The following is a 56596-nucleotide window of genomic DNA, read 5'->3' on the forward strand; positions in this document are numbered from 1 at the left end:
AGCGCTGGCGCTTCATCTTGATCAGCACCACGGTGCCAAGCATCAGCGCAATACCGGCGAGCATCTGGTTGGAGATGCCGAACAGCGGCCACAAGGTGTTGATGCCACCCAGCGGATCAATCACACCTTGATACAGCAGGTAACCCCACAGGGCCACGCAACCGGCGGTAGCGAGCAGGTTGGCACCCCACGACTCGGTGCGTTTGAGGGCAGGTACGAAGCTGCCCAACAAGTCTTGAAGCATAAAGCGCCCGGCACGGGTACCGGCGTCCACTGCGGTGAGGATGAACAGCGCCTCAAACAGAATCGCGAAGTGGTACCAGAAGGCCATGGTGTTTTCACCCGGCAGTACCTGGTGAAGGATCTGCGCGATACCCACCGCCAGAGTCGGTGCGCCACCGGCACGGGCGAGGATGGTGTGCTCACCAATGTCTTTGGCCACCGCTTCCAGGGCATCCGGGGTAATCGCAAAGCCCCAACTGCTGACCGTCTGTGCGACGGTGACGACGTCGGAGCCGACCACTGCCGCCGGGCTGTTCATGGCGAAGTACACGCCTGGCTCGATCACCGAGGCGGCAACCATGGCCATGATCGCCACGAACGATTCCATCAGCATGCCGCCGTAACCGATGTAACGGGCGTTGGTTTCGTTATCCAGCAACTTGGGTGTGGTGCCCGAGGAGATCAGCGCATGGAAGCCCGACACCGCGCCACAGGCGATGGTGATGAACAGGAACGGGAACAGGGTACCCTTCCAGACCGGACCGGTACCGTCGGTGAACTGGGTCAACGCCGGCATTTTCAGCTCAGGAGCGATGATCAGGATACCGATGGCCAGGCCAACGATGGTGCCGATCTTGAGGAAGGTCGACAGGTAGTCACGCGGCGCCAGTACCAGCCAGACCGGCAGGACTGCAGCAACAAAGCCGTAGCCGACCAGCATCCAGGTGATCTGCACACCGGTGAAGGTGAATGCCGGGCCCCAGACCGGATCAGCGGCAACCTGGCCCCCCAGCCAGATCGACAGCAACAGCAGCACCACGCCCATCAGCGAGATCTCACCGATGCGGCCCGGGCGGATGTAGCGCATGTAGATACCCATGAACATCGCGATCGGGATGGTCGCCATCACCGTGAACATGCCCCATGGGCTCTCGGCCAGGGCCTTGACCACGATCAGCGCCAGCACCGCAAGGATGATGATCATGATCAGGAAGCAGCCGAACAGGGCGATGGTGCCCGGAATTCGGCCCATTTCCTCACGGACCATGTCACCCAGCGAGCGACCATTGCGGCGAGTGGACAGGAACAGGACCATGAAATCCTGCACCGCACCGGCCAGCACCACGCCGGCAATCAGCCAGAGTGTGCCAGGCAGGTAGCCCATCTGCGCCGCCAGTACCGGACCGACCAACGGGCCGGCGCCGGCAATAGCAGCAAAGTGGTGACCAAAAAGAATGTGTTTGTTGGTCGGAACATAGTCCAGACCATCATTGTTAAGCACCGCCGGGGTGGCCCGACGCGGGTCCAGCTGCATCACCTTGGTGGCAATAAACAGGCTGTAGTAGCGGTAGGCGACCAGGTAGATGGCCACCGAAGCGACGACGATCCACAAGGCGTTGATGGCCTCGCCACGGCGCAGGGCGACCACACCCAGCGCACAGGCTCCTATGACTGCCAGCGCCAGCCACGGAATGTGGCGTAGCAGGCTATTATTGTTGTTCATGGTTTGCTTCCAGCTAGTGGATAAAAGACAGCCTTTCGAGTCTAGCGATCCTGACAGGAAAGACCACCCCCCACGTTGGTCTAGAGCCTTCAACGGGGGCTGAACAAAACTCGTTATGCGCCCTTGCGCGGGCATTGGCAAGTGCTGAGCTATAGTCAGGAAGAACCCCGGAGTGCCTGAACATGAGCGACCACCCAGAACGTCGACGTTTCCAGCGTGTTGCCTTTGATGCCCTCACCGAACTGCGCCAAGGGGAACGGAGCTGGCCGGTCGAGCTGCTTGATCTGTCCTTGAAGGGCCTGCTGGTTAAGTGCCCGGAACCCTGGGACCCCGACCTGACCCAGGATTTTGAGGCCATTGTCCACCTGAGCGAGCAGGCCAAGTTGCAGATGCAGGTCGAGCTACGTCATGAGGAAGGCCATCAGCTGGGTTTTGCCTGCCTGCACATTGATATTGATTCAATGACCCATTTGCACCGTCTGGTGGAGTTGAACTTGGCCGACAGCACCGAAATGATGCGCGAACTGCGAGAATTGATCGAAGTTTAAAATCTTTTAGCCTGCTATCTACTTTCCTGCCCATCGCGTTTCTGTCCATTCGGCCAGCTTTCTTACCCTTCCCGCTAACTCTCACGCAGCCTTGCGAGGCCTGCGCGCGGGCGTTGGAACGATAACTGCATGCAGTATCAAAGCCAATCTGGCTGTCAGACTGTTCCTACGCCAATCTAAAAATTGTATACAATTGTTCTGGCATTGATAGGTAGGACTTGTCTACAGTAGCGCCACAACAATAAAACAGAGACCCCGCCCCATGAATACGTCCTCCCCTAGCACGTCTTCAGCCCCACGTCCCGAAGACGAGAATCTGGGCCTAGGTGCCAACCTGGCGTACGGCCTGCAACACGTTTTGACCATGTATGGCGGTATTGTCGCCGTCCCGCTGATCCTCGGTCAGGCAGCTGGGCTGACACCAGCGGAAATCGGCCTGCTGATCGCTGCATCACTGTTTGCCGGTGGTCTGGCAACCCTGTTGCAAACCCTCGGTCTGCCCTTCTTCGGTTGCCAACTGCCGTTGGTGCAAGGGGTCTCTTTTGCCGGTGTGGCGACCATGGGCGCAATCTTGAGCAGTGAAGGCGGTGGCGGTTTGCCGGGTGTTCTGGGCGCGGTCATGGCGGCGTCCTTCCTTGGCTTTCTGATCACGCCGGTGTTTTCACGAATCACCAAGTACTTCCCGCCGCTGGTGACCGGGATCGTCATCACCACGATCGGCCTGACCCTGATGCCCGTCGCTGCACGCTGGGTAATGGGCGGCAACAGCAAGGCACCGGACTTCGGCAGCATGGCCAACATCGGCCTGGCGGCGCTGACCTTCGTCATCGTACTGGTACTGAGCAAACTGGGCAGCGCGACCATCTCGCGCCTGTCGATCCTGCTGGCCATGGTCATCGGTACTCTGATCGCCTGGTCGCTGGGCATGGCTGACTTCAGCAAGGTACTCGAAGGCCCGATGGTGGCTTTCCCGACGCCGTTCCACTTCGGTATGCCAACCTTCCACATCGCCGCGATCCTGTCGATGTGCATCGTGATCATGGTGACCCTGGTGGAAACCTCGGCGGATATCCTCGCTGTCGGTGAAATCATCGATACCAAGGTTGACTCCAAACGCCTGGGCAATGGCCTGCGTGCTGACATGGCCTCGAGCATCCTGGCGCCAATCTTCGGTTCCTTCACCCAGAGTGCCTTCGCCCAGAACGTCGGCCTGGTCGCCGTGACCGGGGTGAAAAGCCGCTATGTAGTCGCCACTGGCGGAGTGATCCTGGTAGTGCTCGGTCTGCTGCCGATCATGGGCCGGGTGATTGCTGCGGTGCCGACCTCCGTCCTTGGTGGCGCTGGTATCGTCCTGTTCGGTACAGTTGCCGCCAGCGGTATCCGTACCCTGTCCAAGGTCAGCTACAAGAACAACGTCAACCTGATCATCGTCGCCGCCTCCCTGGGCTTTGGCATGATCCCGATTGCTGCACCGAACTTCTACGCGCAGTTCCCCAACTGGTTCGAGACCATCTTCCACTCAGGCATCAGCTCGGCAGCGATCATGGCCATTGTCCTGAACCTGGTGTTCAACCACTTCACCGCCGGCAACTCCGACCAGCAGTCAGTGTTCGCCGCCGCTTACGAACGCACCATCCATTACTCGGATATCTCCGCACTGCGTGACGGTGATTACTTCGAGGATGGCAAGCTGTTCAATGCCGAGGGCAAGGAAGTGCCTGTAATGGGCGAAGGTGAGCACGGCGAACCGCCTCTGCGGCGAGAGACCGTTTCAGAACATTGATCGACCCCACGGCAATTGAAGCTGGGCCGGTGCGCATCACCGGCCCTTTTTGTTTGTCGGCCGTGGCAACTATTCGAACAAGGCGTCCAGCGCCTGCTCCAGACGTGTAACAGCAATGACCTGAAGGCCGGCCGGCGCTTCTTTGGGTGCATTGCCCTTGGGAACGATGGCACGCTTGAAACCATGCTTGGCCGCCTCTTTCAAACGCTCCTGGCCACTGGGCACCGGTCGTACTTCTCCCGATAGGCCAACCTCGCCGAACACCAGCAAGCCATTGTCCAGCGGACGGTTGCGCAGGCTGGACATGATCGCCGCCATCAGCGCCAGATCGGATGCAGTCTCCAGTACCTTGACCCCGCCGACCACGTTGAGGAACACATCCTGGTCATGGGTGGGAATCCCGCCATGGCGGTGCAGCACTGCCAGGAGCATCGCCAGGCGGTTCTGGTCCAGGCCCAAGGTGACCCGACGTGGATTGGACAAATGGCTGTCGTCGACCAAGGCCTGAACTTCCACCAGCATCGGCCGAGTGCCCTCCCAAGTGGCCATGACCACGCTGCCGGGGACTTCTTCCTGGGCGCGGGTCAGAAAGATTGCCGAAGGGTTGGAAACCTCTTTCAAGCCGCGATCGGTCATGCCGAACACGCCCAATTCGTTGACCGCACCAAAGCGGTTCTTCACCGCTCGCAACAAACGCAGGCGGCCATCTGACTCGCCCTCGAAATACAAGACAGTATCGACCATGTGCTCAAGCACCCGTGGCCCCGCCAGTGCGCCTTCTTTGGTGACATGACCGACTAGGAAGATCGCCGTGCCGCTCTGCTTGGCATAACGCACCAGCAGGGCCGCACTTTCGCGGACCTGGGACACTCCGCCGGGGGCTGACTGCAACTGCTCGGTGAAGATGGTCTGGATCGAGTCGATCACCATGACCTTGGGTTTCTCCACTCGCGCCGTAGCGATGATCGCCTCGATGCAGGTCTCGGTCATCACCCGCAACTGATCCTGTGGCAGGCCCAGGCGCCGGGCGCGCATCGCCACCTGCTGCTGGGATTCTTCGCCCGTGACATACAACGCTGGCATGCGCGTGGCGATGGCACATAGGGTCTGCAACAGAATGGTCGATTTGCCGATGCCTGGGTCGCCGCCGATCAATACCACCGAACCGTCGACCAGACCACCGCCCAACACCCTGTCCAGCTCAGCACTGGCGGTGGTGAAGCGCGGAATCTCTTCAACGCTGACTTCGGCCAGGGTCTTGATCTGTGTCTGCTGCCCGGCCCAGCCAGTACGGCCACTGGGCGCTGCAGCCGCGCCACTTTCCAGCACGGTCTCAACCAAGGTGTTCCAGGCGCCGCACTCGCCGCACTGCCCGGCCCATTTCGGAAAGGTCGCGCCGCACTCGGTGCAGCCGTACATGCGCTTGGCCTTGGCCATGGGAGACAGTCCTCGAGAAAAAGGGACCATGATAGCCGACCTGTGTGACCCGGACTGCCACAGAAAACGACAAAACTATTCGATATAACCACAGTCTGTAGCCGCAGCGCGGAGCATGAAGCGCGTAGCTGATTTACACTGCGTTTACCAACCTCATCTGTTACAAGGAATAAACCATGGGCGTGCTCAATGAATTCAAGGCCTTCGCGGTCAAAGGGAATGTGGTCGACATGGCCGTCGGTATCATCATCGGCGCGGCCTTTGGCAAAATCGTTACATCCTTTGTAGGTGATGTGATCATGCCACCGATCGGTATGCTGATCGGCGGCGTCGACTTCAGTGATCTGGTGGTCACCCTTAAAGCTGCCGAAGGGGATATTCCGGCAGTGGTGCTGGCTTACGGCAAGTTCATTCAGACCATTCTTGATTTCGTCATTGTCGCCTTCGCGATCTTCATGGGTGTCAAAGCGATCAATCGACTGAAACGTGAAGAGGCAGAAGCACCAACCCTGCCGCCAGTACCGACCAAGGAAGAAGAGCTGCTCACCGAGATCCGCGACTTGCTCAAATCGCAAAGTCGGCAACCCTGAAGTCCAAAACACAAACGGCGCCTCAAGGCGCCGTTTCTTTCACTGCTGGGTTACCAGTAGTTTTCCACCGCCACCTGCCCAGGCCGGCGGCTCAGGCTCAAATTCAAGCCGCGCTGTTTGAGCACCTGACGCGTGTCATCAATCATTTGTGGGTTACCGCACAGCATCACCCGCGAATGCTCCGGCGTCAGCGCCAACCCGGCAGCCCGCTCCAGCTCACCATTCTCGATCAGGGTGGTGATGCGTTCAGTGAGGGCACCCGGCTGCTGCTCCCGAGTAACCACCGGAATGAACTGCAGCTTGCCCGCGTGTTCCGCCAGGTAATCGCGCTGCTCAAGGCCGGCGATCAGGTCCAGGTAGGCCAGTTCTTTCGCCTCTCGCACCGAATACACCAGCTTGATCGAATCGAAACGCTCCCAGGCTTCGAAGTCCTGCAGGATCGATACGAAAGGAGCAATGCCAGTTCCGGTGGCCAGCAACCACAGATCGCGGCCATCGACAAAACGATCCAGGGTCAGGAAACCGAAGGCCTGCCGATCGATCAGCAAGCTGTCGCCCTCGCTCAAGCGACTCAGTTCACTGGTGAACTCGCCACCCGGCACCACAATAGAGAAGAAATCCAGGTGCTCGTCATGGGGCGCCGAAACCATCGAATAGGCGCGCCAGACCACACTGCCATCGGCTTTGGTCACGCCCAAACGGGCGAACTGACCGGAACGAAAACGCAAGCCCGGATCACGCGTGGTACGCAGGCTGAACAGGCTGGGGGTCAGCGGCTGGACGTCAAGCAACGTCTGACGGGTGAACTTTTCAGCGCTGGCAGTCATGACTTACTCCATCAAACAGATACGCCCAGTGTCGCGCAAACGGCTGCGGATAAACACCGCTGGATTGTAGTGATTTCAAAGAACCTACCGGTCGAAAAATTCGTTCGTTTGTAACGAAATGACCCAGCGCATCTCTAGGATATTTCCTACACTGCGATTTCGGATCCACCTCAGGGAGATTATTGTCATGCCCCATTGGAAGGAAGAGCAGCTGCAACAACTGATGAATGAAACCAATGATCAACGGATGTTCCGCTTGGCGGCATCCTTGGTCGAACAACTAGGGATGGAGTACTTTTCATTCGCCATAAGTAGTCACCTCACGCCACAAAAGGCAACTTTCAGGACCTTCAATACCTATCCCACGGCTTGGAACGAGCGCTACCAGAACTGCAACTACGCCACCATCGACCCGATCATCAGCCATTGTCATACTTCGGCAGAGCCCATTCTCTGGCAGGCTGAGGTCTTCCGAGAGACGCCACAGCTCTGGGAGCATGCCCAACTGCATGGGTTACGATATGGCTGGAGCCAATCGGCACACGACCTACAGAAAAACGAAAGCATCTTGAGCGTGATGCGCAGCCATACCCCCGTGGATACCCCTGAGTTCTACAACAGCGCCGGGCAAATCATCTGGCTGTGCCACCTGCTTCACACGCTGTTGCTTGAACGCCAATCGATCAAACCCTCCCCTGCGCCCCCCCTCTCCCGCCGCGAAACCGAAGTGCTGAAATGGTCCGCTGCAGGCAAAACTGCGGCCGACATTGCCTGCATTCTTACCCTGTCGCAAAGCACAGTAAATTTTCATATCCGCAGCATCATCAGCAAAATGAACGCCAGCAATAAGGCCGGCGCCATTGCCGCTGCCGCCATGAGCGGCCTGTTGGGGTAACCCCTTGGCCGGCAAAGCCCTGTAGAATCATGTTCCTGTAAAGCGCCGCCAATTGCGCCGCGTGATCATGCCCCAGAGCCTTAGTCCATGCCTTTGTTGACCAGCCCCTTCGCCGAACTCGCACTGCTTCGCCAGCCCGAGCAAGCCAATGACCCCTTGCAAGCCTTCGATGCTGCCGACGAGTACCTGCTCGAGCACCTGGCTGACCAAGCACCCAGTGCCAGCACACGGGTGATGGTGCTCAACGATAGCTTTGGTGCGCTGGCCATCAGCCTGAGTCGACATCTACAAGTCTGCAGCAGTGGCGATTCGCACTTGGCCCGCCTGGCACTGGAGAAAAACCTGGTACGCAATGGTCTGGCGTTCGACGCCGTGCCATTCATTCCAGCCAACACCCACTGGCAGGGCCCATTCGATCAGGTGCTGGTGCGCGTACCCAAGACCCTGGCCCTGCTCGAAGAACAACTGATCCGCTTACAGGCTCATCTGGCACCTGGTGCCCAGGTGGTCGCCGGGGCAATGATCAAGCACCTGCCACGTGCCGCAGGTGACTTGCTGGAAAAATACATTGGCCCGGTACAGGCGTCGCTTGCGAAGAAAAAAGCTCGGCTACTGGTCGCAACCTTCGAGCCCAAGCCGGCTGTCAGTTCGCCTTACCCAAGCCGCTACCAACTGGACACTCCGCGCCTGGAACTGCTCAACCATGCCAACGTATTCTGCCGCGAAGGCCTGGACATCGGCACCCGGGCATTCCTGCCACACCTGCCCAATAACCTGGGTTCAGCGCGAGTAGCCGATCTCGGTTGCGGCAACGGCGTATTGGCCATCATTAGTGCTTTGAGCAATCCCCAAGCCCATTACACCCTGGTCGATGAATCCTATATGGCTACCCAGTCGGCCCTGGAGAACTGGCAAGCGGCGCTGGGTGATCGTCAGGTCAGCATTCGCGCCGACGATGGACTGGCAGCCCAGCCCGCGCAGTCCCTGGACATCGTGCTATGCAATCCGCCCTTCCATCAGCAGCAGGTGGTCGGCGATTTCCTCGCCTGGCGCATGTTCCAGCAAGCCCGTGAAGCGTTGGTGGTGGGAGGGGCGCTGTACATCGTCGGTAATCGCCATCTGGGTTACCACAGCAAGCTGGCGCGCTTGTTCCGTGGCGTTGAGCAGGTGGCCGCGACGCCGAAGTTCGTCGTGCTCAAGGCGCGCAAGTAATATTGCTGGGCAAAAAAAACCCTTCGCAACCGAAGTTGCGAAGGGCTGTAAATCCGCGCAAGGCGGGATGGGAAATACTTTTTAGTGGGTGCTCAGGCCGGCCGCAGCCATAAACATGCGCATCAGCCAGGCAACAATTCCCAAGGCCACCACGCTGCCGGCCCAGATCACCACCAGCCAGCCCAGCCGTTTCCACAGCGGCTTTTTCTCTTCATCAAAAGTTGGTTTGCCAGTCATGTCCAGGCCTCCTAGTGGTAGCCATCTTCATGGGTCACCTTGCCGCGGAACACGTAGTAACTCCAGAAGGTGTAACCAAGAATGAACGGGATGATGAACAGCGTCCCCACCAGCATGAAGCCCTGGCTCTGTGGAGGTGCAGCCGCATCCCAGATCGAAATTGAAGGCGGGATGATGTTCGGCCACAGACTGATACCCAAGCCGCTATAGCCGAGAAAAATCAGCACCAGCGTCAACAGGAACGGCGTGTAATGTGCGTTGCGTGCGACAGCCCGTAGCAATCCATAGAGGGTCACCAGCACCAGGATCGGCACCGGCAGGAACCAGAACAGGTTCGGCAGGCTGAACCAGCGTGTGGCGATGTCGGGATGCGCCAGCGGCGTCCAGATGCTGACGATGCCGGTAACCGCCAGCAACACCAGCGCCAAAGGACGGGCCAAGTCGTGCATTTGCAGTTGCAACTTGCCTTCGGTTTTCATGATCAGCCAGGTGCAGCCAAGCAAGGCGTAGGCAACGATCAAGCCGAGGCCGCAGAACAGGCTGAACGGCGTCAGCCAGTCCAGGGAGCCACCGGCATAGCTGCGGTCGACCACCTTGAAGCCTTCGATAAAAGCCCCCAAAGCCACGCCCTGAAAGAAGGTGGCGGCCAGTGACCCGCCGATGAAAGCCTTGTCCCAGAGATGACGCTTGGCGGCCGTGGCCTTGAACCGAAACTCAAAGGCCACGCCGCGGAAGATCAACCCGACGAGCATAAGCATCAATGGCAGGTACAGCGCAGACAGCACCACGGCGTAGGCCAGCGGGAAGGCGCCGAACAGTGCCGCCCCGCCCAGTACCAGCCAGGTTTCATTACCGTCCCAAACGGGAGCGACGGTGTTCATCATCACATCGCGATCCTGCTCGGCCTTGACGAAGGGAAAGAGAATGCCAATCCCCAGGTCGAAGCCATCCATGACCACATACATCATGATCCCGAAAATGATGATCACGGCCCAGATCAGTGGAAGATCAATACCCATGATTCAGTTCCCCTTGTTCAGGCTGGCGTGCTCGCCATCGTCATGATCATCATCGGCCGCCGACAGCGGCCGCGCTGGCGTGCGTTTCTGGCCAGGACCACCGGGGTTGGTTTCATCACCTTCACCGATTTTCGGTCCTTTGCGTACCAGGCGCATCATGTAGCCCAGGCCCGCACCGAACAGGGCGAAGTAGACCACCACGAACATCACTAGCGTCACGCCCAGCTGGGTGTAGCTGTGATTCGAAACCCCGTCGGCAGTACGCATAAGGCCGTAGACCACCCAAGGCTGGCGACCGATTTCAGTGGTGAACCAACCTGCAAGAATCGCGATCAGGCCGGACGGCCCCATCCACAAGGTCAGGTACAGGAACGGCCGCGAACTGTAGAGCTTGTCGCCCTTACGCAACCACAGGCTCCACAGACCAACCAAGATCATCAACATCCCCAGGCCGACCATGACCCGGAACGACCAGAACACCACGGTGGAGTTTGGCCGGTCTTCTTTCGGGAACTCTTTCATCGCCGGGACTTGCTTGTCCAGGCTGTGGGTCAGGATCAGACTCCCCAGTGCCGGGATTTCCACTTTGAAGCGGGTAGTCTCGGCTTCCATGTCGGGAATGCCGAAGAGAATCAGCGGAGTCGGCTCACCCGGCACGTTTTCCCAGTGGCCTTCGATCGCGGCAATTTTCACCGGCTGGTGCTTGAGTGTGTTCAAGCCATGGAAGTCACCAATCACCGCCTGGATTGGCGCGACGATCAGGGCCATCCACATCGCCATCGAGAGCATCTTGCGAATTGCCGGGTTATCCCGACCACGCAGCAGGTGCCAGGCGGCCGAGGCGCCGACGAAAAACGCGGTGGCCACAAATGCGGCAGTGGCCATGTGTGCGAGTCGGTACGGGAACGACGGGTTGAAGATCACCGCGAACCAGTCCACCGGGATCACCACACCGTTGACGATCTCGTAGCCCTGCGGCGTCTGCATCCAACTGTTGGAAGCCAGAATCCAGAAGGTCGAAATGATCGTGCCGATGGCCACCATGACCGTGGCGAAGAAGTGCAGGCCACGACCGACACGGTTCCAGCCAAAAAGCATGACGCCGAGAAAGCCCGCCTCGAGGAAGAAGGCGGTGAGTACTTCATAGGTCAGTAGCGGCCCGGTGATGGAGCCGGCAAAGTCGGAAAACTTGCTCCAGTTGGTACCGAACTGGTAGGCCATGACCAAACCGGACACCACCCCCATGCCGAAGTTGACGGCAAAGATCTTCGACCAGAAATGGTAAAGGTCACGGTAAACACTGTTGTTGGTTTTTAGCCACAAGCCTTCGAGCACCGCCAGGTAACTCGCCAGGCCAATGGTGATAGCCGGGAAAAGGATGTGAAAGGACACGGTAAACGCGAACTGAATTCGGGCGAGATCTAGAGCCTCTAATCCGAACATAGTGCTTCCTCTGTCAGGTATTCCGGCGTCAGGCGATGGGCCTTGGCGCCAACTGCCCCCACGGTAGTTGAGTGTGGCTAGTTGGAATTGTTCTAAAAATTTCACAACGCAGGGAATTCGGCCGTCTGGCCCACCGTTGCAAATGAAACTATTGATCCAGATCAACGGCTGCCTGAAAGGATAGTCCTGAAAGGCTTGCGCAGGTGTGTGGTTCATTGCCGCAGATCAGTTGTGGACTGTTTTATGCGCCCCAAAACGGTGCACTGCACGACGATGATCGAGGGCCTTGTAACCTGCAGTTACAAACTGATGATAACCTGCAGCGTCGCTTTCCTCGCCGAGGCTCTGTTTCGCCGATGTCAGACCAACCGCCGTTGCTGTTGCGCCACCACCGCCCTTTCCTCGCGTTCTGGTTGGCACGTGTCTGCACCGCCAGCGGCTTCCAGATGCTCACCGTGGCCATCGGCTGGCACTTGTATCAATTGACCGGCAACGTCCTCGATCTTGGCCTGGTCGGCCTGGTCGAATTTGCGCCTCGGGTGCTGTTCATGCTGCACACCGGGCACGTCGCCGACCGCTATGATCGACGTCGCGTCGCCGCCCTGTGCCAGAGTGCTCAAGCCCTGGTCGCCCTGGCCCTGGTCATCACCAGCAGCACCAGCAATGTCAGCCGCGAACTGATCTTCATCCTCGCCTTTCTGTTGGGAAGCACTCGCTCCTTCGAAATGCCAGCGACCCAGGCGCTGCTGCCTAACGTGGTGCCCGCCACGCTGTTCCCCCGCGCAGTAGCGGCCTCTGCCTCGGCTATGCAAGCGGCAACCATTGTCGCGCCGGCGGTGGGAGGATTTCTTTATGCGTTCGGTAGTATCTGGGTCTACGGACCGACCGTTCTGCTCTACCTGATCGCCTGCCTGTTGACCCTGAGCCTCAGCGTACGCCCCCAGAGCCCACAACAAGGACGGGCGAGTCTGGAGTCGCTGCTGGCCGGAATCCGCTTTATCCGCAGCCGCCCGGACATCCTCGGCGCCATTTCCCTGGACCTGTTCGCGGTCCTGCTCGGGGGCGCCACGGCACTCTTGCCGGTGTTCGCCAAAGACATCCTGCTTACCGGCCCCTGGGGCCTGGGATTGTTGCGCTCGGCGCCTGCAGTGGGGGCGTTGTTGATGTCGGTGTGGCTGGCGCGCTTCCCGGTGGAGCGCAAGGTGGGGCGGGTGATGTTCACGGCGGTGGCGATCTTTGGCGTGGCAACTATCGCCTTTGGTCTGTCGACCTCGTTCTGGTTCTCATTGGCGGTGCTAGCGGTGCTCGGGGCAGCCGACATGATCAGCATGGTGATTCGCGGCGCTTTCGTGCAGTTGGAAACACCGGATGAGATGCGCGGCCGGGTCAGCGCCGTGAATGGGTTGTTCATCGGCGCGTCCAACCAGCTTGGTGAATTCGAATCGGGGGTAACCGCACATTGGTTTGGGACGGTACCGGCGGTGGTGCTGGGCGGAGTGGGAACGCTAGTGGTGACCGGCGTGTGGATCAAGCTGTTTCCGAGCTTGGCGGGGCGCGATCATATGCACAGTCGGCTGCGGGACTGACCCTTCGCTGTCACGCACGTAACTGCGCTGCCACCCGGTTACGCACCGCCCTACCCGCCACCTGCTCTACCAGCATCAAGGCAAACTCCAGCGCCGCTGCCGAGCTTTGCGCGGTGATGCAATTGCCATCCACCACCACCGGCTGATCAACAAAACTGCATCCAGACAGCTGCTGGCTGACATCCGGATGACAGGTCATGCGCCGCTGGCGCAATACACCAAAGGGCTGCAACGCCAGCGCCGGAGACTCGGCAATGGCGGCAAAGAAACCGCCGCTCTTGGCCTGCTCAGCTACCCGTTGCGCCAACGGCTGATGGGCAGCCATGTGCTGGGCACCTTGTTCACCACCCGGCAGCGCAATAAGCTCGAATGATTGGGCCAGGATGTCGACCAACATGCCGTCGGCGGTCAAACGCATGCCGCGCGCACAGGTCAGCATACGGCGGCCTTCGATACTGGCAACGACCACCTCTATTTCAGCGCGGCGCAGCACGTCGATCAGGGTTGCGCTCTGCAGGGCATCCACGCCTTCGGCGACTACGATCAGGGCTCTATGGGTCATGAACTGCTCTCCGCCGGGATATGCTTTAGAGCGTAGTCGCTCACAGCGGTAGGGTCATCTGGCGCTCGAAGCCTTTGCGGGCGCGGAAACCTTCGCCACTGACGATCCAGCCTGTGCCTTGGTACAACCCGAGGGCCGCCTGGTTATCCACATCCACCGACAATTGAAGACGGCCTACATCCGGCCACACGCGGCTTACCAGGCGCGGCAAAGCCGTCATAAAAAATCTTCCCAGCCCTTGCCCTTGATGGCGTCGATCCACCTGTAAAGCACTCAAGATGGCCGCATCAACCTCAGCCCAAGCCGGTAGAAACACCCCGCGCTGAAGCAGCAGGAACGCCTTTGGTACACCATCCACCAATACCACCACACCGCGCATGTCATCACCGTCGGTACTCAGCAGGATGTACAACGCACTGGATATATCCCCGGCAAACCGCCGTTGCTCGGGGTGCACCTCGATGTCTATCAGTTGGTCGCGCTGCGCCTGGCTCAGGTCGCGGTAGTCCGTCAACTGCACTGTTTTTTCTCGTATCAGGGTCAATGAAGGCATCGACGCGGAATCTGTCGATATCTGCAGTGTATCGCGACATTAATTACCGCTCGCCGAGCATGCTGGTATGATGCGCGGCTTTTTTCCGACCCAATCAAATTCCACAAGCCGTCTGGTACGGTCTGTGCTTTGCTGAGGGGGTCGATACATTCACGGCGCCGGGGCGCGCCACGGGGAGCAGGCATGCTGGAAAGGCTGTTTCAACTAAAAGCACACGACACCAATGTCCGCACCGAAATACTCGCGGGCGTGACCACCTTCCTGGCCATGGCCTATATCCTGTTCGTCAACCCGAGCATTCTCGGCGAAACCGGCATGGACAAGGGCGCGCTGTTCGTCGCCACCTGCCTGGCAGCGGCCATCGGCTCGACGACCATGGGCCTGATCGCCAACTACCCGATTGCCCTGGCACCTGGCATGGGCCTGAACGCCTTCTTCACCTACACCGTGGTCCTGCACATGGGCCACACCTGGCAAGTGGCTCTGGGCGCGGTATTCATTTCGGCCGTGTTGTTCTTCCTGCTGTCGATCTTTCGTATCCGGGAATGGATCGTCAACAGCATTCCGCTGCCACTGCGTTCGGCTATTGCCGCCGGTATCGGCCTGTTCCTGGCACTGATCGCCCTGCACAATGCCGGTATCGTTGTGGATAACCAGGCGACTCTGGTGGGCCTGGGCGACCTCAAGCAACCCGCACCGATCCTCGCCACCCTGGGCTTCTTCCTGATCGTGGCCCTGGAAGCGTTGAAGGTCCGTGGCGCGGTGCTGATCGGCATCCTCGCAGTGACCGTGGCCTCGATCGGCCTGGGCTTCACCCCGTTCGCCGGCGTCGTCTCGATGCCACCGTCGCTGGCCCCGACCTTCCTGCAACTGGACATCAAGGGGGCCCTGGATGTCGGCCTGATCAGTGTGATCTTTGCCTTCCTGTTCGTTGACCTGTTCGACAACTCCGGCACCCTGATCGGCGTGGCCAAGCGTGCTGGTCTGATGCGCAAAGACGGTCACATGCCGAAAATGGGCCGCGCTCTGATCGCCGACAGTACCGCTGCTATGGCCGGTTCCCTGCTGGGCACCTCGACCACCACCAGCTACATCGAGTCAGCTGCTGGCGTGAGTGCGGGTGGTCGCACTGGCCTGACCGCTATCGTGGTTGCCATCCTGTTCCTGCTGGCGCTGTTCTTCGCGCCGCTGGCCGGAAGCGTCCCGGCCTTTGCCACCGCGCCAGCGCTGCTGTTCGTCGCCGTGTTGATGGCTTCGGGCCTGGCTGAAATAAACTGGGACGACGTCACCGAGGCTGCACCGGTGGTGATCACTGCCCTGGCGATGCCGCTGACCTACTCGATCGCTAACGGCATCGCCTTCGGCTTCATTTCCTGGACCGCGATCAAGCTGCTCTCCGGCCGTCACCGTGACCTCAACCCGGCGCTGGTGATTCTGTCGATCCTGTTCGTCATCAAGCTAGGCTGGTTCAACGCATGAGTGCTGTCTTAGACCCTTCGGCCTACACCCAACAGCTCGACGCCAAGGCCGCGCGCCTGCGTGAGCTGTTGGCACCCTTCGACGCCCCCGAGCCTGCGGTGTTCGATTCGCCACGCGAGCACTACCGCCTGCGCGCCGAGTTCCGTCTGTGGCGTGAAAACGAACAGCGCTTCTACGCAATGTTCGCCCCGGGCGAGAAACACACGCCGATCCTGATCGAAGACTTCCCCATCGCAAGCCTGCGCATCAATCAACTGATGCCGCAGCTCAAGGCCGCCTGGCAAGCCAGCTCAGCGCTGAGCTTCAAGCTGTTCCAGGTCGAGTTTCTGACCACCTTGGCTGGCGATGCGATGATCACCCTGTGCTATCACCGCCCGCTGGACGAGCACTGGGAAGCCGCTGCGCAACAGTTGGCGAGCGACTTGGGTGTGAGCATCATCGGCCGCTCCAAGGGCAAGCGAGTTGTGATCGGTCGCGACTATGCCGTTGAAGAACTGCAGATTGCCGGGCGCAACTTCCGCTATCGCCAGCCCGAGGGTGCCTTCACTCAACCGAACGGTGCGGTGAACCAGAAAATGCTCAACTGGGCTTATGAAGCCCTGGGTGAGCGCCAGGACGATCTGCTTGAGCTGTACTGCGGCAACGGCAATTTCACCCTGCCGCTGGCGACCCGCGTACGTAAGGTGCTGGCCACCGAGATCAGCAAAACCTCAGTCAACGCGGCACTGCATAACCTTGACGACAACGCGGTGGGAAACGTGCGTCTGGTACGCCTGTCTGCCGAAGAGCTGACCGAAGCGCTGAATGAAGTGCGCCCGTTCCGGCGCCTGGAAGGCATCGACCTGAAGAGTTATCAGTTCGGCAGCGTCTTCGTCGACCCACCACGCGCAGGCATGGACCCGGATACCTGCGAGCTGACCCGGCGCTTCGACAACATCCTGTACATCTCCTGCAACCCGGAAACCCTGGCGGCGAACATCGCGCAGTTGCATGACACACACCGCATCGAACGCTGTGCGTTGTTCGACCAGTTTCCGTACACGCATCATATGGAAAGCGGCGTGTTGTTGGTTCGGCGCTAAGCCTGTTTTAGGTGGGTGCCAGCCTTGCAGGCGATGAAGTCCGCAGTTTCAGCTGTTTGCGGTGTCTTTATCGCTGGCAAGGCCCGCTCCCATAGTTGGCCAGCTCAGCGGCACCCAGGTTTCAGCTCAACCCTGAACACATCAGCAAGGGCACCCTCTGATCCTCATCGGTCAATGCCCCATGGTGGCCTCGCCACTGGCTGGGGTGCTTTTCCACCTCACTGCGGATAATCCCGCCAGCGCCGGTGGGCACCACGATCAGGTCGCCAATCCGTGCTTCGGCATGGCTCAGTAGCACATCACCAAACAACCCTGCGGCAATTGCCTGGGATTTGCTCCAGACTTTGTAAACATCCCCCAAACGGTTCTGCCAACGCTCATGCACGCGATCTTGTTGGTGCTCGTGGGTGTACAGGTAGCGTGCACGGATATCTCCGGCAATCGCCCGCACCCCCTCCTGCAGTGCTGAATCGAGGTCGAAGTCACGCACCTGCGCAGGGTCCAGGGCCAGCATGCCATGGTCGGCGATAACCATCAGTTGGACCCGCTCAGGCAGCGCCTGAGCAATGCTACGAGCCAAATGATCGGCAATTTCCAGTTGCTTGATCCAACCTTCGGAGCCTGGACCGAATAGATGGCCGGCAAAATCCAGGTCGCCGAAATAAGCGAAGCAGAAGGCCGCCTCGGGCCTGTCCAACGCCGCCTTAATCAAACCGGGATAAGCGTCATAGGCCGGTGCCGGAAGGATCTGTCCCGCCTTGTAGATCGCCTTGGTGAATGCTGAGTTGGCAAACCGTCCAAGCATCACCGTACTGATCGCTATGTTCTGCTCACTGGCCAGACTCCAGGCATCGGCTGGCACGATGAAAGATTCCGGCGCAGGTGCCGCGCCGGACGGGACCTCAGCTTGCAAAGCACTGGTGGTCCACGCCAACGGTGACAGTTCGGTCTGTGGGTCCAGGGCAAAACTGCAGCCGACGATGCCATGGGCACCACTTCCTAAGCCGGAGGTAACCGAGGCCAGACTGGTTGCAGTAGTGGCCGGAAAGCCAACGCGAAAATGCGAATCAGCCTGCATTAATGAAGCAAGAAAGGGCGCGTGCTTGGCGTAAGACTGCAACAGGCTCCAACCCAGGCCGTCGATCAACAGCAAGCAGGTCGCCGAGGAGCGATCAAACCGGAAACTATTGCGAAAGCCTTGGCCACCAAGGCCGGAAAAAATCGACTGGGTCAGGCTGGCCAAACCTGGCCAGGTTTCGCCCATCGACTGCAGGTCGTTCTGAGGCATTGCCATGTCTCCTTCCGTGGTCAAGTGCAAGCAACAGGTGTAGCACAGGCTGTGCGATCAGCGCACAGAAAAGCTGTCGGGGTGGTGATCATCGATTGACCGAATTAACTGAACGGTACATTTTCAACGGAAGCTTTTTCCCAAGAACAACAATGGAGTTTCCCCATGAATCCGGCCCCCTCTTCCGGCATTCTCGCCGGGCTGATCGGTGCAGGCATCCAAGCCTCGCGCACCCCGGCATTGCATGAACATGAAGGTCACGCCCAAGGCCTCAACTACTTGTACCGGTTGATCGACCTCGATCAGTTGAAACTCGACAGCAGTGCCCTGGAGCAACTGCTTAGCGCTGCCGAATCCATGGGGTACACCGGGCTGAACATCACGTTCCCCTGCAAGCAGGCAATTCTGCCGTTGCTGGACGAACTGTCCGCTGAGGCCCGTGCCATTGGTGCGGTCAATACCGTGGTACTCAAGGATGGCAAACGTACTGGCCACAACACCGACTGCCTGGGTTTTGCCGAAGGCTTTCGCCGTGGCTTGGCTGATGCGCCGCGCCGTCAGGTAGTGCAGATGGGGGCTGGTGGCGCTGGCGCTGCAGTGGCCCATGCGCTACTGGCAGAAAAGGTTGGTCAGTTGACGGTATTCGATGTCGAAGTGGCGCGGGCCCAGGCGCTGGTGGACAACCTCAATGCGCACTTTGATGGCGTTCGGGCCCGTGTCGGCCACGACTTGGCCAGCGCTCTGGGTGAAGCCGACGGGCTGGTCAACACCACCCCTATGGGCATGACCAAACTGCCAGGCATGCCGGTGCCTAAGGCCCTGCTCAGGGCTGACCTATGGGTGGCAGAGATTGTCTACTTCCCGCTGGAGACCGAACTGCTGCGTGAAGCTCGAGCCCTCGGTTGTCGGACCCTGGATGGCTCGAACATGGCGGTGTTTCAGGCGGTAAAGGCGTTTGAGCTGTTCAGCGGTTTGACCCCGGATGTGTCACGGATGCTGACGCACTTCAGGCAAATGGGCGACTGATACAGCGTCGAAGCCGCAGCCAATCGGCTGCGGCTTCGAAACGTTCAATCAGACCTGCAAAAATTTCAACACCGACTCGCAAATCATCTCGCGGTGCCGCGTCTTGAGCGCCGCATCCTCGAAATCGACCTGGAAGATCTCGCCAAAGGTATTGCGGTTCGACACCCGATAGAAGCAGAACGAACTGATCAACAAGTGTACATCCAGCGCTTCCAGCCCCTGACGGAACACGCCTTCAGCCGCCCCGCGACGCAGAATCTCGTCCAGCGCGATCAGCACAGTCTTGTTCATCGAGCGGATAGCCGAGGAACGCTTCACGTACTCGCCGTGGTGCATGTTCTCATTGCAGACAATACGCACGAAGTCGACGTTACGATCATGGTGATCGAAGGTGAATTCCACCAACCGACGAATGCCCTGGCGCGGTTCAAGCTCAGCCAGGTGCAGGCTGCTCTCGGTATTGCGAATATCACCGTAGAGCTTCTCCAGCACCTCGACGTACAACTGCTCCTTGCTGTTGAAGTAGTAGTAGATCATGCGCTTGGAGGTCTGGGTGCGCTCGGCGATGGCATCGACCCGGGCACCTGCAAGCCCCTGCTGGACGAACTCGCTGATTGCCGCCTGAAGAATGTTTTCGCGGGTCTTTTCCGGATTGTTCTTGCGACCCTTGCGCGTCACCGCTTCAGGGGCGGCGCAGAGTGCTGGAGTAGTGGTCATACGGGACTCGTGGCCAACGGTTAACCCGGTGATTATGAGCCCCGGGGGATAAGGAAGAAAGCCTGCCTGCCGCGCCACTACAAACGAGCCTGCGCCGGAGCCCCCGCACGGGCTTTAGCCATAGCTGCCAGACGAACTGCGACGTTCGCTGCACCATAACCGCTATAACCATTGCGCCGCTGCAAGACTTCGAAGAAAAAGCGCTCCTCGAACGGCTCGGTGTACACATGAAACAACTCGCCACCTTGGGCATCACGGTCATAGAGCACGTTGTAATAGGCCAGTTCGCTAAGGAACTCGTCGTCAAAATCAAAGCGTGCGGCCAAGTCGTCGTAATAGTTGAGCGGGATATCGAGCAAGGCTACCCCAGCCTCTTTGGCCTGCTTGACCGCCGCAAAGATGTCATCGCACTCGAAGGCGATGTGATGCACACCCGAGCCACGGTAATGCGATAGCGCGTGAGCAATGGCAGTGTTGCGGTTTTCCGAGATGTTCAGCGGCAAGCGAATGGAGCTGCATCGGCTGCGCAACGCCCGGCTCTTGACCAGACCATAGGGGTCAGGCAGCACCACTTCGTCATCAGCCGTGAAGTCCAGCAGGCTTTTGTAGAACAGCGCCCAACTGTCCAGGCCATCGGCCGGCAAGGCCAGGGCCATGTGATCAATGCGTTTGAGGCCCAGGCTGTTGCCTGATGCCTGCATCAGGCTGAAATCGGTATCGTAGATAGTACGGCCTTCAGCGTCCTGATCAACCAGATAGATCAAGCTACCATCCGGCGCACGCACCGCCGCCAGTTCACGCTCATTGGGGCCGACCAAGCCACGGTAGGGCTGGCCATGGAATGCCACGGCGCGAGCCAGTGCCTGGCTGCTGTCCTTGACCCGAATGGCGGTGGCGCACAAGGACGGGCCATGGCTTTCAAAAAAATTGTGGGCAAAGGAATAGGGTTCAGCATTGAGAATCAGGTTGATATCACCCTGGCGCAACAAGCTGACATTCTTCGAGCGATGCACGCCGGCACGGCTGAATCCCAGGCGTTCCAGCCAGTTACTCAACTTGGCCCCGAGGGCATCATCCACGGCAAACTCAAGAAACTCGATGCCGTCGCAAGCACTGGCCGCCGGTGGAGCAAATAGCAGGTCATCCAGCACCTGCCCTTGCTGCTCAAGCCGTTGGCGGGTCTTCTCCTCAAGGTACAGCAGCGAACGCAGGCCGTCGGCGGCATTGGCCCGCGGTGGCGCGGCGCGGAAGCCATCGTTGAAGATTTCCAGTGACAACGGCCCACGGTAGCCGCTGGCCAGAATCGGTGCCAAAAAGCCCGCCAGGTCGAACTCGCCCTGCCCAGGGAAGCAGCGAAAATGCCGGCTCCACTCTAGTACATTCATGGCCAGCAACGGCGCATCAGCCATCTGCACGAAGAAGATCTTGTCCCCGGGAACCTGAGCGATATCACGTGGATCGCCCTTGAGCGACAAGGTATGGAAGCTGTCGAGGATCATTCCCAGGCTTGGGTGATCAGCGGCCTGGACGATGTCCCAGACCTGCTCCCAGGTGTTGACATGTCGGCCCCAGGCCAATGCCTCGTAGCCGATGCGCAAATTGCGGGCCCCGGCGCGTTCGGCCAGCAAGCGCAGGTCGTCGACCAGTATCTGGCGTTCGCCCAGCGAGTCAGCCGCAACGTTACTGCACACCAGCACCAGATCGGTGCCCAGTTCCTGCATCAAATCGAACTTGCGCTCGGCGCGATCCAGGTTGCGCGTCAGACGATCACGACGGCAGCCTTCGAAGTCACGAAATGGCTGGAACAGGGTGATTGCCAGGCCCAGGTCGGCGCAGCGTTGGCGAATTTCCCGTGGGCTGCCCGCGTAATAGAGCAAGTCGTTCTCGAAGATTTCGACGCCATCGAAACCCGCCGCAGCAATGGCTTCGAGTTTTTCAGGCAAGGTACCGCTCAAGGACACTGTGGCAATCGAACGCTGCATTTTTATGGCTCCGATGGGTAGGCAAAACCCGGATGCTGCGATTATTGGCGGTGAACACTTTTTGCTCAATTAAAAAGGTACTAACCGGTTAGTTTTGTGTTCGATTATCGCCCATAATAGCGTTCAACGAATTGACCCTTTTTTGACCACAGGCGCACCATTTCGACACGGGGCAGTGTTGCTCGACGAGTCAAAAGCTCCTCGAGCCCTGCCGATTCAATCGACCGCCAAGCACCCCGGCGTCCTTAGCGTTGCGTCACCAAGGCTTGACCCATAAACATAAAAATACGGGTAACCCTCCCATGATCCACTCGCACAGCACCCGCATGGCCCAGCCGCTGGCCAGCACCCCGCACGCCGGCATCGGCGACAAGATTCGTGGCGCCATGGCTGTCGGCAAGACCCGTTGGGTCATGCTTGCCCTGGTGTTCTTCGCCACCACCTTGAACTACATCGATCGCGCCGCCCTGGGCGTCATGCAGCCGATTCTGGCCAAGGAAATGAGCTGGACGGCGATGGATTACGCCAACATCAACTTCTGGTTTCAGGTCGGCTATGCCATCGGCTTCGTCCTCCAGGGCCGGCTGATCGACCGTATCGGCGTCAAACGCGTGTTTTTCTGCGCCGTGCTGCTCTGGAGCCTGGCTACCGGAGCCCATGGTCTGGCCACCTCGGCGGTCGGCTTCATGGTCTGTCGTTTCATTCTCGGCCTGACCGAAGCCGCCAATTACCCCGCCTGCGTCAAGACCACCCGGCTGTGGTTCCCGGCCGGCGAACGAGCGGTGGCCACTGGCATCTTCAATGCCGGGACCAACGTCGGGGCGATGTTTACCCCGATGCTTCTGCCATTGATTCTCACCGTTTGGGGTTGGCAGGCCGCGTTCATGGGCATGGGTTTCCTGGGCCTGGTGTGGGTCGTGTTCTGGGGCCTGAAGTACTTCAATCCAGAAGACCATCCAACGGTCAGCAAAGCAGAACTGGCCTACGTGCAGGGTGAAAAGGAACCCGAGCAGGCCCGCGTGCCCTTCTCACGCATCCTGCGCATGCGCGGCACCTGGGCCTTCGCCCTCGCCTATTCGATGACCGCGCCAGTGTTCTGGTTCTACCTTTACTGGCTGCCGCCGTTCCTCAATCAGCAGTACAACCTGGGCATCAGCGTGACCCAAATGGGTATTCCGCTGATCGTCATCTACCTCAGCGCTGATTTCGGCAGCGTTGGTGGCGGCATTCTCTCGTCGTTCCTGATCGGTCGCGGCATGGCCCCGGTCAAGGCCCGGCTGCTGTCGATGTTGCTGTTCGCGCTGACTATCATCAGCGTGATCTTTGCCGCTGGCGCCAGCAGTTTGTGGGTCGCAGTGCTGGCCATTTCCCTGGCGATCGCCGCGCACCAGGCCTGGACCGCCAACATCTGGAGCCTGGTGATGGACTACACGCCCAAGCACATGATGAGCACCGTGTTCGGTTTTGGCGGCATGTGTGCGGCCATTGGTGGAATGTTCATGACTCAACTGGTCGGCTACATCCTGACGACCACCAACAATAACTACACGGTGCTGTTCACCATGATCCCGGCCATGTACTTCATTGCCCTGATCTGGATGTACCTGATGGCCCCGCGCAAGGTGCCGAAAGTCGAAGCTTAACGGCGCCGCTGCAACCAGGCGGCGCCCAGGCCGCTCAGGCAGATCAAAGCAATCCCGACCAGCCCGGCCATGTCCGGGCTGTGTCCGAACAGCACCAGGCCGAGTATCCCGGCAAACACGATCTGACAGTAACTGAACGGCGCCAACATCGCCGGTGGCGCATGCCGGAAAGCCTGGGTCAGAAACAGGTGCGCGGTCATCCCACAGGTGCCCAGCGCTACCGCCATCAGGCCATGGACCAGGCTTGGGGTTTGCCAGAACATCGGCACGATAGCGCTCATCACCAAGGTGTTGAGCAAGCCGGTGAAGAAGTTGCTGGTGGTCGGGCTGTCGGTGCCGCTGAGCATACGCGTCAGCAACTGGTAGAAGCAGAAGCACAAGGCCGAACCGAACGGCAGCAACACAGCCGGGGTAAATAATGCCCCGCCTGGGTGAATGATCACCGTCACCCCGACGAAACTCACCAACACCGCCACCCACTGGCCACGGGTAACCTTCTCGCCCAACAACGGCAACGACAATGCCGTAACCAACAGCGGTGCAAGGAAGTTGACTGCCGTGGCTTCGGCGAGCGGGATGTATTGCAAGGCGGTGGTGAACAGCAAACTCGTGCCCAGCAAACACAGGGCCCGTAACGCCTGCAGACCCGGCCGTCGAGTGCGCAACACACGCAACCCGGACTGTGGCAGGAAGATCACCATCATCAGCAGGGTGTGCACCAGGTAGCGCGCCCACACCACCCAGAGAATCGGATAGAACCCCGCCAGGTATTTGGACAAAGCGTCATGGCTGGCAAACAGAAAGGTCGCCAGTACCACCAGGGCGATGCCTCTGAGCGGTTGGCTGACAGCGTCGAGCGCAGTGGAGCGGGACATGGTGTAGGGCTCGCAGGTTCAGAGCTGGCAGAGCAGCTGGCGGGTCTTGTCCAGGGCCATCTGCGCCCGTTGCAGGGCGCTAACGCCCTGTTCATAAAGCTGACGGGTGGGAATCTCCAGACTCAAGGCGATATCCTGCGGCAGGGTACGCAGCAAACCGAGAAGATCGCAATCACCCTCTCCGGGAAAGCGTCGCTCATTGCGCGCCTGGCGCAGAATCTCGGCCATATCGTCTGGTCGCGGCCCAGCCACATCGCACAGTTGCGCGTAGCGTAGTCGGGAGCTCGGTACCTGGCGCAGTTCATCCAGCGACGAGGCCGAACGGTCAAAGTGAAAGGCATCGACCAGCACACCGCCGTTATCGCGTCCGGCCTGCTCAACGATGTGCCAGGCCTGGGTCAGGTTCCTGGCATCGGTCCAAGGCATGAACTCCAGGTGCGGGTGCAAACCGTATTGGGCGGCCAAATCGCAGAGTGCGGCAAAATTATCGGTCTGGCGCTGCTGATCCGGGTCGTTGCCAGCAACCAAGAGCTCGCTGGCGCCAAATTCGGCGCCCACCGCCAGCAAGGCGTCGAAGTCGGCGACGTGGGTCTCGGGTTCGAGTCGCAGGATCTCCACATCCAACACCCGGATGCCGGTATCACGCAGGCGCGCGGCAGTCTGGCGCCGCAGCCCGGCATCCGCCACCAGCGGGAAGTGATATTCCTCAGGCGTCGCCGGCTGCAGACGCAGGCCGACATGGCTATAGCCAGCCCGGGCGGCAACTTCGACCATTTCCACTGGCGACAGCTCGAGTACCGTCAGGGCAGCGAGGGACATCACGCGTTGACTCATTGTTGTTATCTCAGAAGTGGGCATTGAAATATTTAGAACTCAGTTCTAATTTCAATGCAAGCAAAAACAGCCCCGCCGTGCCCCCGCTTTGTTGGGCAAGCTGAAATCGCTGATGTTTCTAGACGAACAATTCTGACGCTGGGCTCGCTGCCGACAACTCCGCTGCCGCCGCCAGCAACACCGGCGCCAGTTCATGCATGCGTACCTCGCTCATGCGCGCACTAGGCCCGGCAACGCTGAGCACGCCCACCGCATGCCCATCCAGCGGGTGACGCACCACTGCAGCCAGAGCCGAGGTGCCAACCGCCGAGCTCTCCACAACCCAGGCATAACCATGCTCTCGGGCGATACGCAGACGTTCCAGTAACTCAGCATTGGATGCCGGTGCATTGGGGCCGAACGCTTCACGCTTGGCGATCCCCTGGCGCTCCACCAACAGCAAAGCCTGGGCATCGCTGAGACTGGACAGCCAGGCATGCCCGGAGGCGGTGTAGAACAAGGGGGCGTCGCGGCCCATGTCAGGGTCGTAACGCAGACCCGAGCGGGCACCTTGAGCCTTGGCGATCCAGGTCTGCCGGTCACCGTCGATGACCCCAAGGCGGACCAGTTCACCGGTCTGCTGGGCTAACTGGTCGAGGATCGGCTGAACGACGTCGGCACCGCTGCTAGCCAGGTAACGGAAACCCATGGCCACCAGGCGAGTGTTCAAATGATAGCGGCTGCTTTCCGAGTTCTGCCGCACATAGCCCAGGCGCATCAGTTCGGCGAGCATGCGGTGAGTGGCGCTTTTGGGAATATCCAGCTCTTCGGCCAGCGTCTGCAAGGGCAGCCCGCGCGGTTCACTGGTGAGGCGTTCGAGGAGGCTGAAAGCGCGTTCGATCTGACTGCCGGCCATGGTCATGGTCCCTGAAATTTGTGCCGATTCTAAAGAGCCACGAGCAAAGCGCAAATCACTGTCCGATCTTCGCCCACTTTGTCACCTGAGCACGTGGCCAGACGACAACTCGAATCATAGAATATGGAATTCTGTTCCAGAATATAACAAAACTCATTGTTCGAGGAGACACTGCCCATGGCTGTCGATACCCCAACATCCTCGCGGGTGGATTGCGATGTACTGGTCATCGGTTCCGGTGCTGCTGGTTTGGCCGCAGCGGTAACCGCCGCCTGGCATGGGCAAAAAGTCATTGTCGTGGAGAAAGAGCCGGTGTTTGGCGGTGCCACCGCCTGGTCCGGTGGCTGGATGTGGGTGCCGTGCAACCCGCTCGCACAACGTGCCGGAATCATTGAGGATCGCTCACAGCCACGCACATACCTTGAGCACGAGCTGGGCGAGCGTTTTGATGCTCAGATGATCGACGCATTCCTTGAAGCGGCGCCGAATATGGTGTCGTTCTTTGAGCGCCACACCGCGCTGCAATTTGCCGACGGCAACGGTATCGCCGACATCCATGGCAACACCCCGGGCGCTGGCACCGGTGGACGCTCGGTGATCGCCGCACCCTATGACGGGCACAAGGTCGGCAAGCTGCTCAAGCGTCTGCGCAAAACCATGCGGGAGACCTCGTTCCTGGGCATGCCGATCATGGCAGGCAAGGATTTGAGTGCGTTTCTGACCCTGACCCGCTCCTGGCGCTCGTTACTGCACGTAAGCCAGCGTCTGGCTCGTCACATGCTTGACCTGGCCGTGCACGGTCGGGCCCTGCAGTTGGTCAACGGCGTAGCATTGGTCGCGCGGTTAGCCAAGTCGGCAGAGGAGCTGGGCGTGCTGCTGTGGGAGTCAGCTCCCGCTCGGTCATTGCTCGAAGACCAAGGCCGGGTGAGCGGCGCTGTAATCGAGACCTGCCGTGGCCTGATCAGCGTTCACGCAAGCAAGGCCGTGGTGTTGGCCGCCGGTGGTTTCGCCAATGACATTGAACGGCGCAAGGCCCTGTTCCCTCGTACGCCCACCGGGCTTGAACACCTGGCCCTGCCGCCGTTGGGCGCCAACGGAGATGGTTTGCGCCTTGGGGAAAGTGCCGGTGGACAAGTAGCAGATGACCTGCACAGCGCTGTGGCTTGGGCGCCAGTCTCGCGGGTCGCCCACAAAGATGGCAGCGCTGGGCATTTCCCGCACATCATCGAACGTGCAAAACCCGGCATCATCGGGGTGCTGGCCAACGGCAAACGCTTCGTCAATGAAGCCGACGGTTATTTCGATTATGTCAGCGCCATGGTTGCCCAGGCGCCAGGTGACAAGGTTGAGTCCTGGCTGATCTGCAGCCGTGCCTTCCAGCGCCGTTATGGCCTGGGTATCTCTCGGCCGTTTCCGCTACCGGTGCAGCCGCTCATCGACTCTGGCTACCTGAAAACCGGCAATAGCATCGAAGCGCTGGCGCAGGCCTGCGGTATTGACCCACAAGGCTTGAGCGCCACGCTGGCCGAATACAATCGCCATGCTCGTAACGGTGAAGACCCGCAATTCGGTCGCGGCTCGACCCCTTACAACCGCAAACAAGGCGATGCCTTGCACGGGCCGAACCCTTGCGTAGCACCGATTGAGCAAGGTCCGTTCTATGCGGTGAAGGTCGAGCCAGGTAGCTTTGCGACCTTCGCCGGGCTCAAGACCAATGAACACGCCCAGGTTTTGGATAACCAGCGCCTACCCATTGCCGGCTTGTATGCAGTGGGTACCGACATGGCCAGCATCATGGGCGGGCATTACCCGGCGGGAGGGATCAATCTGGGGCCAGCGGCGACGTTCGGCTACATCGCCGGGCGGCATATTGCTGGAGTCACTGAGTACGAGTAGTCAAACAACACTTTTGGGAGCCTGGCCAGCTCCCAAAAGGACGCAAACCCCCTCACCCTCAGAAATCGAAGAACACCGTCTCGCCTTCGCCCTGAATGCGAATGTCAAAGCGATAAGCCAGCTTGCCATCTACCTCACAGCGTGTTGCCACCAGGGTTTGACGACGCTGCGGTTGCTCGATCAGGTTGAGCACCGGGCATTTGGCATTGGCCTCGGCTTGATCATCAAAGTACAGGCGGGTCTGCAGGTGGATATTGATGCCACGGGCAAACAGGCTGACGTTAATGTGCGGCGCCATCGGCACGCCAGCGGCATTGTTGACCACACCCGGTTTGACGGTGTGCAGCGTCCACTCACCGGCGTCGAAAGTGGTGGCAGTACGGCCAAAGCTGTTGAACGGCTTTTCCAGGTTGAAATCGTCCTGATACTGGCCATTGTGATCGGCCTGCCAGAACTCCAGGAACGAGTCGCGGACCAAATGGCCGTTGCCGTCGTAGACGTTGCCAAACACCAGAATGTGTTCGCCCGGTGCATCAGCCTGGGCCATACGGCTCCAGATTTCCTGGTCGCGGGTCGGGTTACCGGCGGCTTCCAGGGCCAGGCCGATGTGCACATAAGGACCGGCAGTCTGCGAAGGGGTTTCCGGCAGCAGTTCTATAGGCATGGGAATCCTCCTTAGCAATTTTCAAAGTGAGTTTTGCGCTGCCCGCGCAAAACGATGTCGAAGCGATAGGCCAGGCAGTCCATCGGGTTGGCATTGCTCATGTCCAGGCGTGCAATCAGGCTCTGCACGGCATCAGGGTTGGCAATCGACTTGACGATTGGGCACATCGGGATCAACGGATCGCCTTCGAAGTACAGCTGAGTGATCAGCCGGGTAGCAATCGACGGGCCACTGATCGACACGTGGATGTGCGCCGGACGCCAGTCGTTGGGGCCGTTGCGCCACGGATAAGGGCCAGGCTTGATGGTACGGAAGCTGTAATAACCTTCGCTGTCAGTCAGGGCACGGCCAACCCCACCGAAGTTCGGGTCCAGCGGCGCCAGGTAGCGGTCGTTCTTGTGACGGTAACGGCCACCCGCGTTGGCTTGCCAGATTTCTACCAAGGTATGCGGGATCGGCTTGCCGTACTGGTCGCAGACACGTCCGGCGAGGACAATGCGCTCACCGACCGGCAGCCCGCCGTTGTTGAAGTTGAGCAGCAGGTCATGGTCATGCTGGCCGAACTTCAAGTGCGAGAAGTCCGGGCCGGTGCTTTCGCTGATCGACTGGGGAATACTCACCAGCGCCTGACGCGGCGAACGGGCGATAGAGGTTTTGTAATCCGGGGTTAAGGCTTTCGGATGCCAGTTACGGTCACGGATAGCGAAGCGACTGTTGTCTTGCGCAGACATGCCGTTCTCCTGTCTTGGAATTATTGGAATGCCTGGGCGTGGCAGGCGAGCATGCAGTTTCCGGTATGACGGTGTGGAAGAACATTGAAAAGAACCCCTGCACGCATAACCAAATGGTTATGTAACGTGCAGGAATCTGACAGAGCGACGTCCGGTGAACTAATCTTTGGGCTCATGTTTCCAAGCTCGGAGAGCGCTCATGCAATGGCGAAAAGGCAGGCGTAGCGACAATGTGGTCGATGCCCGTGGCGAGGGTGGTGGCGGCATGCGCTTGGGCGGTGGCAAGGGCCTGAGCATCGGTGCGATCCTGTTGATCGTCGGCATTGGCTGGATCACCGGTCAAGACCCGTTGCAGATCCTCGGTCAACTGACCGGGCAAATGGACCAGCAGCAGACCGCCCCTGTCAGCACCGGTACCGGCAAGGCGCCACCGGCCAATGATGAGCAGGCTGAGTTCGTGGCCTCGATCCTCGGTGACACCGAAGACACCTGGAAGGCCATCTTTGCCCAGGCCGGCCGTCAATACAAAGACCCCAACCTGATTCTGTTCAGCGGCCAGATCAACTCGGCCTGCGGCTTCGCCTCCTCGGCGGTCGGCCCGTTCTATTGCCCGGCCGACCAGAAGGTCTACCTGGACATGAGTTTCTTCCGCGAAATGGAACAACGCTTCTCCGCCGCTGGCGACTTCGCCCAGGCTTATGTGATCGCCCACGAAGTCGGCCACCATGTGCAGACCCTGCTTGGCGTCTCGGCCAAGGTCCAGGCAGCGCGCCAGCGCGGTGAGCGCATGGAAGGCGATAACGGCTTGCTGGTGCGCCAGGAACTACAGGCCGACTGCTTGGCCGGCGTCTGGGCCTATCAAGCGCAAAAGCGCCTGAACTGGCTGGAGCCTGGCGATATCGACGAGGCCCTGAACGCTGCCAATGCCATCGGTGACGACCGCCTGCAGCAGCAGGGTCAAGGCAGGGTGGTCCCGGACTCCTTCACCCACGGCACTTCGCAGCAACGCCAGCGCTGGTTCAAGACCGGTTTCGCCAAAGGCGATATCAACCAATGCGACACCTTCGGGGCACGTTCGCTCTGAGCCGCCAAGCCTGCTGATCCGTGGCCAGTTGCCCCTTCAGCTGGCTGCGGAAAAGCCCTGTTACCGACCGCTGATCAAATTTGCTGAAAAAGCGTTTCAGCTCCGGCGCAAGCCGCCGATAAACCCTGCTCAGAACATCGGCTGGCCATCAACAAAAACAACCTTCCAGCGATACGGATCATGACGAACAACGTTCCTGGAGGGATTGCATGAATAGCTGGTTTGCCAACATCAGCATCAACCTGAAACTCGGCCTGGGCTTCGGCCTGGTGCTGCTGCTCACCAGCCTGCTGGCCCTGACCGGCTGGAACAGCATGGGTGGGTTGATCAACCGCAGCAACTGGATGAGCGACATTACCCAGCTCAACAGTGACCTGACCAACCTGCGCATCACCCGCTTGCAGTACATGCTGACCGGCGGTGACGATGCCGCTGCCGGCAATGTTCAGGTCAAGCTCAATGCCTTCAGCGAACAACAGCAAAAGTTGCTCAAGAGCTTCAAGAGCCCTGAGAACGTCAAGTTGCTCCAAGACCTGGGCCAAACCATCAGCGAGTATCAGGCATCCATCAATAAGATGCGCGCCGGTTACAAAACCAGCCTGGCCGCCCGGGATTCGATGAACCTGGCAGCCTCGCGCGCGATTGAACTGATTGACGCGATCAACGCCGATATCCTTGCCTTGCCCGAAGGCGATGCCAGCCGGCTGGAGCAGTTCCGCACCGTTACCCAAGTCAAGGAACAGCTGTTTCAGGTGCGTCTGGCTGTACGCAGCTACATTGCCGACATCAGCAGCGAGACCGAACAGTTGGCCCTGCGCCAACTGGATGGTGCGCTGGCTGAGATTGCCAGCCTGAACCGTCAGATGCCTAGCGAAGCGACGCGCATCAAGCAGTTTGAAAGCGCCGTGCTCGCGTATCGTGACGCCGTGCGCCAGTTCCGTGATGCCACCGCAGCTATCGCTGTGGCCCGCGAAGAGATGACCGTGCAAGGTGCCACCATCGTCAAGACCAGCGATGCGCTGTACACGATCCAGCTCGAACGCCGCGACAGCGAAAGCGCTCAGGCCCGCACCTTGCAGATCACCGCCACGCTGCTGGCCTTACTGGTAGGCATCCTCGCCGCAGTAATCATCACCCGTCAGATCACTCGCCCACTGCGCGAAACCCTGACCGTGGTGGAAAAAATCGCCGCCGGCGACCTGACCCACAACCTGCGCGTGACCCGCCGCGACGAACTGGGCGTACTGCAGTTGGGCATTCAGCGTATGGGCACTACCCTGCGCGAACTGATCAGCGGCATTCGCGATGGCGTCACCCAGATCGCCAGCGCTGCCGAAGAACTGTCAGCGGTGACCGAAGAAACCAGCGCCGGCGTCAACAGCCAGAAAGTCGAGACCGATCAAGTCGCCACGGCCATGCACGAAATGGCCGCCACCGTGCAGGAAGTCGCGCGCAACGCCGAACATGCCTCGGCTGCCGCCACCGACGCCGATTCACAAGCGCGTGCCGGTGATCAGGTAGTTGCCGAAGCAATCAGCCAGATCGAACGCCTGGCCGAGGAAGTCCACCGCTCTACCGAAGCCATGGGTCTGTTGCAGCAGGAAAGCCAGAAGATCGGCAGCGTCATGGACGTGATCAAATCGGTAGCCGAACAGACCAACCTGCTGGCCTTGAACGCCGCTATTGAAGCAGCCCGTGCCGGTGAAGCCGGACGTGGCTTCGCCGTGGTTGCCGATGAAGTGCGTGGCCTGGCCCAGCGCACGCAGAAGTCCACCGAAGAGATCGAAGAATTGGTCGCCGGCCTGCAGAGTGGTACTCAACAGGTGGCCAATGTCATGCTCGGCAGCCGTAATCTGACCGACAGCAGCGTTGAGCTGACGCGCAAGGCCGGTGCCTCGCTGGAAAGCATCACCCGCACCGTGTCGAACATTCAGTCGATGAACCAGCAGATTGCTGCGGCAGCGGAACAGCAGAGCGCGGTGGCTGAGCAGATCAGCCGTAGCATCATCAATGTCCGCGATGTATCGGAACAGACGGCGGCGGCCAGCGACGAGACGGCAGCCTCCAGCGTTGAGCTGGCGCGGCTGGGTAACCAGTTGCAGACCCTGGTCAGCCACTTCCGCGTGTGAGGCACTGAAAGCAGGGGCTGCTTTGCAGCCATCGCCGACAAGACCGGCTCCCACAGGCTTCAGCACTTGAGCTGATCCATTGTGGGAGCCGGTCTTGCCGGCGATAAGCTCACACTTACTTAACGACCTGCCCTACCCCACGCCCACGAGGGTCGGAAGCAGTTTCCAGGGCCGTACCCTTCACACGGATCGCCTGGATATCGCCCATCTCCCAACCCTGATCTTCCAGGGTGTAGCCCATCTTCTTCAGCTCATCCGCAACCTTGCCGGTCAACGGCGCATAAGCGTCGAAGTAGATGGTGTCCTTAGGCAGTAACTGGTGATGCACCCGCTGCGCCGCCACGGCTTTTTCCAGCGGCAGGTTGTAGTCGTACAGGTTGTTCAGTACCTGGAAGATCGAGGTGAAGATCCGCGAACCGCCAGGGGTACCTAGCACCAGAGTGACCTGACCATCACGAGTGACCAGGGTCGGGGCCATAGAGGAGAGCATGCGCTTGCCTGGCTCGATGGCATTGGCATCGCCACCGACCACACCGAAGGCGTTGGCCACACCCGGCTTGGAACTGAAGTCGTCCATCTCATCGTTGAGCAGGAAGCCCGCGCCTTTAACCACAACACCGCTGCCGTAATCCCAGTTCAGGGTGTAGGTGTTGCTGACCGCGTTACCCTGTTTGTCGACGATCGAGAAGTGCGTGGTCTGATGCGGCTCCAGGCCCGGACGGACTTTCTCGGTTTCCGAAATCGCCGTCGGATTGACCTCTTGGGCACGCTTGGCCAGATAATCCTTGGCGATCAACTTATCCACCGGCACGTTGGAGAACGCTGGGTCGCCCAGGTAATCGGCGCGGTCAGCGAACACGCGTTTCTCGATTTCCGCCAGCAGGTGAATGTAGCGCGCCGAGTTCAGGTCAACACCTTTGAAATCAGCAGCGCGGTTTTCCTTGATACCCAGCAGTTGCGCCAAGGCGATACCACCGGAACTTGGCAGTGGTGCGGTATAAACCATATTGCCGCGCCACTCGATGCCCATCGGCTCACGCCATACGGCTTTGTAATCCTTGAGGTCTTCTTTGCTGATCAGGCCCTTGTCGGCCTGCATCTGCGCCACCAGCAGGTCGGCGGTCTTACCTTGGTAGAACTCGCTGACACCCTTGTCGGCAATCCGCTCCAGGGTTTGTGCCAATTCCGGCTGCTTGAACGTCTCGCCGACTTTCATGCTGCCGAAGTAGTCATTGAAGTTGGTACTGTCCTTGAACAGGCCCAGTGCGTCTTCGCGGTACTGGTACTGCTTTGCCGCGATTTTGAAACCGTTCTTGGCATAGCCCACTGCTGGGGTGATCAGCTCGGCCCAAGGCAACTTGCCAAATTTCTGGTGCGCTTCCCACAACCCCATCACCGTCCCCGGTACACCCGCGGCACGGGAGCCGACCAGGCTCAGGTTTTCGATGATCTCGCCTTTTTCATCCAGGTACATGTTGCGGCTGGCGGCCTTGGGCGCCGTCTCGCGGTAGTCGAGGAAGTACGGCTTGCCATCCATGTACAGGGTCATGAAACCACCGCCGCCAATGTTGCCGGCTTCGGGGTACGTCACGGCTAGGGTGAAGGCGGTGGCGACTGCGGCGTCCACCGCGTTACCGCCTTTTTTCATTACATCGGCGGCTACCTGTGCAGCATATTGATCAGGTGCGGCCACCGCGCCACCTTCCAGGGTCACAGCGTAGGCCGATGAACTGGCGATTATCGCGGCACTCAGGCCCAGGGCTTGGAACATCACAACGCGCATGAGAGCTTCCTTGGTGTTGTTTTCGTTGAACAGCCATTAAGGCTTATGTCCGAAAACTAATCAAACACCGTAGGAAAAATCGCCGCGTACAGATAAATTCTGTCGCGGCGAGAGACTTCAACAGGCGTAGATCGCCAACTTGTGCTGGATGAAATCGAGAAAGCACTGAATGCGCAGGGCCAGTTGCGAGTTGCGGTAGTACACCGCATTGATCGGCTGGCGATAGCCGCTACTGTGCTCTGCCAGAATCACCTGCAAGCGCCCAGTGCGAATGTCTTCATGGGTCATGAAATGCGACAGGCAAACGATACCCTCGCCAGCCAACGCCAGCTCACGCAGGGTTTCGCCACTGGAGGCCGACAGGCTCGGGCGGATCAACAAACGATCACCCTCGATATGCCGCAGTGGCCAATGATTGAGGGTTTCGGTCTGGGTGAAGCCGAACAGCGAATGGGCGTGCAGATCTTCGACCCGCTCCGGCGTGCCATGGCGCGCCAGGTATTCGGGGCTGGCCAGCACGTTTAACGGACTGCAGCCGAGGGAGCGCGCATGCAGGCTGGAGTCGGCCAGTTCGCCGATGCGGATGGCAACATCTGTGCTTTGCTCGATCAGGTCGATGATCAAGTCACTGGTGTTGAGTTCCAGCTGGATCTGCGGGTACAACGCGCGAAACTCACCGACCCAGGGCACGATGGCGTGCAGCATGAACGGCAACGCAGCATTGATGCGCAGGCGCCCGGAGGGTATCTGGTGGTGCTGCGACAAGTGTTCTTCGAGCTCATCCATCTGCTGCAGGATCGACTTGGCCCGCTCGAAGAAGAAGCGGCCTTCTTCAGTGAGGTCCATACGCCGGGTGGTACGGTTGATCAGCGTTGTGCCGAGCTTGGTTTCCAGGCGCGACAGGGTCCGGCTGATCGCCGAAGGCGTCAGCCCGCCCTGTTCGGCGGCGGCGGAAATCGAGCCGCATTCGATCACCGAAACAAACACCTGCAATTCATCGGACCTGGCTTTCACGACTGTACCTCGGGATGGTCAACAGCCGTGATAGATAGCCGCTTGCCGTGGTCAACGCAAGGCTTCATCAGGCCTGGGCCTGGAAAACCTCGGCCAGGTGTTGCTCGTAGGCAGCCACCGCAGCCTCGACGTTCGGGCGCTTCATTACGTCCACCGCCAGGTAGGTCGGTAGGCCCGTCATGCCAAGAAACTGGTTGGCCTTGTGGAACGGGAAGTACACCGCATCGACACCTTTGCCTTCGAAGAAATCGCTCGGGTCATCAAAGGCCTGCTGTGGCGCATTCCAGGTCAGCGAGAGCATGTACTGCTTACCATGGATCAGACCACCGCTGCCGTACTTCTGCGAAGCATCGGAACGGGTGCGACCGTCGTTGGCGTAAAGGCTGCCGTGGCCGGCGGTGAAAACTTCGTCCAGGTACTGCTTCACGGTCCAAGGTGCGCCCATCCACCAACCGGGCATCTGATAGATGACGACATCCGCCCAGAGAAACTTCTCCACTTCTTCAGCGTTGTCATAACCGCCGTCGATGTAGGTGGTTTTGACGTCGAAACCGGCGCGATCAAGAAACGCCAGCGCGGCCTCGTGCAGGGTTTCGTTCAGACGGCCATCGGAGTGGGCGAATTTCTTACCACCGTTGAGCAGCAGGATCTTTTTCATGGTGTGCCTCATCTGGGTTCGATCCAAGGCCTGTCAGCCTGCGACCGAGTGAATTTGATGGCGGCAGAGTAGAGGTCGGAGTCGCGGGGAAAAAGCCGCAATGGGGCAAAATACATTTGACTAAAAAGCACGAATCTACTGCCTATTATTGCCTTAGAATCGATTCACCACTTCATTCAGAGGCTTCTTCATGAGCGAGCAATACGGCTTCATCCTCAAAGCCAAAACCCGTCCGGAAAAATCCGCAGCCTTCGAAGCGCTGTTTCGCGCCTACGTCGAGCCAAGCCGTCAGGAGCCCGGCTGCATCGAGTACCACATGCTGCGCGACAAGGAAGATCCGAGCCTGTTTGTGTTCTACGAGATCTGGGCCAGCAAGGCCGCGCTGGATGTGCACTCTGCCCTGCCGCATATGCAGCAGTTCTTCGAATCGCGCATGGACTACCTGGAACGCGACTTCGATATCCAGTTGATCGAGATGCTTAGTCCCTCTTCAGCTAGCCGCTGATCAACAAATGCGCGCCGAGCAGGGCCAAGCCAATAAAGAAGCAGCGCTTGAACACCGCGGCACTGATGCGTTGACGCAGCCATTGACCGCAAAACATGCCCAGCAGTGCCGGCGCCAACACCAGCAAAGACGCGCCCAGGGCTTGCGCGCCCAGTGCGCCTTGGCCCGCCAGGCCGAGCGCCAGGGCCAGGGTCGAGACGGTGAATGACAGGCCCAGGGCCTGAACCATCTCATCGCGGTTCAGGCTCAAGCTCTGCAGATAAGGCACCGCTGGAATCACGAAGACCCCGGTGCAAGCCGTGACCAGCCCAGTGCTCAGTCCGCATACCGGCCCGAGCCAGCGCTGATGCGCAGCTGCCAGGCTCAATCCTCGACCAAACAGACCGTACAGCGCATACACCAATAGCGCGCCCCCCAACGCCTGGGCCGCCAGTTCGCCACTGTTGATGCCCAGCCAGGTGCTGCCCAACAGGGTGCCGATAAAGATCATCACCTGCATTGGCCATAGCCTTTTCAGCAAGGCCCGCAAGTGCCCACCGGCCGCCAATTGCCAGAGGTTGGTCAAGGTCGACGGTACGATCAGCAACGCCGCAGCCTGCGCAGGCGACATAGCCAGACCGAGCAGGCCCATGGCAATGGTCGGCAGGCCCAGGCCGATTACCCCCTTGACCGCTCCAGCCAGCAAAAACGTCACGATCACCAACAGCGACAGTGCCGGCCCAATTTCCTGATAGAAGCCTAGTAATGTAGTCATGGCGCTATCCTGCACCTCGATACTCAGAGTGAAAATCTGCCATATACTCAGCCAGACTATTGTTCAGGCAGAGGCTGATGCATTTCGATCTGATTGACCTGCGCCTGTTCCAGCACACGCTGGACTGCGGCAACATCACCGCCGGTGCCCAGCGCAGCCACCTGTCGTTGCCGGCTGCCAGCGCACGCATCCGCGCCATGGAGAGCTCACTGGGCACGCCCCTGCTCGAGCGCAACCGCCGAGGTGTACAGGCCACGCCCGCCGGGCAGGCACTGCTGCAGCATGCACGGTTGATTGCCCAGCAGGTCGAACGCCTGCAATTCGACCTGGCGCAATACGCCCAAGGTCTGCAGGGTCAGGTGCGATTGCTGTGCAACACGGCAGCACTGAGCGAATACCTGCCGGAACTGCTCGCTGGTTTTCTCGAGCAGTACCCGGCCATCAACATCGACATCCACGAGCTACCGAGCCTGCGTATCGTCCAGGCCATCACTCAGGGCGTGGCGGATATTGGCATCGTCTCCAGCGCCGTGACCTGTGAACACCTGCAGACCCTGCCGTTTCGCGACGATCCACTGATGCTGATCATGCCCCCCACTCATCCTCTGGCCTACCATGCCAGCCTGCGTTTTGCCGACACCCTCGGTCATGGCTATGTCGGCCTGCAAGCGGACAGCGCCTTGGCCCTGCACCTTGAAGAACAGGCCCTGCACTTGGGACAGCGCCTGCAGGTGCGCGTGCGTGCCGACGGTTTTGACGGCGTGATCCGCATGGTCGCCCATGGTGCCGGCCTGGGCATCGTGCCGCTGGCAGCCGTGCAGCGTTGGCAGGGCGTACTGACGCTGCACAGCCTGGCCCTCGGCGAGCCTTGGGCCAAGCGCCAGTTGCGCCTGTGCAGTCGTGACTTTTCCAGCCTGCCTGGGCATGCGCGCACCTTGCTGGAATGTTTGAGTGCCAGCGCTGTTGCTCCGGCAGGTGCAATCCACCGACAATCGCCCCCGCGCACCTAGCTGTTGCTGCACTGATCGCCAACCGAGTCGTAAAGGGAGTTTCACCGTGCCGTCGATCTACCAGCTCAAACCCCGCTTCCAAGCGCTATTGCGCCCGACGGTCGAACGCTTGTACCAACGTGGCGTGAGCGCCAATCAGGTGACGCTGAGCGCCGCCGTGATTTCCGTAGTGCTCGGCCTGTTACTGGCCTGGCTCGCGCCTGCCACTTGGCTGTTCGCGCTGGTGCCGGTGTGGATGCTGCTGCGCATGGCTCTCAACGCCATTGACGGCATGCTCGCCCGCGAGTTCGGCCAGCAATCGAAGCTCGGTGCTTACTACAACGAACTCTGCGACCTGGTCGCCGACAGTGCCTTATACCTGCCCTTCGCCCTGCTGCCGGGCGTGTCGCCGGCACTGGTGGTGGTCGTTGTGCTCGCTGCGCTGATCAGTGAATACGCCGGCGTTATGGGCCCGCTGGTCGGTGCTGAGCGGCGCTACGACGGCCCCATGGGTAAGAGCGACCGCGCCTTTGTCTTCGGCGTGCTCGGCGCCGGCGTTGCCACCGGTCTGTTGGCGGCAACCTGGATCAATGGCGTGCTGCTGGTGATCTTGCTGCTCTCGCTCTATACCCTCTACAACCGGGTCAGCCGCGGTCTGGCGCAAACCCGCTGAAGCTCTTTGTGCCAGATAAGGATATTTGCCATGCGCAACGCTCAATCCCTGCGTTTTACCACCCACGACGGCGTCGAGCTGCATTACCGCCACTGGCCGGCCAGCGCTGCTGACGATCAGCCACGCCGCGCCGTCGTGCTGTTCCACCGTGGCCACGAACACGGTGGGCGTATGGCCCATCTGGTCGATGAGCTTGAACTGCCCGATCACCACTTCTTCGCCTGGGACGCCCGTGGCCATGGCCAGTCGCCTGGCGCCCGTGGCGACAGCCCGAGTTTTGCCTGCAGCGTGCGCGACGTGCAGACCTTCATCGAGCATATTGCCCTTGAGCACGACATCGTTGAAGAGGACATGGCCGTGCTGGCGCAAAGCGTCGGTGCCGTGCTGATCGCCGCCTGGGCCCACGACTATGCACCCAAGGTCCGTTGCCTGGTACTCGCCTCACCGGCCTTCAAGGTCAAGCTGTACGTACCGTTTGCCCGCCCTGGGCTGAAACTGATGCGTGCCTGGCGCGGCAACTTCTTCGTCAACAGTTACGTCAAGCCGCGCCTGCTCAGCCACGACCCCGAGCGCATCGCCTCGTATGAAAGCGACCCGCTGATCAGTCGACCGATTTCGGTAAACATGCTGCTTGGCCTGTATGAAGCCGCTGACCGCGTGGTGGCTGATGCCCAGGCGATCCAGGTGCCGACGCAGTTGCTTATTTCCGGCGCAGATTTCGTCGTCAAGCGCCAACCCCAAGAGCAGTTCTTCGACCGCCTGGGTAGCGTGCACAAAGAGAAGCACGTCCTCCCCGGGTTCTTCCACGACACCCTTGGCGAGCGCGACCGCAGTCATGCGCTGGCGCGGATCCACCGCTTTATCGAACACTGTTTCAGCCAGACGCCGCAGCGGCCTTCACTGCTCGATGCCGACCAACTGGGCGCTAGCTGCGCCGAGGCCGAAACCCTGGCCGCACCTTTGCCACGCAACTCACCGGCTGACCTCTATTGGCGCGCCACCCGCGCCGGCTTGCGACTCGGCAAAAGCCTGTCGGACGGGGTCAAATTAGGTTTCGACACCGGCTTCGATTCCGGCAGCACTCTGGACTACATCTATCGCAACCAGCCCACCGGCAAGGGGCCGATCGGGCGCATGATCGACCAAAACTACCTCAATGCCATCGGCTGGCGCGGCATCCGCCAACGCAAGCTGCATGTCGAGGAACTGCTGCGTCTGGCTATTGAACGCCTGCGCGAACAGGGCAAGCCTGTGGATATTGTCGATATTGCCGCCGGCCATGGCCGCTACATCCTCGAAGCGTTGCAAGGCCTGGAACAGCGCCCGGAGTCGATCCTACTGCGCGATTACAGCGAGCTGAATGTCCAGCAAGGCAGCGCGTTGATCGCCGAAAAGGGCTTGGCCGATATTACCCGTTTCGTCCAGGGCGATGCCTTCGATGCCCAGAGCCTGGCCAACCTTGATCCACGCCCTACCCTGGCGGTGGTCTCAGGCTTGTACGAACTGTTCGCCAGCAACCAGATGGTCGGCGATTCGCTCGGCGGCCTGGCCCAGGCAGTGGAGCCTGGTGGTTACCTGGTGTACACCGGTCAACCCTGGCACCCGCAGTTGGAGATGATTGCCCGCGCCCTGACCAGCCACCGTGCCGGCCAGGCCTGGGTGATGCGCCGACGCAGTCAGGTAGAGATGGATCAGTTGGTCGAGGCGGCAGGCTTTCGCAAGGTCTGCCAGCGTATCGACCAGTGGGGCATCTTCAGTGTCAGCCTGGCTCAGCGAGTCGTTGAATGAGCATCACGCGAGAGCCCGGTCTGATCAAGCGCGGCGTGCTTTGGCTGCTGCTACTCGGGCCGCTGTTCTTCCTCAGCTACGGTCTGAGCAACACCTACACAGCAGGACGCAGCGACGTTGGCAGTCTGGTATTCAACTGGGAAAGCAGCATCCCGCTGTGGCCCTGGACCATCATCCCGTACTGGTCGATCGACCTGCTTTACGGGCTGTCGTTCCTGCTGCCACTGTGCCGTCGGGAAATGGACCGCCACGCCCTGCGCCTGCTCAGTGCGCAGGTGATCTGCATCCTTGGCTTTCTGCTCTGGCCGCTGCGTTTCAGCGTCGAGCGGCCGGCGCTGGATGGCCTATTCGGTTTGCTGTTCGATGTGCTGATGGGCTTCGACAAACCATTCAATCAGGCGCCATCGCTGCACATCGCCTTGCTGGTGATCATCTGGGCGATGTTCGCCCGGCATGTCCACGCCTGGCTACCTCGCCTGCTTGTGCATGGCTGGATGGCGCTGATTGGCCTGTCAGTGCTGACCACCTGGCAACATCACTTCATCGACCTGCCCACTGGCGCCCTGGTGGGCGTGCTGTGTGTCTGGTTGTGGCCACTCGAAAGCCAGCCGGTGCTGCGCCATAGGGCGCTTACCCGCGACCCACGACGCTGGCGCTTGGCGCTTTGTTACGCCGCAGTGGCCGCCTTGTTAAGCGGACTGGCGGTGTATCTCGCGGGCGTCGCCTTGTGGCTGTTGTGGCCGGCGGTTGCGCTATTGGTGGTGGCGCTCAACTATGCGCAATTGGGTGCCGAAGGCTTCCAGAAGGGAGCTGATGGCCGGCTGTCCTATGCCGCACGCTGGCTGCTAGCACCTTACCTGATGGGTGCCTGGCTCAACTCACGCTGGTGGACACGTCGTCACCCCGAGGCTGATCAAGTGTGCGACGGGGTATACCTCGGGCGGATTCCGGGTAAAGGCCAAGCCGCGCACTTCGCCGCCATCGTCGACCTGTGTGCCGAATTGCCGGCCTCCGTTGCACCCGGCCAAGCGTATTGCGCCTTGCCCAGTCTTGATCTGGTGGTGCCCACTGCCGAGCGCTGCCGGGAAGCAGCGGCGGCTATCGAGCAACTGCGCAAACAGGGCCCGGTGCTGGTCTGCTGCGCTCTCGGTTACTCACGCAGCGCCAGCGCCGTGGCGGCCTGGCTGGTGCTCAGCGGGCGCTGCGCAAATGCCCGCCAAGCCCAGCAACGCATTAGCCAGGCACGCCCTGGCGTGGTCCTGCACCCACAGCACATACAGGTGATCGAACGCCTGCAAACGGAGCCTTGCCTGTGACCGGCCAAACGCCTCTGGCGGTGGTCGCCAGCCTACTCAAACGTGGTCGTCAGATCGAGCGCCTGGCCGACGGGATCAGCCTGCTGGCACTGTTTTTTGGCCTTGCGCCATTGCTGATCGGAGCGCACTCCCCGTGGTTCAGTGCCGCACTGTGCGCCCTACTCCTGTTGGCAGGTCTGCTGCAGAAGTTCTTCGCCGTCCGCGTAGCACTGGATGCCGATCTGTTTGCACAGCTGGCCACCTGCGGCGAGCAACTGGTGCAGCACACCCAGGCATTGGATCAGTCGCTATTCAGCCTTGGCCTCAAGGCCAGTCAGGTCGACAACCGTGACTGGCCCACGCGCAGCCGGGCGGCCATGCGCCTGTTACGTCAACAAGTGCTGTGTTTCACCGTGCAGGCCGTGCTCGCGCTGATCGCCATCGTGCTTTTGCCCTTGCTTCACTACGCCGGATAAGGACTTCGTCATGCTCGCCGCCCTCACCGCCTTTGCCATCACCTCGGTCGCCCGCCTGATCACCGGCGCTCGCGCCTTGTGGTTAGGCTGCACACCGCAACCGGTGCAACGGCTGTACTACGCCAACCACAGCAGCCACGGCGACTTCGTACTGATCTGGGCGTCGCTGCCGCAACTTCTGCGCCAGCGCACTCGCCCGGTCGCCGGTGCCGATTACTGGCAAAAGCCGGGCATTCGCCAGTTTCTGATCAAGCGCGTGTTCAATGGCGTGCTGATCGATCGCCAACACAGCGACGCCCAGAGCAGTCCTTTGCAACCAATCCAGGAGGCGCTGGCCCAAGGCGACTCGCTGATCTTCTTTCCCGAAGGCACCCGCAACCTCAGCGACGAGCCGCTGCTGCCCTTCAAGAGCGGTCTGTTCCACCTCGCCAGCACCAACCCGCAGGTGGAGGTGATCCCGGTGTGGATCGCCAACCTCAATCGAGTCATGCCCAAAGGGCGTGCCCTGCCCTTGCCGTTGCTCTGCACCTTGAGCTTTGGCGAGCCCCTGCAGTTGCTGGCCGATGAAAGCAAACACGCGTTTCTCGACCGGGCCCGCCAGGCCCTGTTAGCCCTGGCCCCGAAGGAATCCTGAGATGGACAACAACACACTATCGCTGTTCGCCGGCATCGGCGGCCTGCTGCTGTTCGCCAGCCTGATCGGCCGCTTGCTCAAATGGCGTGCGGGCCCGGGCCCGCATGCGGTGATCGACAACCTCAACGCGCGAATCAACGCCTGGTGGATGATGGTCCTGGTCATCGGCCTGGCCTTCCTGTTCGGCAAGCTCGGGGTGATTCTGCTGTTCTATTGTGTGTCGTTTTACGCCCTGCGCGAGTTTCTCACCCTCACACCGACACGACGCAGCGACTACCCGGCGCTGGTGGCGGCGTTCTATGTCGCCCTGCCGGTGCAGTACCTGTTGATTGCCATGGACTGGTACGGCCTGTTCAGCATTTTCATTCCGGTCTACCTGTTCCTGCTGCTGCCGATCCTGGCCAGCTTCGGCGGCGACACCACACGCTTCCTTGAGCGGGCCTCGAAAGTTCAATGGGGGTTGATGATCGCGGTCTATTGCCTGTCCTCGGTACCGGCTTTGATGACCCTGGATATACCCGGATACGAAGGTCGCAACCTGCTGCTGATTGCCTGGCTGATCCTCGTGGTGCAGATCTCCGATGTGCTCCAGTACGTCTGCGGCAAGCTGTTCGGCAAGCACAAGGTCGCCCCTAATCTATCGCCTTCAAAGACTGTCGAAGGCCTGGTCGGCGGCGTGGCGCTGGCGACCCTGATCGGTGCCACCTTGTGCTGGATCACCCCCTTCAGCTTCTGGCAGGCGGCGCTGATGGCCTTGACTGTGAACCTGATGGGCTTTGCCGGCGGTCTGGTCATGTCGGCAATCAAGCGTGACCGCGGAGTGAAGGACTGGGGACATATGATCGAAGGTCACGGCGGCATGCTCGACCGCATGGACTCAGTATGCTTCGCTGCGCCGGTATTCTTCCACTTCGTACGCTACTGGTGGGCCTAAGCGCTACAACCTTGATTGATAAGCTTCGGTTTGCGTTCGTCATCGAACCGGGAATGAAAGGCACTCCGGAAGTGGTGGAGACGGTGCGCAAGTATTTCGTTTTCGCCTGATTGGCAACCCGTCGCTGGCAACGCCAGCTCCTCCAGAATTAAAGTGTGCGCAGTCCCTGGGGGAGCCAGCATTGCTGGCGATGCCTTACTCCGGCTTGCGATAACCCTCAACAATTGCCGAAAAATCCTTGCCGCCATCACCGCGCAGGCTCATGGCCTGATACAGCTGCTGCGCCAATGCGCCCATGATCACCGGCTGATGTGCCTGACGCGCCGCTTCCGTCGCCAGGCCCAGATCCTTGAGCATCAGTTCTGCCCCGAAGCCGCCGGTATAGCCCCGCGAAGCCGGTGCGGTTTCGATGATGCCGGGCCAAGGGTTGTAGGTGTCCGAACTCCAGCAACGCCCGGTCGAGCTATTGATGATGCCCGCCAGCACCTGGGTGTCGATACCCAGGGCATTGCCCAGGGCCATGGCTTCGGATACACCAATCATCGAAATGCCCAGTAGCAGGTTGTTGCAGATTTTGGCGATCTGCCCAGTACCTACTTCACCACAATGGACAATGTTACGGCCCATTTGTGCCAGCACCGGCTGCAGGGTGGCGAACAGTTCATCGCTGGCGCCAACCATGAAGGTCAACGTGCCTGCCGCCGCCCCGCCGGTGCCACCGGATACTGGCGCATCGGCGAGGTCCACACCTTGCTTGGCGGCCGCTGCCGACACTTCGCGCGCGGTCTGCGGATCAATGGTGCTGCAATCGACCACTGGCGTCCCGGCACGCACTCCGGCCAGCACGCCGTCCTCGCCCAAGTACACACCGCGCACATGCGCAGCGGCTGGCAGCATGGTAATGACCAGCTCGCTCTGCTGCGCAGCATCACGCGGCGAAGTGCTGATCTGCCCACCAAGCTCAGCAAGCTCGGCGAGTACAGTCTTGTTCAGGTCGAACAGGTTCAACTGATGGCCGGCCTTGATCAAGTTGCGCGCCATCGGCGCGCCCATGTTGCCCAAGCCGATAAATGCGATACGCATAATGAACTCCTTAGCGCAGGCTGATGGTGGTGTTCACACCGTCGTTGACGCTGTCGTCATCAAACCAGCGGCTGGTGACGGTCTTGGTCTGAGTGTAGAACTGCACCACTTGCTTGCCGTACGGGCCCAGATCGCCAAGCTTGGAGCCACGCGAGCCGGTGAAGCTGAAGAACGGCACTGGCACCGGAATCGGGATATTGATGCCGACCTGACCGACGTCGATTTCGTTCTGGAACTTGCGCGCCGCCGCACCGCTCTGGGTAAACAGGCCTGTGCCGTTGCCGAAGGGGTTGCGGTTGACCAGGGCGATGGCTTCGTCAAGGGTATCGACTTCCAGCACCACCAGCACCGGACCGAAGATTTCCTGGGTGTAGATCTGCATGTCGGTGGTCACCCCAGAGAACAGGGTCGGGCCGACGAAGTTGCCTTGCTCGTAACCCGGCACGCTGACATCGCGACCGTCGAGTTCGAGCGTGGCGCCTTCCTTGATACCGCTTTCGATCAAGCCCAGCACACGTTCCTTGGCACGCTTGGAAATCAGCGGGCCGACATCAGTACCTGGCTCATTACCAGCGTTGACCTTGAGGTTGGCGGCCAGTGCCTTGAGCTCAGGCAGCCACTCGCGGGCCTTGCCCACCAACACTGCAACTGATGTGGCCATGCAGCGTTGACCCGCCGCGCCGAAGCCTGCGCCGACCAGGGCGTTGAGGGTTTGGGTGCGGTTAGCATCCGGCAGGACCACCGCGTGGTTCTTCGCGCCCATCATCGACTGAACGCGCTTGCCGTGCTGGCCAGCGAGGTTGTAGACGTGGGTGCCGACTTCAGTGGAACCGACGAAGGAAATAGCCTTGATGTCGGTGTGGGTGCACAAGGCGTCGACCACCTGCTTGCCACCGTGTACCACGTTAAGCACCCCCGCCGGCACACCGGCTTCCAGCGCCAGCTCAACCAGCAGCATGGTCGACAGCGGATCCTGTTCCGACGGTTTGAGCACGAAGGTGTTGCCGCAGACGATGGCCATCGGGAACATCCACAGCGGGATCATTGCCGGGAAGTTGAACGGCGTGATGCCAGCGCAGACACCGATCGGCTGGCGCAGGGTGTAGGTATCGACACCACCGGCAACGTTTTCAGCGAACTCGCCCATCTGCAGGGTTCCGATGCTGCATGCGTGCTCAACCACTTCCAGGCCGCGAAAAATATCGCCTTCGGCGTCGGCAATGGTCTTGCCCTGCTCTGCACTGAGAACCACGGCGATGCGCTTGGAGTGTTCACGGATCAGCGCCTGCAGCTTGAGCATGATGCGCATACGCGCACCGATCGGGGTGTCGCGCCAGGTTTTGAAGGCACGTTGACCGGCGGCGATCGCCGCATCGACTTCTTCAGCCGTGGCGAATGGCACACGGGCCAGCACTTGTTGAGTGGCCGGGTTAACCACGTCGCGCCATTCGTTGGTTTTCGACTCGACCCACTGGCCGTCGATCAGCAACTTGACCTGCTCGACCTTGGTCTGGCCGGGAGTGAGGGATGCGTTCATGTGCGTTCTCCTGAAATTGTTGTTAGGGAGAGATCGACGCCGCCGGGTCAGCCACGACGGGCGCTTGGGTTTAGGGCTTGTTTTGCAGTATAGATGTGCAAAGATCCAATAAGAACGCACATAAAAGCCGGACCATCATGCAAAAAAACATCACCTCTCTAGGCGCCTTGAACTGGGATGACCTGAAGTTCTTTCTCGAAGTGGCCCGTACCCGCAAGGCCAGCAGCGCGGCCAAACGCCTGGGGGTGGACTACACCACGGTGTCGCGGCGAATCAGTTCGCTGGAAGGGGCGCTGGGCACCTTGTTGTTTGAAAAATCGCGGACCAACGGCTTTGTCCTGACCACCGAAGGCACGCGCCTGCTCAGCTACGCCGAGTCGATCGAAAGTACCCTGCACATGGCTTGCGAGCAGGTTTCAGGATCTGGCGTGGCACTTTCCGGGCATGTGCGCATGGGCTGCACCGAGGGCTTTGGCAGCTTCTTCGTCACCCCACAGTTGAGCCACTTCGTCGACGCCTACCCAGCCATTTCAGTCGACATCCTGCCGCTGCCACACTTCATCAGCCTGTCCAAGCGCGAAGCCGACATCGTTATTGCCCTGGAGCGCCCGGAGCATGGCCCCTATGTCTGCTGCAAGCTATGCGACTACCGCCTGCGCCTGTACGCCACTCAAGAGTACCTGGACAGCCACGAGCCGATCACGCGCAGCAGCGACCTGGCCCGGCATCAGTTCATCAGTTACGTCGATGACCTGGCCTTCAGCTCAGAACTGCTGTACCTGGCCAATCTGATTCCGGCCGCCAGCGCCAACTTGCGAAGCACCAGCGTGATCGCTCAGTACGTGGCAGCGCAGCAGGGTCGGGGCCTGGCGATTCTGCCGTGTTTTCTGGCCGCACAAGATCCGCGCCTGGTGGCGATCCTGCCCGAAGAGGTGGAGATTACCCGGCAGTTCTGGATGTACTGCCGCGAGGATTTGCGCAAGTTGAAGCGGATTACTCTGTTGTGGGATTACATCCGCGAAACGACTGAGCAGAATCAAGGGCTGATGATGGGTGAGAGTCGGGCGATGTTGTTTGCCGACTATCAGTTCTTCAAGGAAATCAGGTAGCGGATTCGTAACGAGGTCCACAGCCTTTGGCAATACGTTGTATCAGTGTTTGATATCCAACTTGTAACACCCGACGCTTGCATTCTGCCCCCCCAATGGAGTCACCCCACTCAAGCAGCCACTGATGATCTTTAACTTTTGAGAATCGTCCTACAGACATGCCGAACACCCATGAAGTAGCGTCCTGTCGCACTTAAATGGCGAAACATGGATCGTCAATTCGCACAGGAGGTGTTATGGCGGTTGAAAGCCCACTCCCGAGTTATAAGGGATGTAATGGGATAGACGGTAACAGGCGACATACCGAGGCGAAAGAGGCAGCAAAGGCGGCGTGGGCCAGGACTGTGGCCGCGAACGCTCGAAACGAACGGGAAGCTGACGCACGTAGAAAGGCGATCAAGAAACCGGAGGATGTCAGGCCAGTCGGCTGCGTTTTCGCCAAGAGTTGCAACCTCCCTGACGGCATAATCAATCACAACAATCCTTCCGATTTTATCCCGCTTGAGAAGCTGTCTGACTACGGACTGTGGGCTGTGCTTGGCACTGGGGCTGCAATCACAGCCGAAGGCACCTCGCTTCAGGTAGTGGGAGGGTCTGTTACGGGCGGAGCTCTCGCCCAGCGATTGCGGGGTACTCTCGCATTGAGTTTGTTGGAGGGTGTTGGAGCACTTGCAGCGAGTACGGCTGTAGGCACCCTTGCACTTCTGATGCCGAACACAAGCATTGCACCCGACAGCGCCTTCTATACGAAAGATCAGTACGCAACACTTGCTGCTGGCCGCACCCGTGTTCGTGTAAACGTGAAGACCTTGCCAGATGGGTCTGTTGACGTATACGGATTTTATACGGGCGGCAAAACGGATTGGGAAAACGTCCCCGTTATCAAGGCCACCAAGGACGGCGAGAAGTATGTTGCTGACATCGGCAACGGTATTGGCCTCACTTGGATACCATCAGCAAGCCCTGACGGTGTACTAGGTATTCCTGCTCTGGAAGGCGCCCCACAATTACCTCCTGTGTGGGTGTATCCGCCGAACGAGCAGGCCAATAAGATACTGGTGAATCCAGTACACCCGCCAGACTATCAAGACACAATTGTCACATTTCCAGACACCGACATTCAGCCGATTTATATCTCACTGAATGTCCCAGGTGACCATAGCTATCATCCTGCGCCTAAAGGACTGACGGCATTTCCTGATGCAGTGAGGGAGAAATCAAAAAGCAATGTTCAAGGTGGTGGTAAAAAGCGTACTCGCTGGAAAGACTCTAAAGGGCGGATTTACGAGTGGGACAGCCAGCACGGGGCAGTTGAAATGTACGATAAACAAGGCAAACATTTGGGCGAGTACAATCCAGAGACTGGCGAACAAAACAAGTCTGCAAAACTGGGAAGAACCACTCCCAAATAGACCGAGAGGTAGTTATGTACTTGTGCATCACCGGATTTTTGCCTGACAGCTTTCAAGATAGCTCGTTGAAGTACGAGCTGGACGTGGCGCCAGTATTTGAACAAAAGGTAATGGACATTTTAGGTTGGAAGAGTCTTGCCGCTGAAGCTGATGGGGAGCTACCACTAACAAGTGAGCAGGTCAGCCAGATCGCCAATGCGATCAAAGAAACTCTGCCAGACAACCTCGACATGTTTATTGGTGTTGTTGCGTAGCATCATAGGCCGCGACAACCACCATGCAGATGTAGCCCGCCCACACTAAAGGACTGTCATCCTGCACGGCGGTAAACTGAAGGTGTGCGTTTGCCGATTAGTCGGAAGCGACCACGATAGCCACCCGACGGTTTTCCATACGCCCGGCGCGGGTGTCATTGCTGGCCACCGGTTCGCGGCTGCCCAGGCCACGAGTTTCGACGTTTTCTGGGCGCATGCCAACGGAAGTCAGGACGTTGGCCACACTCTTGGCTCGGCGCAGTGACAGTTGTTCGTTGTAAGCAGCCCTACCCGAAGCATCGGTATGGCCATCAACCCGCACGCGCTGGATGTCTACCGACAGCAGTGACCTGCCAATGCGCTCGACAATACTCCGGCTTTCATTATTGAGCGAATCCAGGTCGCTACCAAACAACACCTTGCTCGACAGGCCGAACTCCCAGCCTTCGTCAGTCAAGCGAAAGCCTTCCTGTTTGAGCACAGCAATCTGTTCAGGCGTCAGGCCCTTGGGCGGCACACTCTGGCAGCCGCTCAGCGCCAGCAATAGCAGGGCCAGGCAGACAAAGTGGGTACGCAGATTTCGACTCAGGTGTATCACGGTTCAGCTCCTGTTTTTTACTTGATTGGCAGAGCGCTCCGTCTCTGCCATTTGCCATTGGCCACGGGTGTTGCGCTTGGCCTGGTACATCGCCGCATCGGCGGCATTGAGCAGCTCGGACGGCGTTCGGCCGTCATCCGGGAAGTAAGCGATACCGACGCTCAATGAGGTGACGATCTTCTGACCTTCGGCCAGGGCTATCGGCAGGCGCATGCTGGCAATGATCTTTTCGGCAATGCGTTGGGCATCTTCCAGGCTGTGCAAGGGCGCCAGCAACACGGCAAATTCGTCACCGCCCAAGCGCGCCACCAGATCATGCTCGCGCAGTTGCGCACGCACTCGCGTGGCAACACTGACCAGCACTTCATCACCCGCAGCATGACCGTGGCTGTCGTTAATCTCTTTGAAGTTGTCACTGTCGAGAAACAGCAGGGCCATGTGCTCCTGGTACCTGTTGGCATTGCGCAGCGTGCGACTGAGCCGACCTTCGAAAAAGGCCCGGTTGGGCAGGCCGGTCAGGCTGTCATGACTGGCTTGATGGGCAAGGCTTTCGTTTTCGCTCTGCAGGTGGCTCTGCCAGCTTTCCAGTTCGTCGAGCAGAGCATTGAAGTCATTGCCCAACTCATTGAGCTCGGCGATCTGCGCCGGTGGTACCCGGCGATCGAAACGGCGTTCGCGGCGTGCGGCGTGCGCCACCGTGGCCAGGCTACGCAACGGACCGACAATATCGCCAAACATACGCCGCGACAGATACAACGCGCCCACGGCGCTGAGCACCGTACACAGCATGATGCCGGCCAAACCACTGAGCAGAAAGCGCACCAGGCTGCCGCCCTGTCCGATCAGTTCGATTCGCCCGACCTGCTGGCCCTGATGCAGCACCGGCAGGATGATCGGCTCTTCAAGCAGACTGCGCGCCACTTGTTGCTCCATTTGCGCCAACAGGCTGCCATCACTGCGCTGCCAACGGGCAAGCAATTGCTCGTTGTCGTCGAACACCTTGACGTCCGCCACCTCTTCAGTGGAGGCGATCATGGCCAGGGCCTCATTGGCCGCGCTGCTGTCGTTGAACACCACCGCAGCTTCGACGGTGTAATTGATCGAGCGGGCAATCAAGTGCAGGTTGTGGTTGGCATACACCCGCAACGCCAGTACCCCGAGTACAGTCAGGGCAATACCCGCCAGCCCCACCGCCAGCAATGCCACACTCAAGTGCCGACGACCCAGCACAGCGCGCAAGGTCGGGCGCTCGCGCCCCCAGCCGAAACCAATCATGGCTGTGCCGCCCTGCGCCGCGACAATTGCAGCACCGAAGGATGGATACGTACGCCGCTACGCGCCACCGAATCAAGGTTGACGTCGAACGCCACCTGGCGATCACTGACCCGCAAACAGAACACGCTACCTACCGTACACGGGTCATCAGCCTCACTGATGCTCAATACCGGATGGCCACTGATTGCGCTGAACAACTGGGTGCGTTCGTCAGCGTTCAATTCGCCCAGATAAACCGCCTCACACTCATTGCCGATTCGCGGGTCTGCGGCCAATAGGCGCCGCACTAGCACCGGTCGGCCTGTGGCCTGGGTGGTGCCTTTGACCAGATCATCGGCATACTCAGTGGGGCCCACCAGACACAGGCGCAGTTGTTCAGGTTCCACCGGCCAGCGCGCGTAACTGAGAATCCCCAGTACCACCTGAGTCACCGCAGAGGCACGCTGTTCAGCCAGGGTCGAGGTTGGCGAGGTCTGGGCATGGGCCAGCGTGGCGAGAAGCAACGGCAGCGCAGCCAGCAACAAGCGCCCCCGGCTCATCACACGTCCCGATGTCGGGGCGGCCACATTCATGAAGGAAATCTCTTAAAACGCCGAGGGATGATGCCGCAACGATAGCACAGAGGCCGTTTTCCCAGCGAGTGAGCAGGTCACCGCCGATCCGGGAAAAGACCGAATCGCCGTGCTCATACCTGCCCCAGCATTAACCCGGAAATACGTTTGACCTTGCGCCGTACCGCGTCCTCGAAAATGCCTTGGCGTGGTTCTATCAAAGTGAAACAGTTTTTCGCCCGGGTGATACCGGTGTAAATCAATTCCTTGGTCAATACCGGATTCAGCGCGTCAGGCAACACCAAGGCAGTATGAGTGAATTCCGAGCCCTGAGATTTGTGCACGGTCATGGCGTACACGGTTTCCACTTCATTTAGACGGCTGGGCAACACGAAGCGCACACCACCGCGACCATCATTGCGGGCAAAGGCCACCCGCAATACCTGCTGACCAGGGTGCTGTTCATCGGGCAAGCGCAAGGCAATGCCGATGTCGCCGTTCATCAGGCCCAGCCCATAGTCATTGCGGGTCATCAGTACCGGCCGACCTTCGTACCAGGGTTGTTCAGCATCGATCAGGCCGGCGCCGCCGAGTACTCGGCTCACCCGCTGATTCAAACCTTCGACACCCCATGGGCCTTTTCGCACCGCGCACAGCAACTGGAAGGTCTCAAAGCCCTGCAGCACAGCCATGGCCCACGCTTCCCAGCGCGGATCATCGGCTGGTGTGGACAGTGGCGGACGTTGCCGGCCAATGACCTGCAAATAGCTGCGGTAGCCCTGCGGGCCATCGACACCGCGGCCAAGGCCGTCGAGCAGCAGCCGGTCGAGGGCGCGATCCTGCTCACCGCGCAGGGTCAGGCCGAATACATCATCCTGGGTTTGTTGCAACAAGGCACGGGCCTGCTCGGCGTCTTGCAGGTTGACCAGCCGTGCCAGTCGGCCGATACCACTGGTCTCGCCGAAGCGCCGGGAAAAACGCAACATCACCACCTGCTGCGCCAAGGGATACTGCTCGACGCTGCCCGCCTGCAGTTCGCTGCCAGCCAGTGTTTCACCGCTTACCTGCTCCAGCCAGGCTTGAGTCTGGGCGCTGTAGCGGCCAGCCTCGGCATCCCGGCACAGGTCACCGAGCACCGCGCCCGCCTCCACCGAAGCCAACTGATCCTTGTCCCCCAGCAATACCAGACGGGCATGAGGCGGTAGCGCGGCAAGCAGGTTAGCCATCATCTCCAGGTCGATCATCGACGCTTCGTCGACCACCAGCACATCCAAGGGCAACGGATTGCCGGCGTGGTGACGAAAATGCCGCGAGCCCGGTCGGCTGCCGAGCAGTCGGTGGACCGTGGAGACATCGGTGGGAATGTTTTCCCGCACCTGGGCGGCAACCGCCAGGCGCTCAACCTGTTGGCCAATGGACTCGGTCAGGCGCGCTGCCGCCTTGCCGGTGGGTGCCGCCAAACGAATGCGCAAAGGCCGTCCGGCCTCTACCGCTGGGGCCTGGAGCAATGCCAGCAAGCGCACCACGGTGGTGGTCTTGCCAGTACCAGGGCCGCCGGTAATGATGCTGAACGCCCCACGGGTGGCCAAGGCGCAAGCCAATTTTTGCCAGTCCACCAGACCCGGCTGGCTGCCGCCGGCAAACAACTGGGCCAAGCGTGCAGACAGGTCTATAGGCGTCGGCTCAAGCTGTTCCAGGCGTTGGCGCAAGGCGTTGTCGATCTGCCGCTCATAGGTCCAGTAGCGACGCAAGTACAAGCGCTGGCCGCTGAGTACCAACGGCCGTGAGGCTTGTTCACCGCTGGCACCATTGGCGACCAGACGGCTGCTGGCCAGATGTTGCAGCCAGGTGCCCAGCGCCAGTCGTTCAAGCAGTTGTGACGGTAACAACAAAGGGCCTGCCAGAACATCGCCCTCAGGTGGCAGCGACAGAGCAAAGTCAGGCTCAGCAAGCGTCTCGCCCAGGTCCAGACACACATGCCCATGCCCCAACTGATGGCTGGCCAAGGCTGCCGCCAGCAGCACCAGCGGATCACCGCTTGGGTCGCGCTCCTCGAGAAAGCCAACGAAGGCCCGATCCAGGGCACGCAGCCAGCCACGCTCGACCCAGCGATCGAGCAAAGCCAGCAAGTCAGCACTGTTGCTCAACGGCTCAAGTGCTGCCAGATGCCCGGCATCCAGCGGTGTCGGCAACAGGTCGACGAGGGTACGGCTCATGGTGCATCTCCCTGGAACAGGTCATGTTGCTGCGGTGCACTGACGCCGCGGAACAGGTCATCGAGGCGCTCGATCAATTCCCGCGGCGGCTTGACGAAATACACCCCGCCAGAGGCCGAATGCACACCGCGCAAAAAGATGAACACAGCGCCGCCCACATGCTGGTCGTAATCGTAATCTGGCAGCCGCGCACGCAACTGGCGGTGCATGGCCAACAGGTACAGCACATATTGCAGGTCGTAACGGTGGCTGAGGATGGCCGACTCCATGGCCAACTCGCTGTAGGCCTGATCGTCAGGGCCGAGCCAGTTGGATTTATAGTCGGCCACGTAATAGCGCCCGTCATGTTCAAAGGCTAGGTCGATGAAGCCTTTGAACATTCCATTGAGCTGCGCCGGTTGCGCCGCAATTCGTGCTGCGCCTTGGTGGGTGTGCTCAGCCACCAGACGATCAAGCTGAGCGACATCGACTTTATGGCTGGCGAACCAGAACTCCATCTCGATCTGGTACTGGCTCAGTTGATTCAGGGCGGTTGCCGGACTATCCGGCGCCAGGTCCATCGGTTGCACCAGCAACTGCTGCAGCCAGACGCTCAGCGTGTTGATCCAGCCCGTCCAGTCACGCCGGTTGCAGCGCTGGCCGACTGTGCGTTTGAGTGCTTCATCATCGGCCGTCACCTGGGCAAAACCTTCAAGCCCCGCCCACTCGAGCAGACCGTGGAGGAACGTCCCTGGATTAGGGCCACGCGGGAAGCGGTGGATATCGCCGCTGCCGGGCATAACTTCGCGCAACTGTTGCGGGTCAGGGCGCTCGTCGTCGAGCAACTGCTGGGCTTGTGAGCTGTCTGCCGCCAGGGTCAGCGACTCCTCGCCAATGCGCAGCGCACTGTAGGAGGCGATCCACCAGTTCTCCGCCGCACGACGTTTGGGCTGGCGCGCAGGTAGCAGTTCGGCCTGATTGCGTGGCGCACTGTAGCGTTGTTCGTCGGGTTCAGGTTTGACTTGGCTGATAATCGCCGGGCAACCGGCCTGCAGGGCCTGCAGCCAATCACTCAACTGGCTGGAGGCGGCCAGGGGCACCCCGCCACCGAGTAGATAGCCCAGCGCCGAACGGTGTAGCAGCGAAGTCTTGCCAGTACCGCGCTTGAGGTCGGCGACACCCAGCCAGCAGGCGTGCTGTGCGCGCGTCAAAGCAACGTAGAGCAGGCGCAGGTCTTCAGCCAGACGTTCATCGTCGGCCAAGGCGATCTGCTCGGTTTGCGGGGTGAGGGTCAGTTGCGCCTGGCCTTGACTGTCGTGCCAAACCAGCGGCAGGCGTGAACCATCCACCGGCTTGCTGGTGCATATGAAAGGCAGAAACACCAACGGGTACTCCAGGCCTTTGGACTTGTGGATGGTGACTACCTTGACCAATTGCTCATCGCTTTCCAGCCGCAGGATCTGCTCTTCACCTGCTTGCCCGGCGCTGGCCAGGTGCTCGCCGAGATGACGGATCAGCGCTTGTTCGCCGTCCAGCTCGGTCGCCGCCTGCTGCAGCAATTCGGCCAGATGCAGCAGGTTGGTCAGCACCCTTTCACCATCACTGCGGGCCATCAACACCTGCGGCAACTCGAAGTCATGCAGCAGTCGACGCAGCATCGGCAATACGCCCTGGCTGCGCCAGATCAGCCGGTACAGACGGAACTGCATAACCCAGCGTTCCCACACACGCTCGTTCTGGTTCAACTGTTCCAGGGCCGACAGCGGCAGATTCAAAGTGATACTGGCCAACGCCGCTTTGAGCAGGCGCTCGGCATCCGGTTCGGCACAGGCCTTGAGCCAAGCCAGCAGGTCCTGGGCTTCCTGAGCGGCGAACACCGAGTCCTTGTCTGACAGGTACACGCTGCGTACATCACGGGCGGCCAGTTCGGCGCGGATCAATTGCGCTTCGCGGCCATCACGGACAAGGATGGCGATGTCCGAGGGCATACAGCCACGCAGCGTCTGGTCAGACTGCATAAATCCGCTGCGGCCCTGTTGCCCGCCATTGAGCAGCGCGACGATATGACTGGCGCAACTGGCTGCGAGCTGCTGACGGTAGACCGCCCCGGAGACGGGCTCGTCACTTTGCAGTTGCCACAGATGGAGCGCGCCGAGCACTTGCCCATCGACCTGAAATTGCTCACTGCGGCCTTTGGCTTTGACCTCGACAAAGGGCACCGGGTTGTCATCACCGTCACGGAACAGGAAGGCACCGCGCCCCTGTTCACGCCGTTCAGCCTGCATGAACACATGATTGACTGCGCCGACCATGTCCTGACTGGAGCGGTAGTTGGT

Annotated in this window: 51 protein-coding genes and 2 pseudogenes (2 of these 53 cut by a window edge); 26 read left to right on the plus strand and 27 right to left on the minus strand. The window is 60.0% G+C overall.

The genetic code is table 11. The features are described from left to right. Nucleotides 1-1726 carry the 5' portion of a carbon starvation CstA family protein gene (locus tag ACQRAX_RS14085; protein WP_412038493.1) on the minus strand. It extends 341 nt beyond the left edge of the window, so only the first 1726 of its 2067 coding nucleotides appear in the window; it begins with the start codon at nt 1724-1726; its stop codon lies off the left edge, out of view. A gap of 182 nt (nt 1727-1908) precedes the next feature. Here ACQRAX_RS14085 and ACQRAX_RS14090 point away from each other — a divergent pair, with 182 nt between their 5' ends. Together ACQRAX_RS14090 and ACQRAX_RS14095 are read left to right on the plus strand one after the other, a co-directional pair. Continuing rightward, on the plus strand, nt 1909-2274 hold the full coding sequence (locus ACQRAX_RS14090; protein WP_412038492.1) for a PilZ domain-containing protein: 366 nt from the start codon (nt 1909-1911) through the stop codon (nt 2272-2274). Between the two features lie 262 nt (nt 2275-2536). Beyond that, nucleotides 2537-4057 carry a nucleobase:cation symporter-2 family protein gene (locus ACQRAX_RS14095; RefSeq protein WP_412038491.1) on the plus strand — a complete coding sequence of 507 codons (1521 nt, stop codon included), beginning with the start codon at nt 2537-2539 and terminating at the stop codon, nt 4055-4057. Nucleotides 4058-4126: 69 nt separating this feature from the next. Here the strand turns inward: ACQRAX_RS14095 and radA are convergent, their stop codons facing one another. Then, on the minus strand, nt 4127-5494 hold the full coding sequence (gene radA, locus ACQRAX_RS14100; RefSeq protein WP_412038490.1) for a DNA repair protein RadA: 1368 nt from the start codon (nt 5492-5494) through the stop codon (nt 4127-4129). A gap of 176 nt (nt 5495-5670) precedes the next feature. On the opposite strand from radA, the gene mscL reads away from it, so the two are divergent. Then, nucleotides 5671-6084, plus strand: a complete 414-nt coding sequence (gene mscL, locus ACQRAX_RS14105) for a large-conductance mechanosensitive channel protein MscL (RefSeq protein ID WP_412038489.1) — start codon at nt 5671-5673, stop codon at nt 6082-6084. Between the two features lie 50 nt (nt 6085-6134). On the opposite strand, the gene ACQRAX_RS14110 is transcribed toward mscL, so the two are convergent. After that, nucleotides 6135-6911 carry a ferredoxin--NADP reductase gene (locus ACQRAX_RS14110; RefSeq protein ID WP_412038488.1) on the minus strand — a complete coding sequence of 259 codons (777 nt, stop codon included), beginning with the start codon at nt 6909-6911 and terminating at the stop codon, nt 6135-6137. A 118-nt stretch (nt 6912-7029) separates the two neighbouring features. On the opposite strand from ACQRAX_RS14110, the gene ACQRAX_RS14115 reads away from it, so the two are divergent. Continuing rightward, nucleotides 7030-7806, plus strand: a complete 777-nt coding sequence (locus ACQRAX_RS14115) for an autoinducer binding domain-containing protein (RefSeq protein ID WP_412038487.1) — start codon at nt 7030-7032, stop codon at nt 7804-7806. Between the two features lie 87 nt (nt 7807-7893). Beyond that, on the plus strand, nt 7894-9018 hold the full coding sequence (locus ACQRAX_RS14120) for a methyltransferase (RefSeq protein WP_412038486.1): 1125 nt from the start codon (nt 7894-7896) through the stop codon (nt 9016-9018). A gap of 81 nt (nt 9019-9099) precedes the next feature. On the opposite strand, the gene ACQRAX_RS14125 is transcribed toward ACQRAX_RS14120, so the two are convergent. Genes ACQRAX_RS14125 through ACQRAX_RS14135 form a run of 3 tightly spaced genes read right to left on the minus strand, consistent with a single transcriptional unit; the run spans nt 9100 to nt 11717 of the window. Continuing rightward, nucleotides 9100-9255: a DUF2474 domain-containing protein gene (locus tag ACQRAX_RS14125; RefSeq protein ID WP_045187930.1), complete on the minus strand. Its 156-nt coding sequence runs from the start codon at nt 9253-9255 to the stop codon at nt 9100-9102. Between the two features lie 11 nt (nt 9256-9266). Continuing rightward, nucleotides 9267-10274: a cytochrome d ubiquinol oxidase subunit II gene (gene cydB, locus ACQRAX_RS14130; RefSeq protein ID WP_412038485.1), complete on the minus strand. Its 1008-nt coding sequence runs from the start codon at nt 10272-10274 to the stop codon at nt 9267-9269. 3 nt (nt 10275-10277) lie between these two features. Beyond that, complete coding sequence (locus ACQRAX_RS14135; RefSeq protein ID WP_412038484.1) at nt 10278-11717, minus strand: cytochrome ubiquinol oxidase subunit I; 1440 nt, start codon at nt 11715-11717, stop codon at nt 10278-10280. Between the two features lie 356 nt (nt 11718-12073). On the opposite strand from ACQRAX_RS14135, the gene ACQRAX_RS14140 reads away from it, so the two are divergent. After that, nucleotides 12074-13303: an MFS transporter gene (locus ACQRAX_RS14140; RefSeq protein ID WP_412038483.1), complete on the plus strand. Its 1230-nt coding sequence runs from the start codon at nt 12074-12076 to the stop codon at nt 13301-13303. Nucleotides 13304-13313: 10 nt separating this feature from the next. Here ACQRAX_RS14140 and ACQRAX_RS14145 read toward each other — a convergent pair whose 3' ends face one another. Together ACQRAX_RS14145 and ACQRAX_RS14150 are read right to left on the minus strand one after the other, a co-directional pair. Further along, nucleotides 13314-13865 carry a DJ-1 family glyoxalase III gene (locus ACQRAX_RS14145; RefSeq protein WP_412038482.1) on the minus strand — a complete coding sequence of 184 codons (552 nt, stop codon included), beginning with the start codon at nt 13863-13865 and terminating at the stop codon, nt 13314-13316. Nucleotides 13866-13905: 40 nt separating this feature from the next. Then, nucleotides 13906-14385 carry a GNAT family N-acetyltransferase gene (locus tag ACQRAX_RS14150; RefSeq protein ID WP_412038481.1) on the minus strand — a complete coding sequence of 160 codons (480 nt, stop codon included), beginning with the start codon at nt 14383-14385 and terminating at the stop codon, nt 13906-13908. A gap of 216 nt (nt 14386-14601) precedes the next feature. Here ACQRAX_RS14150 and ACQRAX_RS14155 point away from each other — a divergent pair, with 216 nt between their 5' ends. Beyond that, complete coding sequence (locus ACQRAX_RS14155) at nt 14602-15897, plus strand: NCS2 family permease (RefSeq protein WP_412038480.1); 1296 nt, start codon at nt 14602-14604, stop codon at nt 15895-15897. Continuing rightward, nucleotides 15894-16979 (plus strand): tRNA (uridine(54)-C5)-methyltransferase TrmA, encoded by a 1086-nt coding sequence (trmA, locus tag ACQRAX_RS14160; protein WP_412038479.1) that lies wholly within the window; start codon nt 15894-15896, stop codon nt 16977-16979. The genes ACQRAX_RS14155 and trmA overlap by 4 nt, the downstream gene beginning before the upstream one ends. A 121-nt stretch (nt 16980-17100) precedes the next feature. On the opposite strand, the gene ACQRAX_RS14165 is transcribed toward trmA, so the two are convergent. Further along, nucleotides 17101-18267 carry an alkaline phosphatase family protein gene (locus ACQRAX_RS14165; protein ID WP_412038478.1) on the minus strand — a complete coding sequence of 389 codons (1167 nt, stop codon included), beginning with the start codon at nt 18265-18267 and terminating at the stop codon, nt 17101-17103. Between the two features lie 165 nt (nt 18268-18432). Between ACQRAX_RS14165 and ACQRAX_RS14170 the strand changes: the two genes are divergently transcribed. Next, nucleotides 18433-19293, plus strand: coding sequence for a shikimate dehydrogenase (locus ACQRAX_RS14170; RefSeq protein WP_412038477.1), 861 nt, complete (start codon nt 18433-18435; stop codon nt 19291-19293). 48 nt (nt 19294-19341) lie between these two features. Here the strand turns inward: ACQRAX_RS14170 and ACQRAX_RS14175 are convergent, their stop codons facing one another. Continuing rightward, nucleotides 19342-20010 (minus strand): TetR/AcrR family transcriptional regulator, encoded by a 669-nt coding sequence (locus ACQRAX_RS14175; RefSeq protein WP_412038476.1) that lies wholly within the window; start codon nt 20008-20010, stop codon nt 19342-19344. Nucleotides 20011-20087: 77 nt separating this feature from the next. After that, a complete protein-coding gene (quiC, locus tag ACQRAX_RS14180) occupies nt 20088-21992 on the minus strand; it encodes a 3-dehydroshikimate dehydratase QuiC (RefSeq protein WP_412038475.1) in 1905 nt (634 codons plus the stop codon). Between the two features lie 302 nt (nt 21993-22294). Between quiC and ACQRAX_RS14185 the strand changes: the two genes are divergently transcribed. Then, a complete protein-coding gene (locus ACQRAX_RS14185; RefSeq protein WP_412038474.1) occupies nt 22295-23635 on the plus strand; it encodes an MFS transporter in 1341 nt (446 codons plus the stop codon). Here the strand turns inward: ACQRAX_RS14185 and ACQRAX_RS14190 are convergent. From ACQRAX_RS14190 to ACQRAX_RS14200, 3 genes are all read right to left on the minus strand, one after another. After that, a complete protein-coding gene (locus ACQRAX_RS14190) occupies nt 23632-24510 on the minus strand; it encodes a DMT family transporter (RefSeq protein ID WP_412038473.1) in 879 nt (292 codons plus the stop codon). The two genes, ACQRAX_RS14185 and ACQRAX_RS14190, sit on opposite strands and share 4 nt — an antisense overlap. 18 nt (nt 24511-24528) lie before the next feature. After that, nucleotides 24529-25344 carry a sugar phosphate isomerase/epimerase family protein gene (locus ACQRAX_RS14195; RefSeq protein WP_412038472.1) on the minus strand — a complete coding sequence of 272 codons (816 nt, stop codon included), beginning with the start codon at nt 25342-25344 and terminating at the stop codon, nt 24529-24531. Nucleotides 25345-25462: 118 nt separating this feature from the next. After that, nucleotides 25463-26239 carry an IclR family transcriptional regulator gene (locus ACQRAX_RS14200; RefSeq protein ID WP_412038471.1) on the minus strand — a complete coding sequence of 259 codons (777 nt, stop codon included), beginning with the start codon at nt 26237-26239 and terminating at the stop codon, nt 25463-25465. 177 nt (nt 26240-26416) lie between these two features. On the opposite strand from ACQRAX_RS14200, the gene ACQRAX_RS14205 reads away from it, so the two are divergent. After that, nucleotides 26417-28135 (plus strand): FAD-dependent oxidoreductase, encoded by a 1719-nt coding sequence (locus ACQRAX_RS14205; protein ID WP_412038470.1) that lies wholly within the window; start codon nt 26417-26419, stop codon nt 28133-28135. Nucleotides 28136-28193: 58 nt separating this feature from the next. Here ACQRAX_RS14205 and pcaG read toward each other — a convergent pair whose 3' ends face one another. Together pcaG and pcaH are read right to left on the minus strand one after the other, a co-directional pair. Then, entirely contained in the window at nt 28194-28799 is a 606-nt protein-coding gene (gene pcaG / locus ACQRAX_RS14210; RefSeq protein ID WP_412038469.1) for a protocatechuate 3,4-dioxygenase subunit alpha, read from the minus strand. A gap of 11 nt (nt 28800-28810) precedes the next feature. Continuing rightward, nucleotides 28811-29530, minus strand: coding sequence for a protocatechuate 3,4-dioxygenase subunit beta (gene pcaH / locus ACQRAX_RS14215; protein ID WP_412038468.1), 720 nt, complete (start codon nt 29528-29530; stop codon nt 28811-28813). A 199-nt stretch (nt 29531-29729) separates the two neighbouring features. Between pcaH and ypfJ the strand changes: the two genes are divergently transcribed. The 3 genes and pseudogenes from ypfJ to ACQRAX_RS14230 all read left to right on the plus strand — a co-directional run bounded on the left by ypfJ (nt 29730) and on the right by ACQRAX_RS14230 (nt 32743). Next, nucleotides 29730-30614: a KPN_02809 family neutral zinc metallopeptidase gene (gene ypfJ, locus ACQRAX_RS14220; RefSeq protein WP_412038467.1), complete on the plus strand. Its 885-nt coding sequence runs from the start codon at nt 29730-29732 to the stop codon at nt 30612-30614. A 344-nt stretch (nt 30615-30958) separates the two neighbouring features. Continuing rightward, a pseudogene (locus ACQRAX_RS14225) lies at nt 30959-31888 on the plus strand (methyl-accepting chemotaxis protein); the annotation flags it as partial. Nucleotides 31889-32029: 141 nt separating this feature from the next. Continuing rightward, nucleotides 32030-32743 (plus strand): methyl-accepting chemotaxis protein, encoded by a 714-nt coding sequence (locus ACQRAX_RS14230; RefSeq protein ID WP_427867742.1) that lies wholly within the window; start codon nt 32030-32032, stop codon nt 32741-32743. Between the two features lie 115 nt (nt 32744-32858). Here the strand turns inward: ACQRAX_RS14230 and ggt are convergent, their stop codons facing one another. From ggt to ACQRAX_RS14245, 3 genes are all read right to left on the minus strand, one after another. After that, nucleotides 32859-34526 carry a gamma-glutamyltransferase gene (gene ggt, locus ACQRAX_RS14235; RefSeq protein ID WP_412038466.1) on the minus strand — a complete coding sequence of 556 codons (1668 nt, stop codon included), beginning with the start codon at nt 34524-34526 and terminating at the stop codon, nt 32859-32861. Between the two features lie 117 nt (nt 34527-34643). Next, the gene (locus tag ACQRAX_RS14240) at nt 34644-35540 is read right to left on the minus strand and encodes a LysR substrate-binding domain-containing protein (RefSeq protein ID WP_412038465.1); all 897 of its coding nucleotides are present in this window, start codon (nt 35538-35540) and stop codon (nt 34644-34646) included. A gap of 67 nt (nt 35541-35607) precedes the next feature. Beyond that, the gene (locus ACQRAX_RS14245; RefSeq protein ID WP_412038464.1) at nt 35608-36198 is read right to left on the minus strand and encodes an NAD(P)H-dependent oxidoreductase; all 591 of its coding nucleotides are present in this window, start codon (nt 36196-36198) and stop codon (nt 35608-35610) included. Between the two features lie 190 nt (nt 36199-36388). Between ACQRAX_RS14245 and ACQRAX_RS14250 the strand changes: the two genes are divergently transcribed. Further along, a complete protein-coding gene (locus tag ACQRAX_RS14250; protein WP_412038463.1) occupies nt 36389-36703 on the plus strand; it encodes a putative quinol monooxygenase in 315 nt (104 codons plus the stop codon). On the opposite strand, the gene ACQRAX_RS14255 is transcribed toward ACQRAX_RS14250, so the two are convergent. Continuing rightward, complete coding sequence (locus ACQRAX_RS14255) at nt 36693-37457, minus strand: sulfite exporter TauE/SafE family protein (RefSeq protein WP_412038462.1); 765 nt, start codon at nt 37455-37457, stop codon at nt 36693-36695. The two genes, ACQRAX_RS14250 and ACQRAX_RS14255, sit on opposite strands and share 11 nt — an antisense overlap. Nucleotides 37458-37534: 77 nt before the next feature. Here ACQRAX_RS14255 and ACQRAX_RS14260 point away from each other — a divergent pair, with 77 nt between their 5' ends. The 8 genes and pseudogenes from ACQRAX_RS14260 to ACQRAX_RS14295 all read left to right on the plus strand — a co-directional run. Beyond that, nucleotides 37535-38467 carry a LysR substrate-binding domain-containing protein gene (locus tag ACQRAX_RS14260; protein ID WP_412038461.1) on the plus strand — a complete coding sequence of 311 codons (933 nt, stop codon included), beginning with the start codon at nt 37535-37537 and terminating at the stop codon, nt 38465-38467. A gap of 46 nt (nt 38468-38513) precedes the next feature. Continuing rightward, nucleotides 38514-39119, plus strand: a complete 606-nt coding sequence (locus ACQRAX_RS14265) for a CDP-alcohol phosphatidyltransferase family protein (protein ID WP_412038460.1) — start codon at nt 38514-38516, stop codon at nt 39117-39119. A 30-nt stretch (nt 39120-39149) separates the two neighbouring features. After that, a complete protein-coding gene (locus ACQRAX_RS14270; protein WP_412038459.1) occupies nt 39150-40907 on the plus strand; it encodes a bifunctional alpha/beta hydrolase/class I SAM-dependent methyltransferase in 1758 nt (585 codons plus the stop codon). Then, nucleotides 40904-42223, plus strand: a complete 1320-nt coding sequence (locus tag ACQRAX_RS14275) for a phosphatase PAP2/dual specificity phosphatase family protein (RefSeq protein ID WP_412038458.1) — start codon at nt 40904-40906, stop codon at nt 42221-42223. Before ACQRAX_RS14270 ends, ACQRAX_RS14275 begins: the two co-directional genes overlap by 4 nt. Then, nucleotides 42220-42678, plus strand: coding sequence for a hypothetical protein (locus ACQRAX_RS14280; protein WP_412038457.1), 459 nt, complete (start codon nt 42220-42222; stop codon nt 42676-42678). Before ACQRAX_RS14275 ends, ACQRAX_RS14280 begins: the two co-directional genes overlap by 4 nt. A gap of 10 nt (nt 42679-42688) precedes the next feature. After that, complete coding sequence (locus tag ACQRAX_RS14285; protein ID WP_412038456.1) at nt 42689-43312, plus strand: lysophospholipid acyltransferase family protein; 624 nt, start codon at nt 42689-42691, stop codon at nt 43310-43312. 1 nt (nt 43313) lies between these two features. Next, on the plus strand, nt 43314-44246 hold the full coding sequence (locus ACQRAX_RS14290; RefSeq protein WP_412038455.1) for a phosphatidate cytidylyltransferase: 933 nt from the start codon (nt 43314-43316) through the stop codon (nt 44244-44246). Between the two features lie 35 nt (nt 44247-44281). After that, nucleotides 44282-44356: pseudogene (locus ACQRAX_RS14295) on the plus strand (cupin domain-containing protein); the annotation flags it as partial. 85 nt (nt 44357-44441) lie between these two features. Here ACQRAX_RS14295 and mmsB read toward each other — a convergent pair. After that, nucleotides 44442-45329, minus strand: a complete 888-nt coding sequence (mmsB, locus tag ACQRAX_RS14300) for a 3-hydroxyisobutyrate dehydrogenase (RefSeq protein WP_412038454.1) — start codon at nt 45327-45329, stop codon at nt 44442-44444. Between the two features lie 10 nt (nt 45330-45339). Further along, entirely contained in the window at nt 45340-46866 is a 1527-nt protein-coding gene (locus ACQRAX_RS14305; RefSeq protein ID WP_412038453.1) for a CoA-acylating methylmalonate-semialdehyde dehydrogenase, read from the minus strand. A 137-nt stretch (nt 46867-47003) separates the two neighbouring features. Between ACQRAX_RS14305 and ACQRAX_RS14310 the strand changes: the two genes are divergently transcribed. From ACQRAX_RS14310 to ACQRAX_RS14320, 3 genes are all read left to right on the plus strand, one after another. Then, the gene (locus ACQRAX_RS14310) at nt 47004-47975 is read left to right on the plus strand and encodes a LysR family transcriptional regulator (protein WP_412038452.1); all 972 of its coding nucleotides are present in this window, start codon (nt 47004-47006) and stop codon (nt 47973-47975) included. Between the two features lie 236 nt (nt 47976-48211). Beyond that, a complete protein-coding gene (locus tag ACQRAX_RS14315) occupies nt 48212-49387 on the plus strand; it encodes a colicin E3/pyocin S6 family cytotoxin (RefSeq protein ID WP_412038451.1) in 1176 nt (391 codons plus the stop codon). Nucleotides 49388-49401: 14 nt separating this feature from the next. Continuing rightward, a complete protein-coding gene (locus ACQRAX_RS14320) occupies nt 49402-49641 on the plus strand; it encodes a pyocin S6 family toxin immunity protein (RefSeq protein ID WP_412038450.1) in 240 nt (79 codons plus the stop codon). Between the two features lie 97 nt (nt 49642-49738). Here the strand turns inward: ACQRAX_RS14320 and ACQRAX_RS14325 are convergent, their stop codons facing one another. The 5 genes from ACQRAX_RS14325 to recB form a co-directional block, all read right to left on the minus strand. After that, nucleotides 49739-50239 (minus strand): OmpA family protein, encoded by a 501-nt coding sequence (locus tag ACQRAX_RS14325; protein ID WP_412038449.1) that lies wholly within the window; start codon nt 50237-50239, stop codon nt 49739-49741. Nucleotides 50240-50242: 3 nt separating this feature from the next. Continuing rightward, nucleotides 50243-51514 carry a diguanylate cyclase domain-containing protein gene (locus ACQRAX_RS14330; RefSeq protein WP_412038448.1) on the minus strand — a complete coding sequence of 424 codons (1272 nt, stop codon included), beginning with the start codon at nt 51512-51514 and terminating at the stop codon, nt 50243-50245. Continuing rightward, nucleotides 51511-52086: a YfiR family protein gene (locus ACQRAX_RS14335; RefSeq protein WP_412038447.1), complete on the minus strand. Its 576-nt coding sequence runs from the start codon at nt 52084-52086 to the stop codon at nt 51511-51513. Before ACQRAX_RS14335 ends, ACQRAX_RS14330 begins: the two co-directional genes overlap by 4 nt. A 113-nt stretch (nt 52087-52199) precedes the next feature. Then, the gene (gene recD, locus ACQRAX_RS14340) at nt 52200-54281 is read right to left on the minus strand and encodes an exodeoxyribonuclease V subunit alpha (RefSeq protein WP_412038446.1); all 2082 of its coding nucleotides are present in this window, start codon (nt 54279-54281) and stop codon (nt 52200-52202) included. Next, on the minus strand, nt 54278-56596 hold the 3' portion of the coding sequence (gene recB, locus ACQRAX_RS14345; RefSeq protein ID WP_412038445.1) for an exodeoxyribonuclease V subunit beta. It continues 1362 nt past the right edge of the window; only the last 2319 of its 3681 coding nucleotides appear in the window; its start codon lies beyond the right edge, outside the window; its stop codon occupies nt 54278-54280. Before recB ends, recD begins: the two co-directional genes overlap by 4 nt.

This window comes from Pseudomonas sp. UM16 (assembly GCF_050312595.1).
Taxonomy (GTDB): Bacteria; Pseudomonadota; Gammaproteobacteria; order Pseudomonadales; family Pseudomonadaceae; genus Aquipseudomonas.

Excerpts from the sequence above, each read along its gene's own strand:
- ACQRAX_RS14165 (WP_412038478.1), bottom strand. The coding sequence starts at position 18,267 with ATGCCTCAGAACGACCTGCAGTCGATGGGCGAAACCTGGCCAGGTTTG.
- trmA (WP_412038479.1), top strand. The coding sequence starts at position 15,894 with ATGAGTGCTGTCTTAGACCCTTCGGCCTACACCCAACAGCTCGACGCC.
- ACQRAX_RS14200 (WP_412038471.1), bottom strand. The coding sequence starts at position 26,239 with ATGGCCGGCAGTCAGATCGAACGCGCTTTCAGCCTCCTCGAACGCCTC.
- ACQRAX_RS14290 (WP_412038455.1), top strand. The coding sequence starts at position 43,314 with ATGGACAACAACACACTATCGCTGTTCGCCGGCATCGGCGGCCTGCTG.
- recD (WP_412038446.1), bottom strand. The coding sequence starts at position 54,281 with ATGAGCCGTACCCTCGTCGACCTGTTGCCGACACCGCTGGATGCCGGG.
- pcaG (WP_412038469.1), bottom strand. The coding sequence starts at position 28,799 with ATGCCTATAGAACTGCTGCCGGAAACCCCTTCGCAGACTGCCGGTCCT.
- radA (WP_412038490.1), bottom strand. The coding sequence starts at position 5,494 with ATGGCCAAGGCCAAGCGCATGTACGGCTGCACCGAGTGCGGCGCGACC.
- ACQRAX_RS14245 (WP_412038464.1), bottom strand. The coding sequence starts at position 36,198 with ATGAAAAAGATCCTGCTGCTCAACGGTGGTAAGAAATTCGCCCACTCC.
- ACQRAX_RS14260 (WP_412038461.1), top strand. The coding sequence starts at position 37,535 with ATGCATTTCGATCTGATTGACCTGCGCCTGTTCCAGCACACGCTGGAC.
- ypfJ (WP_412038467.1), top strand. The coding sequence starts at position 29,730 with ATGCAATGGCGAAAAGGCAGGCGTAGCGACAATGTGGTCGATGCCCGT.
- ACQRAX_RS14170 (WP_412038477.1), top strand. The coding sequence starts at position 18,433 with ATGAATCCGGCCCCCTCTTCCGGCATTCTCGCCGGGCTGATCGGTGCA.
- ACQRAX_RS14250 (WP_412038463.1), top strand. The coding sequence starts at position 36,389 with ATGAGCGAGCAATACGGCTTCATCCTCAAAGCCAAAACCCGTCCGGAA.
- ACQRAX_RS14185 (WP_412038474.1), top strand. The coding sequence starts at position 22,295 with ATGATCCACTCGCACAGCACCCGCATGGCCCAGCCGCTGGCCAGCACC.
- ACQRAX_RS14270 (WP_412038459.1), top strand. The coding sequence starts at position 39,150 with ATGCGCAACGCTCAATCCCTGCGTTTTACCACCCACGACGGCGTCGAG.
- ACQRAX_RS14320 (WP_412038450.1), top strand. The coding sequence starts at position 49,402 with ATGTACTTGTGCATCACCGGATTTTTGCCTGACAGCTTTCAAGATAGC.
- ACQRAX_RS14335 (WP_412038447.1), bottom strand. The coding sequence starts at position 52,086 with ATGAATGTGGCCGCCCCGACATCGGGACGTGTGATGAGCCGGGGGCGC.
- ggt (WP_412038466.1), bottom strand. The coding sequence starts at position 34,526 with ATGCGCGTTGTGATGTTCCAAGCCCTGGGCCTGAGTGCCGCGATAATC.
- ACQRAX_RS14145 (WP_412038482.1), bottom strand. The coding sequence starts at position 13,865 with ATGACCCATAGAGCCCTGATCGTAGTCGCCGAAGGCGTGGATGCCCTG.
- ACQRAX_RS14285 (WP_412038456.1), top strand. The coding sequence starts at position 42,689 with ATGCTCGCCGCCCTCACCGCCTTTGCCATCACCTCGGTCGCCCGCCTG.
- ACQRAX_RS14255 (WP_412038462.1), bottom strand. The coding sequence starts at position 37,457 with ATGACTACATTACTAGGCTTCTATCAGGAAATTGGGCCGGCACTGTCG.
- ACQRAX_RS14175 (WP_412038476.1), bottom strand. The coding sequence starts at position 20,010 with ATGACCACTACTCCAGCACTCTGCGCCGCCCCTGAAGCGGTGACGCGC.
- quiC (WP_412038475.1), bottom strand. The coding sequence starts at position 21,992 with ATGCAGCGTTCGATTGCCACAGTGTCCTTGAGCGGTACCTTGCCTGAA.
- ACQRAX_RS14315 (WP_412038451.1), top strand. The coding sequence starts at position 48,212 with ATGGCGGTTGAAAGCCCACTCCCGAGTTATAAGGGATGTAATGGGATA.
- cydB (WP_412038485.1), bottom strand. The coding sequence starts at position 10,274 with ATGGGTATTGATCTTCCACTGATCTGGGCCGTGATCATCATTTTCGGG.
- ACQRAX_RS14090 (WP_412038492.1), top strand. The coding sequence starts at position 1,909 with ATGAGCGACCACCCAGAACGTCGACGTTTCCAGCGTGTTGCCTTTGAT.
- ACQRAX_RS14310 (WP_412038452.1), top strand. The coding sequence starts at position 47,004 with ATGCAAAAAAACATCACCTCTCTAGGCGCCTTGAACTGGGATGACCTG.
- ACQRAX_RS14110 (WP_412038488.1), bottom strand. The coding sequence starts at position 6,911 with ATGACTGCCAGCGCTGAAAAGTTCACCCGTCAGACGTTGCTTGACGTC.
- ACQRAX_RS14305 (WP_412038453.1), bottom strand. The coding sequence starts at position 46,866 with ATGAACGCATCCCTCACTCCCGGCCAGACCAAGGTCGAGCAGGTCAAG.
- mscL (WP_412038489.1), top strand. The coding sequence starts at position 5,671 with ATGGGCGTGCTCAATGAATTCAAGGCCTTCGCGGTCAAAGGGAATGTG.
- ACQRAX_RS14195 (WP_412038472.1), bottom strand. The coding sequence starts at position 25,344 with ATGAGTCAACGCGTGATGTCCCTCGCTGCCCTGACGGTACTCGAGCTG.
- ACQRAX_RS14205 (WP_412038470.1), top strand. The coding sequence starts at position 26,417 with ATGGCTGTCGATACCCCAACATCCTCGCGGGTGGATTGCGATGTACTG.
- mmsB (WP_412038454.1), bottom strand. The coding sequence starts at position 45,329 with ATGCGTATCGCATTTATCGGCTTGGGCAACATGGGCGCGCCGATGGCG.
- ACQRAX_RS14125 (WP_045187930.1), bottom strand. The coding sequence starts at position 9,255 with ATGACTGGCAAACCAACTTTTGATGAAGAGAAAAAGCCGCTGTGGAAA.
- ACQRAX_RS14095 (WP_412038491.1), top strand. The coding sequence starts at position 2,537 with ATGAATACGTCCTCCCCTAGCACGTCTTCAGCCCCACGTCCCGAAGAC.
- ACQRAX_RS14140 (WP_412038483.1), top strand. The coding sequence starts at position 12,074 with ATGTCAGACCAACCGCCGTTGCTGTTGCGCCACCACCGCCCTTTCCTC.
- ACQRAX_RS14155 (WP_412038480.1), top strand. The coding sequence starts at position 14,602 with ATGCTGGAAAGGCTGTTTCAACTAAAAGCACACGACACCAATGTCCGC.
- pcaH (WP_412038468.1), bottom strand. The coding sequence starts at position 29,530 with ATGTCTGCGCAAGACAACAGTCGCTTCGCTATCCGTGACCGTAACTGG.
- ACQRAX_RS14330 (WP_412038448.1), bottom strand. The coding sequence starts at position 51,514 with ATGATTGGTTTCGGCTGGGGGCGCGAGCGCCCGACCTTGCGCGCTGTG.
- ACQRAX_RS14135 (WP_412038484.1), bottom strand. The coding sequence starts at position 11,717 with ATGTTCGGATTAGAGGCTCTAGATCTCGCCCGAATTCAGTTCGCGTTT.
- ACQRAX_RS14275 (WP_412038458.1), top strand. The coding sequence starts at position 40,904 with ATGAGCATCACGCGAGAGCCCGGTCTGATCAAGCGCGGCGTGCTTTGG.
- ACQRAX_RS14190 (WP_412038473.1), bottom strand. The coding sequence starts at position 24,510 with ATGTCCCGCTCCACTGCGCTCGACGCTGTCAGCCAACCGCTCAGAGGC.
- ACQRAX_RS14120 (WP_412038486.1), top strand. The coding sequence starts at position 7,894 with ATGCCTTTGTTGACCAGCCCCTTCGCCGAACTCGCACTGCTTCGCCAG.
- ACQRAX_RS14230 (WP_427867742.1), top strand. The coding sequence starts at position 32,030 with ATGCACGAAATGGCCGCCACCGTGCAGGAAGTCGCGCGCAACGCCGAA.
- ACQRAX_RS14115 (WP_412038487.1), top strand. The coding sequence starts at position 7,030 with ATGACCCAGCGCATCTCTAGGATATTTCCTACACTGCGATTTCGGATC.